Here is a 57,671-nt window from a genome sequence, read left to right as displayed (position 1 = left end):
CATAAAGGACCTGTACAGGTAATGGAGCTCCACCTGAAACTGCTAATCTTAAGTTTGAGAAGTTTTCAATGTCCCCTTCAAATTGATAAAGGAAGTTATACATTGTTGGAACCCCTGCAAATACGGTAGCCTTTTGACTTCCAGCAAGTTCATAGATTTCATTTGGGCTAAACCTTGGTGCTAGTAAAACAGTTGCTCCTTTTAATAGAGGCGCATTTACTACAACAGTTAATGCAAAAACATGGAATACCGGTAGTGTAGCTATTATTCGGTCTTCACTCGTCATAGCTAGATACTCTCCAACATCCCGCGCATTTGAATATAAATTTTGATGAGTTAACATAGCTCCTTTTGGATAACCAGTAGTTCCAGAAGTATATAAAATAATCGCCACATCATCATTATCTACAGAAACTGGCTCTACAGTTGCTGTTGTTGAAGAAAGAAGTTTTGAAAAAAGTTGTGTTTTATCTTTTGCTGCATCACTCAAAGATGTTAATTTCTCCTGAATATCTGGCATCGTTTCACAAATGATATAATGTTCTACCTGTGGGAATGCCTTAACCCCTATATCCACTAAAGGTAGCAACATATCTAGTGCAATGACTAGTTTTACATCACCATTTTGAATGATGTATGAAATTTCATCCGGAGTATACATTGGGTTTACAGGAATCGCTGTTGCTCCAATTGTCATTGTTGCATACAGTGAAATTAGAAAATGTGGTGAATTTCCAAGTAAAAATGCCACATGATCTCCTTTTTCCACCCCTAGTTGTTGTAATGCTGATGCAAATTGACTGACTTGTTGTTCGAACTCACCATATGAAGTATCACGGCCTAAAAAGTGATATGCAACTTTATCCGGTTGTTCAATTGCTGTTTGACGAACTTTTTCAACTAAATTCAAAACACCCATCCCCTTTGCATGTTTTTCAACATAACTAGCCCCAATTAGCTACTATGAAGTAAGAAATGAATAACCATTCATTTTCTAAATATTATAAATTAGATATATTAATAAAACAATGCTTTTTAGTATTTTATTACATCTTTTTCTAAGAAAATGAAATATTATTCTATCTACCGCAAGTTTTTCGTCAATCTCGGACATGGGAAATATAACGCCATCTTATTAAATAAAAGTAAATAACTTGAATTAGTACAAGGAATAAAAAGGCAAAAATCAATTCCTTTACAATTGATATATTGGCAACATGTTTTAGGATTTTTTGAATGGCGATAAATGCAAATAAACTGTGACTCAGCGCAACACCCCATGGTAAGAAAAATTGTGGGAATAAATGCTTTGTTACAAGCTTTTTCAACTCGTTGTCCGATATGCCCATTCGTTTTAACACATCAAATTTTCGTCTTTCTCCTTCTAAATTAGTGTGTAATTTAAAGTAAATAAAACTTCCTGCCGCAAGTAAAAATACAGCAGCTACTAAAAGACCTACTAATGTAAATAAAGAGTAAGTGGATAATATATAAGAATAATTTAATCCTGCATTTTCAAAATAGTAAGGTAACAAATACTTTTCTTTCAAATATTCTGCAGAAACGTTATGTTGAATTGATAATCCAATATCAGTAGTGTCAATCCACTGTGGTATATCAAAAGTAAATAAATGATAGCCTGGTTCCACTTTAGGGTAGCCGCTATATGGCTTTATTAACTTCGCAAAATCTTCGTCACTTATGATGATGGAATTCAAACTGACAATGGAACTAGGAAAAATAAGTTTTGGGTATACTTGATCAATTTTTATTGGAATATTATTTTCAACTAATACAGTATGAACTGCTTTCTTTTTTAATTTTTTTACAGATTCCTCTGTGTACGGTATAAACATTCCTTCACCTTCAGATAAACGCACCATCGGATATCCATAAGAAAACAGTAAACTATTAATATCCGATTCCCTAAACACTTCAACTTCATATTTTGTATAAGAGGAAGTTTGTTTAATAACTGTAAATCGGGTTAAATGATAAGATAAACCTTTATCCTCTAGTTGCGATACTAATGATGAAATATGGGTACCCTCATACGGATTGTCGATATGACCTTTATAGACCAACCCTAAAGGATTAAGTTTATCGTATTGGGATGTATAGGATGATAGAGTTGATAGTAAACCAACTGATAAAAAAGCAAGAGTAGAAACCATTGTCACAACAAAAAACATTTTTCCATTATTTTTTAAAATAAAGGTTTGCTCTGCTAACGGTAACATTCTTGAATTCTTCCAATAGACGCTCCTTCTCTTTTTTAAGCTTTCAACAAAATATTGTGTTGAATCTGAAAAGAAATAGAACGTACCGAATGTAATGAGAATTGGAATAAATAATGTGAAGGAGAAAAGTGTTGTTCTGGTCGTAACGATCGCTAAACAATAGCCTAATAAAATGAAAATAACGCCAAGGTAAGCCCTTTTTTTTGTATAAGTAACAGTATACTTAACTCCCTTAGGCCCTTTCATTAAATCAATAATCTTTCTTTGAGGAGCAAATTGTACACTAACCATCGAAATAAATACAAATGCGCTTAAGTAAACAGCAAAGGTTAATAAAAAAGGCTCCCACGAAAGATAGAGTGGCAACTCCTCTAGCATTAAAATTTCTCGAACAATCATAAAGAAAAATTTAGAAAATGAGTAGCCGAATATCACACCAAGCACTATCGACATTAATCCGATTATAATCGTTTCAATAAAGACTAATTTACTGAGCTGTTTTCGTTCCATTCCTAAATGAAGCAATATACCAAATTCCTTTGACCTTGCTTCTAAGAAAGCCTTCATTGAGTAAAATATGAAAAACCATGTAAACAATACTAATATGATTTCTGCAACGACCATCCAGACAATTGGGACATTGCCTAAAAAGCCATTGTCTATTTTTGGGTGAAACATGAGCATTGAATAAATAAAGAATACAAAAACCGAAAAAAAGCTGGCCATAAAGAAGGCAGCATAAATTCGGATATTGCGAACTACGTTACGGTAAGCGAATTGATGAAAGGTCACCTACTTGTCCTCCTCCTAAAAGACTTAGAACATTTAGAATGCGTTGGAAAAATGTTTGGCGTCTGTCATCCCGATAAATTTCGTTAAAAAACTCACCGTCCTTAATAAATAGCACGCGATCACAAAAACTTGCCGCAATTGGATCATGAGTTACCATTACGATTGTTGTTTGTCGTTCTTTATTAATTTTGCTAAGTAACTCTAGCACTTCACGGGAGTTATTAGAATCTAAATTCCCCGTAGGCTCATCTGCTAAAATGATAGATGGTCGATGTATTAATGCACGAGCAATGGCTACTCTTTGGGCTTGACCTCCAGAAATTTCGTTTGGCCTTTTATTCATAAATGGTTTCAAGTCCAATCGTTCAGCTAATGTATTTAGTCTCTCTTCCATTACGTCAACTGGTTGTTGGTCCAACGTTAATGGTAAGACAATATTTTCTTCTACCGTCAACATCGGTAATAAATTAAAATCTTGAAAAATGAAACCTAACTCCCTTCGTCTAAAAAAGGCAAGTTCAGTTTTATTTAAATTTTGAGGTTTTATGTAATTGAATACGATATCACCAGAAGTTGGTTTATCTATCGTAGAGATTAAGTTTAATAGTGTCGTTTTACCACTACCTGAAGGACCCATAACAGCTAAAAACTCGCCCTTAGCTAAGTCAAAACTGAGTTGATTAATTGCACGATTTGTTACTTTCCCCTCATAGACTTTTGTAACATCTTTCACTTGTAGTATTGGCATATATGCTCCCTCTTTGACTTAAAATGTAAGTGTAATCGTTGTCCCAACCCCAACTTCTGATTCAATTGTTAATTCATGTCCAAGCTTTTCACAAATTTCTTTCGCTAAATACAAACCCATCCCAGTTGATTCACCCGTTTTTCTCCCGTTTTCACCAGTGAAAAATGCTTTTGTTACTCTTGTAAGGTCTGATTTTGGGATACCAATTCCTTCATCTTTAACGATCAATTGCACTTGAGAATCTGTCCGTTTTGCAATGACGAAGATTTTTTTATTTGGTTCAAAGGTATATTTAACAGCGTTTGTTATAAATTGACCTAGTACAAATTTAAGCCATTTTGAGTCACTAGTAATAACAATGCTTTGGTCAATTTCGGTTTGTGGAAAGACACGATTTGTTATAAATAAACGTTTATTCTCATTAATTGTTGCAAGAACGATATCTTTTAACGAGACTTGTTCCACTTGCATATCTTCTTCAAATTTTTCTAGACGTGCATTCATAAGGACAAGTTCTAGTCCTCTTTTAATCCGGTCAACTTCTTCCCGAACGCTTGTATGATCAAGTGGCCCATCTTCTTGTAATAATAACTCCAGTACCGATACAGGTGTTTTCATTTGGTGGATCCATTGATTTAAAAACTTATCTTGGCGATTTTGTGAAGCATACAATGATTGCACTTCTTGTTGATAAACACGATACAATTCATGTAAATAACGTTCTGTTTCAATATATTCAAAGGTTTTTGCATTTTTTTGCAAAGCATCTTCCATTGAAGTGGGTAACTGAGTAATTCTATTTAAGTAATTTTGCCTTAAAAAATAGCGAACCCCTAAAAAAGATATAATCAAAATAAGGCTAATGGATATTGTATAAACAGCTGTATCAATATTTCTGAACCCATCTAAATAAAACAAAAGTAGAATGAAAAGGACTAGCACCATTTCAAAAATAACAAACGACAGGTGTTCCTTAATAAATAATTTTAGCCCCATCTACATTTCCTCCGAGCTTAAAACAAAACGATATCCTGCCCCGCGCACCGTTTCAATTACAGATTGCACTCCGTAATCTACTAATTTCTTTCTAACTCTCGTCATATTTACATTTAGTGTATTTTCATCAACGAAAGCCTGGTCATCCCAAAGCTCTTCTAATAACTTTTCACGGGTTACAACTTTAGGTGACCCGCCCATTAATAAATCCAATATAATACATTCTTTCTTTTGAAGCGGAATTTCAATATCTCTAATAACCAGTTCCATACGCTCTAGGTAAAGAGTAAGTTGTCCAAGCTTAATCGTTCTTTCTTCTTGTCTTGCTGAATATTCACCATATGTACGTCGTAAATGACTTTTAATTTTTGCAAGAACAATCTCATAATTAAACGGCTTCGTAATAAAATCATCCCCACCGTTTTCTAGGGCAAAGATTTGATCCATTTCCCCAGAACGAGCTGAAATAAAGATAATTGGACATTTCGTATACTGCCTTAACTGACGACACCAATAATAACCGTCATATGATGGTAGGTTAATATCAAGCAACAAGATATGAGGATTAAACGCTAAACATTCCTCAACGATTCCTTCAAAGTTTTGAACGATTTCAACATCATACTGATATTTTCGCAATGTATCCGCTAAAAGTGAGGCGATTTTCACATCATCCTCAACGATAAAAATTCGATGTTTTTCCATATAACATCCCTCCCCCAACTCCATATACTTAAAGGGCTTAATATTTTATATATTATTGTACCAAAAAATCCTCCCTCTCACATTTTTGAGAGGGAGGATTTTTCTGCACCGAAAGCTTTAGCGACGAGCCCAAAAATTACCACAATGTTTGAAGCAAGGTTTTTCTCGACCAAAAGCTTTAGCGACAAACGCAAATCCAATTCTTGATTGTAAGGTGAAACAGTTTGCCCCAAAATCTTACTAATTGAAATCAATTAGTAAATCAACTGTAGAAAATCCTCTTTTGTTATTCCACCAAAGTAATGAGGAATGTCAATCTCTTCAATTGCTTTTGCAATTTCACTACGGTCATACCTAACACCAACTAAAAGCTTTTCGATTTCTTCTACATCTCCAACTCCAAAGAAATCTCCGAAAATCTTTGCTTCTTCAATAATCCCTTTATTTACTTCCAATCGGATATCGATTCCACCAGATGGGAAGCGATGCGTTTTTTGAATATTGAAGCGAGGCGATTTTCCATAGTTCCATTCCCATGTTTGGTAACGTTCTTTTGAAAGGGTATGAATTTTCTCCCAATCGTCCTCTGTTAGTTCATAATATTGAATGTTCTCTTCTCCACCGAAAATAGACTTTAATATTTCCATTCGAAACTGTTCTACTGACATTGGTTCTTTTAAGAATTCTGAAATATTTCCAACTCGCGAACGAACTGATTTAATGCCTTTCGATTCAATCTTATCTTTTTTCACCTTTAATGCAGAGGCAACTGCGTCGATGTCTGTTTTAAATAGTAATGTACCGTGACTAAACATACGTCCTCTTGTTGCATATTGAGCATTTCCTGAAACTTTACGGCCTTCTGCTAAAATGTCGTTTCTTCCTGATAGTTCTGCATCCACTCCTAGATTTTTTAAAGCATCTACAACTGGTTGAGTGAACTTTTTATAATTGTGGAAGCTATCTCCGTCATCTTTTGTTAAGAAGCTAAAGTTTAAATTGTTCAAGTCATGATATACTGCTCCACCACCAGATAAACGACGCACTACAATGATTCCATTATTTTCAACATAATCTGTATTAATTTCTTCAATTGTATTTTGATTTTTCCCAATAATGATGGATGGCTGGTTGATATAGAACAGTAAATAATCATCCTTTTCTATATCCATATTTTTTAACACATATTCTTCAATTGCTAAGTTAATACGTGGGTCTGTAATTCCTTTATTATCTATAAAATACAAAGTTTTCACTCCCTTATTTTTTCATTTTTTATTTTACATTATTTTTGTAAATAGGTGTTGACTAACGTAATCTGTTATAGTACAATTTGAAATAACAAAACAGTAATATAACAGATTGTCCAAAAAGGAGGAGAGCATTATGTTAGAAAACGTTGTTGAATTTTTCAAAAACTTACCTGATAAAGTTTGTGTACAGTGTGGCGAAAAAATCGAAGAACAAAGTGAATGCTACAGCAGCACTTGCGATAAATGTAATACTCTTTAATTAAATCTTATTAAAAGTTTAGTTCCCTATTTGTTATGAACCTAAAAGTAAATCGCTTAAATATTTAACCCCCCACAAGACGCTCAAACTTGTGGGGGGTCGTTTTTAATGTCCGTGATTTTCTTCTTTTGTACTTTCTTCGTGTTCTGTTTCTCCATGTTCCTCTGTATTACCATGGTTCATTGTATCACTGCTATTATCTTCAATAACTTTACTCATATCCGGATTCCCAACAATGAGTTGTTGTTTCGGCATAACGTGTAATCCTCTTGCTGTTGTATGTGCAAACATATAGTACACACCGTCATGATCAAAAGTAATCTCGGCTTTATAGACGCCTTCACTATCTAATTCACCGTCAATCATCTGGCCCTCGTCTCGATAACCAGATTCCCAAACTTCAAATTTCACTGATTCTGCATCGTCCACATTTTCATTATTTTGTGTAACGTGGGCAGAGAGTTCAATTGGTTCATTTACCGCTACCTTTTCAGGGGTTAAAATATTTACTTTTACTTCGAGAGCTTCTACGTCAACAGGTTCATCATTTGTATCCACTTCTTTTTCATTTGAGGAGCATCCCATTAATAATACTGGTACAGCAACCATACTAAATAACCATTTCTTCATTTTTATTCCTCCATTAGTGGGATTGTAATAGATACTGTTGTACCTTCCCCTACTACACTTTTTATTGTTACATTTCCTTGATGCTGCTTTACGAGCTGATCGACAATTGATAGTCCTAAACCACTCCCCCCATCAGCACGACTTCTAGCTTTATTAACTCGGTAAAAACGTTCTGTTATATGTGGTAAATCTTTTGCAGGAATTCCAATACCTCTATCTATAATTTCAATAATGGCATTTCCATTCATTATTTTAGTCAAAATGGAAATAGTTGAATCATTGTTTGAATAACGAATTGCATTTTCAATAGTATTGATAAAAATTTGTTTCAACTTTTCTTCATGGCCTTCCACAATTATTTGTTCATCGAAGTTAGTTTTAATTTCTATATTTTTTTCTGCTGATTTCTTCTCTAAAAGACAAATCGCATCACGAATTGTTTCAGACAAAACTATTGGGTACAATTCAATGTTCTGCTCATTTGAGGTTCTTGCTAATTCCAATAATTCATTGGTGAGCCTTTCCATTCGATTTGCTTCCCTTGCGATTAACGAGATTGCCTCATCTTTATCTTTTCCCTCAATGAATTGTTGTTGAATTGCTTCACAATATCCTTTCACATAACTAATGGGTGTCCGTAATTCATGGGATACAGTTGCCAAGAAGTTTTTTTGTGCTTCATCTTCCCGTTCAATACTTGATGCCATTTCATTAAACGCTTCTGATAGTTTCCCAATTTCATCCTTTGAAGAAACAATAACACGTGTTTCATAATTACCATTAGACATTTTTTCTACAGCCTCTTGCAATTCTTTCAAAGGGCGCATAATATGGCGGATGCCTTCATAAACAAAAAACCCTAAAAGTGCAGAAAAAATAATTGCACAACCAATTAATAAAAATACTTCTTTATTGGCAAGTTCGCTAATTTTGGCTAAGGGATAATAAAGATAAATAATGCCTTCTAATCGACTTTGATCTGTTAAAGGTAATATGACCGAAATAATTTGACGTTCAAATCGTTCTTCGTATCCGATTTTCGTAATAGAATTTCCTTGTAATAATTCCTTTCGCTCATTTGGTCCTATTAGGGCATCATAATCGATGTCGAAAGGAACACAGGCACTTAACTCTCTCGGATTCCGAACTGCAAAAACATCAAAATTGGAATATGTATTAAATTCTTCAACATCCAGAATGAATTGATCCGTTACTTTACCACCTTTATATTTTGTTCGAAGTTTTTCTCCCACTTCAACCATCGAAGCTTCTGTATCTTCTACATACAATTGTTCGTATAAATACTCCGTTAAAACATACATAAAGGTAATCGTAACGAGTAAAAACAGCACGATAAGGCCCCAGATTTTCGTCGAGAGTTTTTTCATTTGTTTTTCTCAAAGCGATACCCAATACCCCAAACTGTTTGGATATATTCGCTTGCTTCCTTCGAATGTTTCGCTAATTTCAATCTTAATGTTTTAATATGCGTATCAACAGTTCTTGTACCTCCCGCATAATCGATATTCCAAATACGTTCTAACAGTTGTTCACGGGAGTAGACAGACTTTGGATTTTGCATAAATAAATGAAGTAGTTCATATTCCTTTAACGTTAGCGGCACATTTTCACTTCCGACAAACACTTTTCTAGCAATCTCGTCCAATTTAATAAGCCCATAATGAATGTATTTATAATTAATCGATTCAATATGATTACCTGTTCTTCGTAAAACCGCATTTATACGAGCAACTAATTCACTAGAGGTAAAGGGTTTGACAATATAGTCATCACCACCGATTGTTAGTCCTTTCACTTTATCTTCATTGGCATCTCGAGCTGTTAAAAAGATAATTGGAATGGAAGAGATTTCTCTTATTTTTTTACAAACGATAAAACCGTCTTCCCCGGGCATCATCACATCTAACAAAATAAGGTCAATATCATATTGTTTTATATAGCGAAAAGCCTCTTCACCATTCGATACTGCTAAAGTATTGAAGTTTGAACTTGATAACATAACTTCTATTAAATTTCGCATATCTATTTCATCATCTACGATTAAAACAGTTGTCACTTCACAACCTCCCTTACTAGTAACTGAAACGGTCCTTGATTTGTCTCAATTGTTTTTTGAATTTGCCTATCTTTTATAAAATAAATTTTATGATCATCGTATCCGGTAACAACTTGATAGTCCTTATAGGTCGCCACTACAAAAGGATTTGCCCCAACTTCCATATTCCAAAGCACTTTCCCTTGGAGATTTAAAGCAAATAACTCATTAGAACCGTGATTTACAACAAAAACTGTAGTTTCTTTTCGTGAAAACCCAATTGGCATTAAGGAGACATTAATTTCGCTTTGTAGTTCACCTGTTTTAATATTGTACACATCAATCTCTTGGTTTGGCTTACTTCCTTCTCCGTGTCCACCAATCCAGACAACCTCTTCTTCTGGAAGAATAATCATCCCATTAGAAGATTTTTCGATTTCCCACTCATCTTCTACTTCAAATAAGTCCAAATCTATTACTGATAAAATAGTATCTTTATAATTTACAACATATAATTTTCCATTATGGGACGTCATGGACATAGGATAGTTTCCTAATTGTAGTTCCTCCAATTTTTTCCCGTGAGCATTGAAGCTACTTATAGTATTACTTTCACTATTCGTGAAAAAGAATCGTTCTTGCTCTTCATCGTAATAAGCATTTGTTGTCCCAATACCCGACTTAATCGTTTGAACTTTTTTACCCGTAGACAATTCATAAAGATCTGCTTCATCTAATTGATGACCGTATAATAATATCTGGTCTTTTTTTATAAGTAGCGCACCAGTATAAGCCTTCTCAAATTCCCATTTTGCTATTTCCTCTGTCCCTTCAAAAAAGGTGATTGAAGGTTCCAATATATTGACTGATGCCACGAAAGATTGATGTTGATTGATTTTCGTAAATGCTTGCTCATTACAACCTGCTAAAATGAAAAGAAACAAAAGCATGATGTAGAGCTGTACATGTTTCATAAATGCCCATCACCTCTTTCAATATATTACTTTAGATTTGTGAAGTTTGGATGAAATAAAAACGACAAGGATGTGTCCCAATATTGAGACACATCCTTGAAGCAGTTATTGTTTAGTTTAACTGAAATTGAAACATTTCCTTTAATAGTTCTTGTGCTGCTTTTTTCCCTTGTGATACGCAATCTGGGACACTTATTCCATCGTAAGAGCTACCAACTAATTTTACATTCGGAAAATCTGTATATAATTGCTCTTTTATATGTTCTATACGCTTCTCATGCCCTACCGTATATTGTGGCATTGATTGTTTCCAACGAGTAACAACTGTAAATATTGGTTCCTCACTTAAACCAATAGCTAAATTTAAATCTTGTAGTACCGTTTTTTCAATATCACTATCTGATAATTCTACAATTGCCTCATCACCTACACGTCCAATATAAACACGTAACAAATCGTAGCCTTCTGGTGCAACATTGTTCCATTTATGATTAGACCAAGTACATGTCGTGATCGATAAATCACTATTTCTTGAAACAAAAAAGTTCATGGCATCTTTGTACTTTTTGATTTCATTTTGTTTAAATGCCATTGTTACAGTGGCAATTGTCGCATAGTTCATATTTGGTACATCTTCTAACAACCCATAGCTATTAAAAACACTTCTTGTTACATTAAATGGTGTTGTCATAATGACCGCATCACATTTTAATGGTGGAATATTATTAAAATAAATTTGAACTGAGCCATCCTTTAATTTATCAATCGACTCTACTTTGACACCTTTTAATATTGATTTTGGCGTTAACTTTGATTCGATGGATTCGATTAGAGTCTCTAATCCATTTTTAAACGTTTGATATGATTCATTATGATGATTACTTGTATGAGGTAACGATTTCTTCATTCCAAGTATTAAGCTACGATGCTGTTTTTCTAGTTGGTAAAATTGAGGAAACATCGATTGTATACTCAAGTGATCAATATCTCCAGCAAAAGTCCCTGCTAGTAGAGGTTCTACTAAATTTTCTACAACTTCTTTTCCAAATCTACGTCTAAAGAAATCCCCAATCGGTTCATCTTCATCTTCACTTGTTTTTGGTAACAACAAATCACCGGCTGCACGTAATTTACCACTTAGTGAGAATAATCCAGAGGTGATAAAGGAGGAGACTTTAAGTGATCCTTGGTATGCTAATATATTGGGAATAGGATTTAGTTCACTACCTACTACAACATAAGTTTGCCCTTGATTGTTCGTAACCATCTCGTGCTCGATGCCTAAATCGGTGGCTAATTCTCGCACACTGTTGTTATAATCTAGGAATGATTCAGGGCCACGCTCAATGATAAATCCATCTTTTCTTAACGTATGGATTTTGCCCCCTAATCGTAAAGATGATTCAATTAATACAACATCTATAGGCAAATTATTTTGTTGTGCTAATCTTTGTAAATAGAATGCTGCCGTTAATCCAGTAATTCCACCACCAATAATTGCAACCTTTCGTCTACTTAAAGTCACCCTCATCACACTTCCTATATTAATTTGCTAATTTATTATAAATGGCATCAATCATTGCATCGATAAACAATGGATGTGTATTTGGCATTGGAGGGCGTCTATAAGTCGCACCAAGCTCATCACACACGACTTTACATTCAAAGTCATTATCATAAAGCACTTCTAAATGCTCTGTTACAAATCCAACTGGTGCATAAACAAAAGAGCGGAAACCTTTCTCTTCAAATAGTTCACGCGTTAAATCCTGCACATCTGGACCAAGCCATGGTTCTGGTGTTTGTCCAGCAGATTGCCAGCCTACTTCGACATTCTTAATACCCGTTGCTTCTTGAATTAAACGTGCTGTTTCAATTAATTGATCTTCATATGGATCACCAGCTTGTTTAATTTTCTCAGGTAATGAGTGGTTGGAAACGATTAAACATGCTTTTTCACGTTCTTCTTCGCTCATTTCATCAAAGGCTGCATTAATTGCTAATTTCCAGTACTCGATAAATTTCGGTTCATTGTACCATGATTCTACAGAAGTAATTTTCATTGTACTTCCTAATTTATCTGCAGCTTCTTTTACACGGCCATTGTATGACTTAATGGAAAATGTTGAAAAGTGTGGAGCAAGGACGATTGTTACTGCTTCTTCAATACCATCCTTCACCATTGCTTCAACTGCATCTTCAATAAATGGTTCAATATGTTTTAAACCAACATATAGTTTATATTCAACTTCACCTTGAACTTCATTTAAACGCTTTTCAAGAGTTTCAGCTTGTTTTTGTGTCATTTTTGCTAATGGTGAAATACCACCAATTGCTTTGTAACGACTTTTTAAATCTTCTAAATGCTCTTCAGAAGGTTTACGTCCATGACGAATATGAGTGTAATATCTTTCAATGTCTTCTTCTTTGTATGGCGTTCCGTATGCCATGACAAGTAGTCCACGTACTGGTTTCATATTTTCACCTCGAAAGTTTTTTCTATAGATGTTTACTTAATCTAATTTACTCACCTGTTCACGACTATACTCATGAATTAAAGTTGTAAGGCGTTTTAATACATCAGGGTTTACTTCTGGGAATACACCATGACCTAAGTTAAAGATGTGCCCTGGAATTTCTAATCCTTGGTCGATAATATCTTTTGTACGTTGCTCTATAACAGACCAATCTGCAAGTAGTAACGATGGATCTAGATTTCCTTGTACAGCTTTTTCCACACCTAATTCACGTGCTTTACGAATAGGCATACGCCAATCAAGACCTACAACATCAATTGGAAGGTCATTCCACTCATTCACTAAATGGCTTGCACCAACTCCAAACTGGATAAGTGGTACATTTTCTTTACGTAATTCTGCAAAAATTCTTGTCATGATAGGTTTAATAAATACACGGTAATCTTCTACATTTAAAGCACCTACCCAAGAATCAAACACTTGTATCGCTTTAGCTCCAGCTTCAATTTGCGCTGTAACATCGGCAATAATCATATCCGCTAACTTGTCCATTAATGCAAACCAAGCTTTTGGCTCTGATACCATGAATGATTTTGTTTTGTTGTAATTACGGGATGGTCCACCTTCAATCATATAACTTGCTAATGTGAATGGTGCTCCGGCAAAGCCAATTAACGGTACATTTAATTGTTCTTCAGTTAAAATTTTAATTGTCTCTAGCACGAATGGTGTGTGTTCTTTTGCATTAAATTCGCCTAAATTTTCTACATCTTTTACAGTTCGAATTGGGTTTGAAATAACAGGTCCTACACCCGCTTTAATTTTTACATCAACGCCGATACCAGGTAATGGAGTGACAATATCCTTATAAAGAATTGCAGCATCTACATCATAGTTCTCTACAGGTAGTCTTGTTACATATGCACACAATTCAGGTTGATGTGTAATTTCTTCTAAAGAATATGTTTCTTTAATTTTACGATATTCTGGTTGGGATCTTCCTGCTTGACGCATATACCATACAGGAGTATATTCTGTACGTTCCCCTTTAGCCGCGCGTAATAATGTATCATTAAAAGCTTTCATTATTATACCTTCCCCTCAATTTAGTAACTTGGAAAAATTTATTAAATGTTACACCCAAGCCTGTTTGATTCAGTAAAAGAGCTTTATACTGAAATAAGTTAAAATGATAATTTTCTCATTGATATCCGTTTTCCAATATATACTGTTACTATGATATTGTATAGTTTTATCCACCAAATGTCATAAAATTGTTCGTTAAGTGCGTTTTTTAAGGATTATTTTTGTCAAAAAATAGTATTTTACTCTTTTTTAAATTAAAATCATTATTATTTTGAAAGGGGATTAGAAAAATGTTCCTCTATTTAACTTCTGGTACTCCAGACTTTATGGAAAAAGTTCGTAAAAAACATAGTAAGGAACACATGATTGTGTTACATGGTTCTGGGAATTCTCTGCTCCTTCATGAAACTGAAAGAAAAACAAAATTTGCAACGCCTAGAAAGTTTGAAGTAATCGACCAATTAAATTCATTAGAGCAAAAGGGCTATTTTGTCTTAAATAACATTCCTGTTACAGACGAGGGCAGACCCATCTTTGAAAAAATCTTTTTAAACCGCGCATCCGCGTTCACCCAAGAGCCAGGGTTTATTGCATACCGTTTATTGCGTCCGATTAAATCTGATATTTATATCGTGTTAACACAATGGACAGGTCCCCACTCCTTTGAAGCATGGAAAAATACAAAAAAATTTACCGAAGCCTATAGTAAACAGGACGCCACACCTGGAGTAGAGAAACAGAACATCTTTAATGCGGCAAGTTATATTACAACTTACTCAGGGAAATTGTTAGATGAGAATTAACGAGGGGCAATATATTAGCTTTTAGGATCGACTTATTTGCTTTTTAATGTCACTTATTTGCATTTAGGCTCCTTTTATTTGCTTTATCCACATATAAAAACAAAAAAGTGTTTTATAAGCTATAAATGCTTCTAAAACACTTTTTACTTTTCTTAATAGGAATAATCATGCTTCGAAGGATCTTTAGAAACTCTAAAAGTGATCTCATTCAATAGAAGAATGATAATCGCTGGTACAAAAAATAATGGTTGGCCAATCGAACAAAATAACACAATGATTGCTTGAACGACCATAAATAAGCGTAATACTTTTTGCACTGCCTCTTTCCTCTGTGACTCTTTAACAGGATAAAGCCTGTCCATTCGGAAATCTTTTGATGATAATAAAGCATATTTTAATTGAAGAGTAGTTGCAAATGCTAATGCCCCCGCTACAATCCATGTAACAATTGGAATATTCACAATAAAAGCAATTACTCCTGAAATTACTGTTAGACGAACCCATAAGTAAAAATGATCATCCGTTCGTATAAACGTTCTATAAACAAGATAGCTTTGGGTACTTTTCTTGCTAAATGGAACGATATTATAGACAAAGTTTAACCAGCTTCGATGTTTGATAGATCCTTTTAAGTGCGGTACATCAGTAAAGTAGTTCGCAAATCGATAAAAAGCCATCATTCGATTTTGTTCTAATTTAACAAAATGCTCATATGGAATCGGTTGTTTATTTACTTTTTTCTTAAGTGAAGTGTTGTATACAATTAATAAAACAACAAAAATGATTGCTAATGTATAATTTATTGTTAGAGCAGTTTGAATCGTTAAAATTGAAAGTAACGCTCTTGTAATGCGGTCGATTATAACATTTTCTCCACGATTTCCATAGCGGTAATTAAATTCGATTTGCACATTTAAATATTTTAATATAGCAATAAACAGAACTCCGAGCCAAATTTCCGTAGTCGATAATTCTGTTACGGCTTTCAATAAAGGTATAGCCACGATATAAATTACAACAGCAAGTCCAACTTGTGACCAAAACGTATAATTTAATGCCTTCTTAAAATATAATGACATTTTAGATTCTAAAGGTAATAAATAAACTTGATCTGGTTCACGTAATAAGGTAACCGGGCGACTTATCGCTAAAATAACACCAACGACAAGCGAAATAATCCACTCTGCTGGAAACGTATTAGGTGCAACTTTTAACCACTCACTATATTGATACCCTACTGCCCCTACAATGAACACTAAAACGAGAGCCAAATGCCCTGTAAAAACATAACGCATATATTTTTGCACTTCATTTATATAATGGTTGAATCGCGTAGACCATACCTCATACAAACTATTCATGGTCTTGCTCCTTCGTCATTGCGATATATAAATCATCTAGTGTAGCAGTCGGCATATTAAAGCTTCTGCGTAAATCATCCATTGTTCCTTGAGCACGAACTCGTCCTTCATGCAACAAAATAATTCGATCACAATGTTTTTCTGCTGTGGATAGAATGTGTGTTGACATTAATATAGAAGCACCAGCTTTTTTCTTCTCATCCATTTGATCAAGTAAAGATTGAATTCCAAGGGGGTCAAGTCCTACAAATGGCTCGTCAATAATATATAATTTCGGATTAACTAAAAACGCGCACATAATCATTACTTTTTGACGCATACCTTTTGAAAAGTGAGATGGAAACCAATTTAAACGTTTTTCCATTCTGAATTCTTTTAATAATTCCTCTGAACGCAACTTTAACGTGCTTTCATCAATGCCGTAAGCCATGGCTGTTAACTCTAAATGTTCCTTCAATGTTAGTTCATCATATAGCACTGGTGTTTCTGGAATATATGAAAAAGATGAACGATATTGATCAATATCCTCACTTAATGTAATTCCATTTAAACGAATTTCACCTTTTTGAGGCAAAAGAGTCCCAATAATATGTTTAATTGTTGTACTTTTCCCCGCACCATTAAGACCTATTAAACCTACTAGCTCTCCTTTGCCAATTGAAAAATTCAAGCCTTTAATTACTGGTTTTCTTGTATAGCCACCTGTAACATCGCTTAGCTGTAACAATGTCATTTTTTAACTTCACTCCTATTCTTTCTACATTTTAACAAAAAACGCGATTGGAATCAGTTGTCATATGTTAAAATATATAGAAAACATATTTGAAAGGATGCTTACAATGAACGATTGCATTTTTTGTAAAATTATTGATGGTACTATTCCTAGCGTGAAAGTTTATGAAGATGAAAACGTCTATGCCTTTATGGATGTTGCACCTTTAACAAAAGGACATACACTACTTGTACCAAAACAGCACGTAAAAGATCTTTTTGAAATGCCTGAAGAAGTTGCAAAAAATTTATATGCAGTTGCTCCAAAAATTGCAAATGCCATTAAATCTGCATTTAACCCAGCTGGTATGAATACAATTAATAATAATGGTGCTTTTGCTGGTCAAACAGTTTTCCACTATCATTTACACTTCATTCCACGTTACGATGAGACAGATGGATTACAATTTAGATGGGAAACAAAACAAAACGAATTTACACCAGAAGTTTTGCAAAATGTTGCTTCACAAATTACAAATAGTTTGAATGCCTAACTGATAACATAACGCGGCCAAATTTTTGGTTGCGTTTTTATTATGAGGTGGAGAAATTTTTCTATTAGTTTATTAAAAATCTCATATCCCTTTTATTCTATTGCACTATATTGCAAATTATTAGTTTTGCCATTAAAATTAAATGTAAGTTTCGCTAACGGCAATAAGCTGCACGTTAGGAGGCGACTAGCATAGAAATGTAGAGGAGAGTTAGCAAATGAATACGAAGAATCTTGTTTTAATGGCGCTTTTAGTCGGTGTAGGGGCAGCACTTTATTTAATTATCCCTGGTTATGGTGAAGGGATGAAACCAGATTTCATGTTAACAATGATGTTTATTGGGATATTACTGTTCCCAACTTTTAAAGAAACATTCTTATTAGCAATCACTACAGGTGTACTTTCTGGTTTATTCTCAACATTCCCTGGTGGATTTGTGCCAAACATTATTGATAAACTTGTAACAGGCATAGTATTTTTTGTAATTGTTTTAGCCTTACGTCAATTAGGACAAAAGGTTGCTGTAGGTGCAGTGCTAGTAGGTTTAGGAACTATTCTTTCAGGAACTACTTTCTTATCAATGGCATTATTACTAGTAGGGTTACCAGGTGGTGCAGCATTTAGCTTCTTATTTATGGCCGTTGTATTACCAGCAGTTGGTCTTAATGCTGTAACATTTATTATCATCTACCCGATTATTACGAATCTATTAAAACGCTCAAAATTTAGCACATCAATTTCACAAGCTTAGTAAGTATAGACAAAGTCCTCGTTGGCTTTGTCTATACTTATTTTTTTGTACTTTTAAGATAATTTTAATTATTCTTAAAGGTCATTATATTCAATTTTGTCGATTCATGGTTTAATATGGTTAACAATAGGAGAATCATTATATTAATGAATCCATTTTTATTTATAAGGAGCTGAACAAAATGCGTGCCAAACCATTTTTACTTGGAATTTCTACTGGAATAATTGGAGGGTTGACAGCCATTTTATTTACTACGCCTCAAACCGGTCCACAACTCCGCTCAAACATCATCACAAACTCTAAAAAAGCTAAAGAAAATTTATTAGAACTAAAAAAGCATACCAGCAATTTAAAAGATGCTTCATTCTCTTTAAAAAATGAAGTCGAAAATAATATACCGAAAATAATTACCGAGTTAAAAGATTCAATCTCTAGTTTTAAGCAAGCAATTGAACCGGACGCAACAAAGCTAAAAGAAGAAATAGAAGGTTTACAGAAATCTATTACCGAAATCGAGAATAATTTATCAGAACTAAATAATAAGAAGTCTGAGGAACAATAATTTCACTAGGTTAAAATACCTATAAAAACCTGTATTTTTTGGCGCTTTACCATCATTTTTTTCATATTCATAATATTTTTTGAGCACTTTTCAATTATTTCATTTTTCTAACTTTAAACTTTTTTCTTTTATTGCTATAATATTTTCATATTGTTAATGTTAAGGAAAGAAGAAGGTGATGGTGATGGCTTTGCCTGAAGAAAGTTATACGATGAAAGAAGCTATGCTCTATAGTCAAAGAATTGCACAACTATCCAAAGCACTTTGGAAAGCCGTAGAAAAAGATTGGCAACAATGGATTAAACCCTATGACTTAAACATCAATGAGCATCACATTTTATGGATTGCGTACCATTTAAAAGGTGCATCTATTTCTGATGTTGCAAGATTTGGGGTAATGCATGTCTCAACAGCATTTAACTTCTCCAAAAAGCTAGAAGAAAGAGGCTTTTTAAAGTTTTCTAAACGTGATGACGACAAACGTAATACGTATGTCGAACTTACAAAAGAAGGAGAAGACTTAATTTTGCTCATGTATGATCATTATTATGATACTGAGCATTCCATTCTAAATGGGTCACTTGCTTTAAAAGAACTATACGGTCGATTCCCAGAGTTTTTAGATGTAATGGCAGTTATTCGAAATATTTACGGGGAAGATTTTATAGAAATCTTTGAAAAGTCTTTCAATAATTTTAAAGAGTCACTTGTAGAAGATGATGATAAACTGATTGTAAAAAGATAGTTTTATAGAATTGATTGAAACACAAATTGAATGTTAACAATGATTATGAGTGTAGAGATACACTCTTTTTCTTTTATATTTTAAAATTACAATGTTCTTCCTCTGAATTAAACATCTTTGGAATGTTTTTGGGGATTTTTCGGTACCTTTTCACGTTTTTTAAAAGAAATGTGGCATTTTTACACTTTTTCATTTAAACTATCTTCACTAAAGTTTTAAAGGGGTCTTGGTTGTGCATTGTTGGAAAACAATTAATATAAAAAACGAATACGGTTCTGCATGGCTTACAATCGTATCAATTTCAATATTTATCCTTATTTTTTCCTTTACCTTTGTACTATTTGGACGCATTCATCCATCATTTTACAAGGATGATTGGTTATGGCTTTTTATTATATTCTTTGTTTTCCTTTATCCACTGCATAAGTTAACCCATTATTTTTCCTTACTCGGATATAGAAAATCTGTGAAATTGCGAGTGCGAAGAGAATATTTAATTATTCCAGTTCTTATAGTGAGAATAAAAAAAGAAATACCTAAAAACCGATATATATTTACATTATTAGCACCTTTTTTTCTTATAAATGGAATATTAATTTTATTAGCGATATCATTTCCACAATTTACTCACTTTTTATGTATCCTACTATCGTATCATTGTAGTATTTGCTTAATAGACATATTATGTGTTAAAGATCTAATACCCGCTCCAAGGGATTCTGTAATTGAAGAGACGCCAAAGGGCTATGAAATATTGGTCCCAACTAAGATTTAAAAGTACTATTTACTTGTATTAGATTAACATTTCTTGTTATTCTTAGTGTTGTAAAGAGAGGGGAGGAATAGACTTGCTACTTTTAGTTATAGTGCTATTCTCTGTGTTTTATTTATTCCAAATAAATCGTATGACCTATGCACTTGTTACTCAAAAAGATATTCCCGAAGAAAAACATGCAAAAATATTCCGCACAATAAATGTTTTAATTACAATTCTTTTAGTATCGTTCTATGTAGAAGTATCAGTTGCAATGTAGCTTAATTTTTGGGGTGTTTACCAAAATAAAGTTAAAGCAGGCGGTATAAAGTAGAAGAGCTAAAGGCAATTGCCTTTAGCTCTTCTTCGTCTTTTCATCTGTCCTTATTAGTAGATATATGCTGCACCAACAATAATTAATAAGATGAACAGAACAACTAATAGCGCAAATCCATTTCCGTATCCGCCACCGTAGCTATTTCCCATCACGACACCCCCTTTCAAAAACTATATTATGCAGGTACTACTCCTGTATCTAGGCTGTTCAACTGAAACCATTTTGTTTTTCAATCGTTTATGTTATAGTATCTATGGATTTTAATTGATGTTAGGAGAGTAAATAACAAATGAAAAAAACTTTATTAGCAATAGCACTTTCTTCTTCAGTATTACTTGCTGCATGTAATAACGCAGGAGATGAAGTAGTTGTTTCGTCAACTTACGGGGATATTACAAAAGATCAGTTTTATGATGAAATAAAAAATCTTGCAGGAAATGCACTTCTAGAACAAGTAGTTATTGAACAAATTTTAGAAAATAACTATAAAGTATCAGAAGATGAAGTAAAAGAGCAATTTGAGTCAGTAAAATCCCAATATGGAGATCAATTCGAAACTGTATTAGCAGCTAACGGTTTATCTGAAGAAGCGTTTAAACAAAATATTCGTTTCTCACTTCTTCAAGAAAAGGCTACAAAAGATGTAGAAGTAACGGATGAAGAAATTAAAGCATATTACGATCAAGCGAAATACGAACTTAATGCTCGTCATATTTTAGTTGCTGATGAAGAAACAGCTCGCTCCGTTTACGAAAAACTAAAAGCTGGTGGCGATTTTGCGAAATTAGCTAAAGAATATTCAACTGACGGCTCTGCTCAATCAGGTGGCGACCTAGGTTGGTTTACTGTAGGTGCGATGGTACCAGAATTCAATGATGCAGCATATGCCCTTGAATTAAATGAAATTAGCGAACCAGTTCAATCTGAGTTCGGCTTCCACATTATCCAAGTAACGGACAAGCGTGAAGTTAAAGATTACGGTACTTTAGAAGAGAAAAAAGACGAAATTAAAGATACAATCGCTGCTACTAAAGGTGATTGGAACGCAAAAGTTGCTGAATTAATTAAAGATGCAAAAATCGATATTAAAGATGAAGACTTAAAAGATGCGTTAAAGAACTACCTTGGATCTGAAGAAGAACCAAAAGAAAAAACTGACGCTAAAGAAGAAGAAAAATAATTTTACAAATAGAAAAGTGCTGGCTAGAAATGAAAATTTCTAATCAGCACTTTTTTAATGTTAAATTTTCTTCACAAACTCGGATTTTAATTTCATGGCACCAAAACCATCAATTTTACAATCAATATTGTGATCGCCTTCAACTAATCGGATATTTTTCACCTTTGTACCGATTTTTAATGTCGATGAACTACCCTTTACTTTTAAATCTTTAATTACAGAGACCGTATCTCCATCCGAAAGAAGGTTACCATTCGCATCTTTGACTACTAATCCTTCTTCTGCTTGTTGTGCGTTTTCTGTCCATTCGTATGCACATTCAGGACAAACATAAAGCTCTCCATCTTGGTAAGTATATTCTGAATTACATTTCGGGCAATTTGGTAAATTCACTCGTAATCTCCTCCATTTTCCATCAGTAAGACCTGTTCTAGTATATTAAACCTTATATTACTTTTCAATCTTTTCAACCATTTTCCCTATATTAGTGAACAAAAACAAGGGAAACTTCATCGTTTTAACTCTCTAATTCCTTCTATCCACCTGACCATTCCAAAAGGCTGCCCCTATTACCAATGCGCCACCGATAATATTGCCAAGTGATACTGGTATAAGGTTTGCAAAAAATCCTCCTATTGTTACAAGTTCACTATGTGGAATCATTAAAGCAATTGAAAGAAGCGTCATATTCGCCACACTATGTTCAAACCCGGATGTAATAAAAGGAAAAATACAACAGAAAATCATACCAAGTTTCGCTGATTCACTTTTTAGTCTAAAAGAACACCAAACAGCTAAACAAACCAAAGTATTACAAAGGATCCCCCTAAACAGAAGTTCTAAAAAAGGAGCATTCATTTTAGCCGCAGCTATTCTATCGGTATATGCTGCAATATCACCTTCATGTAATCCAGTCATATAATACATAAATGCACAAAGCACAGAGCCAATTAAATTCCCAATAAAGCTAAAAATCCAAACGACAATTGTATTCGACCAAGTAGTTCGCTTTTCTAAGGTGCCAACAGCCATAATAAGATGGTTTCCTGTAAATAAATCTGCCCCTGCCATAACGACAAAACTTAAGGCTACCCCAAAGGATATCCCTTGAATGATTCTCATGTATGGACTTTCAACAGGGTCGAGTAAACCGCCTATCGTAATTAGTAGGATAATCCCGAACCCTACAAAAATGCCACCTAACATTGTTAACATAAGGTAGCTTATTTTACTTTTTGATATCGTATTAACTCTTATAATCGCCGCGTTAGAAAGGCCCTCAATCGTTTCTCGCAACCTCGTTCACTTCTCTTCATCATTAGTATTTTACTAGATTATACATAGAAGAATTGTTAAATAATAGGTTTAATATAAAAATAAGACACCCGCATTTGGGTGCCTTTATCATTATTCAAATGTTGGTTTGTAAAAAGAACGATTATCGAGTGCGAAGATTCTTTCTGTATATTCTCCAGGTTTCGTTTTAGACAATGCTCTTGTTAACATATTCATTTTGGCATCAATATTGTCAATGTAATGGAGAATTTCAGCTTCTTGAATCATCGGCTTTTTCGGACTTCCCCATTCTTCTTTTCCATGATGAGAGAGAACAATATGCTTTAATACCATAACTTCTTCCCCATCAATGCCTAATTCTTTTGCAGCTTGACCAATTTCATCTACCATAATAGTAATATGGCCTAACAAATTCCCTTCAACTGTATAAGACGTTGCGATTGGGCCAGTTAACTCCTTTACTTTCCCAATATCATGAAGAATAATCCCAGAGTATATTAGGTCTCGATTTAAAGTTGGATAAAGGTCACAGATAGATCTACCTAGTCGAAGCATCGATACAACATGATCTAATAACCCTGAAGCATAGTCGTGGTGGTTTTTGGACGCAGCTGGGAAAACCGTTAATTCCGCCTGATACTTTTTAATTAAGAATCTAGTAATTCGAGAAATATTGGCGTTTTTAATTTCAAAGAAAAACTGCGTTAACTCTTCGTATAGCTGTTCTTTTGGTGTTGTGGAGGAAGGAAGTAAATCATTAATTTGAACTCCTTCATCTGCTCGAGCTATGCGTATTTGCTTAATTCGTAGTTGGTTCTTCCCACGATAATCATGAATTTCTCCGCCAATATGAACAATGACTTCAGGGCGATACATATTTTCATGATCTTCGTTTGTGTCCCAAAGTTTCGCTTCAATATCCCCACTCTTATCTTGTAAGATGAGTGTCATGAAAGGTTTACCGACCGTTGTAACTCCCTTTGTCGCTTGTTTTATTAGTAAAAATTGATTAACTGGTTCCCCCGCCTGGAGTTGTGTTATTCCTTTCACTGTGAAAACACTCCTTTGTATCATATTGCATTTTTCTTTATATAAACGATAACTTCATTGTACCATGCAAACTGCTATTTAACGATAAATCATGGTGCACTTTTTATGATAAATTGCCATGAATCTCTTATAATTGTATTATCTTTCTAAAATAAGGGGGTTACTGAATTGGAGAATTATCGTTTCACAGCATTTGAAAAAACAGGGGAAATTTTATTCGATGAAGTATGGAGTTTTAACAACGATGAAGCGGCTAAAGTAGAAGGACAAAAACAAATTGAAGAAAAAGGCGTTGCAGAAAAAACCCATCGTCTTGTGAACTCTTCGGGCAAGTTAATTTTATTTCACGTTTAATCTATTTTTAGTGGACCGGGCAAATTTGCTTGGTCTTTTTTACGCTCACTTAAAAATTTAGAATGTTTTCTAGACCTGTGGCATTATGTTGGGTTGAAGTGCAATTTTCTAATTTCTCCTTTGATTTTGTCTTTATTGGCTTTATGAATACCATTTTATCGAACTCTCCTTCGATTTTTGTCTTCATCGGTTTTATATAACACAGTTGAACCATTCATCTCACTTTACGCAGGCTAAGCCATAGTAAGCTCATAAATAAAAAAAGGTGGTCATAGTTCACCACCCTCTGCTATACCTATTTCCCTTTAAACTGTTGAGTCCGCTTTTCAATAAATGCTTTAATGCCTTCTAAATGGTCTTCTGTTTTTCTCATTCTTTTTTGGGCTTCAGCCTCCGCTATCAGCACATTTTGAAGCTCAGGGAATTTTTGTGAATGTAAAATTGCTTTTGTTTCCAAAACAGCTAATATTGGAGAAGCTAAAAACTTGCCAACTAATTGATCAACAACTGCTTCAACCTCATTTTCTTCAGCAATATGATCAATTAACCCAATCTTAAGCGCTTCTTTTGGCTCCAAAATAGATCCCTGCCAAATCATTTGCTTTGCTTTTGGGACACCGACTCGTTCCTTCATAAAGAAATGTCCTCCTCCATCAGGAACCAACCCTACACCAATAAAATTCATCGCCAATTTACTCTTTTCTTCGGCTACGATAACATCACAGCCTAAAGCTATGCTAAATCCTAACCCTGCGGCTGCACCATGGATTTGTGCAATCGTCACCATTGGAAGTTGATATAAGGCTTGAATCATTCGGCTTAAATAGCCCATTATGATTTCAAAGTCCATTGGGTCACCGGACGTTAACATCATTTTGATATCACCGCCAGCTGAAAACACTTTCCCTTCGCCCTTAATAACTAATATTTGCACTTCTGGATTATCCTTTAGAAATTCAAAACAATCCGCTAATTCTTGCATCATTAATAAATTCAACGTATTTGCTGCGTCTGGTCTATTAAAAGTTAATGTCGCTCGACGGTCTGCAATCTCTACCTTAATTGTTTCATATGCCATTAAATCCACCCCTATCAATGAATGAGTATTCATTTATTATTCAAGATTTCCTATCATTTCACCTTTATTTTTTTATATCTTTCCCAACTCATTTAGTTGCAAACAGGTGGCATACTACAATTTCTAATAATTCGCTTTATTCAAGTAAATTGTAAAATAATGAATATAGCCTTCTGGGTATAATATTATTATACAATCGCAATAATATTCTGACTTCACCTGCTCTTTTTGCCACATTGAAAGCTATGATTTCATGCCGAACGCTTTCACTAAATACGAATGTTCCGAAGTATATAATCCAGAATGTTCGTTAATCGCTGTCGAATTTAAGCGTTTTCATAATTAATATTAATTTTTTTCTTAAAATCTGTTGACATAACTGAACATTAAGGATTATGATGTTAACAATTAAATCAACGAAAAAATATTATGACGGAGACATGCTTTATCTCTAGAATCTATAGAGAGCTGGTGGTTGGTGCGAATCAGCGTTTCTACGATAAATGTTCCACTCCTGAATAGAATGGCGGAAATTTTAGTATGCCATTCCGAATTATGCACGTTACGCATGAACTTTCGAGGTTGTACGAAAAGTAGAAATATTTTCGTCAACGAAAAAGGGTGGTACCGCGTAAGATTGATAATATAGCCTTTCGCCCCTTACACATTGTAGGGGGTGGAAGGCTTTTTTATATTTTATTAACGAAAGGAGATACGTTCTTAATCCATTTCTAAACTTCACAAGATTCCTTCTAGTCCCTAAACTAGTGAAAATAGGTCCACATTAAACAAATAAGTAAAAATATTTTGTAAACTAAGGAGAGTTTTATTTATGGTAACTAAATTAGAAACTGCTACAAATGTAATTAATGTATTTATTGCTGATCCATTAAGTGAAGATGGAATTTTTCCTCTACGCCAAGAAACAGAATTAAACTTAAATGTGATTGTAGATACTGGTTTAACTCCAGAACAATTAATTGCAAAAATTGAAGATGTTGATGTTTTACTTGTGCGTAGCCAAACAAAAGTAACTCGTGAAATTATCCAAGCTGCGAAAAATTTAAAATTAATCGGTCGTGCTGGTGTTGGTGTTGATAACATCGACTTAAATGCCGCTACTGAACACGGTATTATCGTTGTTAATGCTCCAGATGGAAATACTAACTCTGCAGCTGAACATACAATCGCTATGATGACATCACTAGCTCGTCATATCCCACAAGCATATAACACACTAAAAAATGGTGTATGGGATCGTAAAACTTATGTAGGTGTTGAACTTAAAAACAAAACTTTAGGTGTTGTTGGTTTCGGTCGTATCGGTGCAGAAGTTGCTTACCGCGCAAAAGGTCAACGTATGGAAGTAATGGCTTATGACCCATTCTTAACTGAAGAACGTGCAAAAGAGCTTGGTGTAACAAAAGCTACTGTAGAAGAAATTTGTGTAGCTGCTGATTTTATTACAGTTCATACACCACTTTTACCAGAAACACGTAACTTATTTAACAAAGAAAAATTCGACATGATGAAACCAGGCGTACGTATCATTAACTGTGCTCGTGGTGGAATTATTAACGAAGATGATTTATATGATGCAATCGTTGAAGGTAAAGTAGCAGGTGCGGCTCTTGATGTATTCGTAGAAGAACCAGCTACAGATCACAAACTTTTAACGTTACCACAAGTAATTGCAACACCACACTTAGGTGCATCTACTATTGAAGCACAAGAATCTGTTGCAGTGGACGTTTCTAACGATATTATTAAATTCTACAAAACAGGTACTGTAACAAACCCAGTTAACATGCCATCAATTCCAAAAGAATTACTTGCACAAGTTGAGCCATTCTTTGATTTAGCAGAAAAATTAGGCGCATTTTTATCACAAGTAACAGCGGAACCAGTAAAAGAAATCAATATTTCATATGCAGGTGAAGTAGCTAACTATGATGTTCGCCCATTAACTTCTAATGCTTTAAAAGGTTTATTAAAGAAAAACCACGGCGAACATGTGAATGATGTAAATGCTCGTTACTTATCAGAACGCATTGGTGTTAAAATTAATGAACATAAAACAACGACTGCAAAAGGATTCACAAACTTAATTACTGTTGAAGTGAAAACACAAAATGAAGTACACACGGTTGCAGGTACTTTACTAAACGGTTTAGGTGCTCGTATCGTAAAAGTCGAAAATTATGTTGTTGACGTAATTCCACAAGGTCACTTACTATACATTAAAAACACTGACAAACCAGGTGCAATTGGCCGCGTAGCTACAAAACTTGCAGAAAAAGAAATCAATATCGCGACAATGCAAGTAGGTCGTGATCAAGTTGGTGGTACAGCAGTTATGATGCTTACAATCGATAACGATGTAACAGCTGAAGATTTAGCTTACGTTGCACAACTTGAAAACATTGATGAAGTAAAAGCAATTAACCTATAATTTACATTTTGATGACTTTGGATTGAATTCCAAAGTCATTTTTTATTTTATAATAACTTCCTTCGATTCGTTCATACTACAGTTAAGAAAGGATGTGATCAACATTTTAACTGAACAACAAAAATCACATTTAAAAAAGATACTTCTTGAACAAAAGGAGTCATTAGTTCGTGATTCTGATTATGATGATGAATATTTAGAACGTGGTAGTATGCGTGATTCTGTCGATGAATTATCAATGGTCGATAATCATCCAGCCGATTTAGGGACAGAACTTTATGAACGTGAAAAAGACATGGCACTAAAAGTACATGATGAGGATGAACTTGCAAAAGTAACAGCTGCACTAGAAAAAATGGAAAACGGTACATATGGAGTTTGCGAAGTATGTCATGAAGATATTCCATATGAACGTTTAGAAGCACTCCCCTATACAGCCTTTTGTATTGAACATACCGATGCAAAGGATATTCCAAAGGGACGTCCTGTTGAAGAACAAGTAATTCTCCCTCCTGTTGATAATTCGTTTTCAGGGCGAGATGATAAAGATGATATTCATGATTACGAGGACACGTTCCAACTCGTTGCAAGATATGGTACATCGGAAACGCCTTCTGACTTTGAAGGTGATTTTGATGACTTCGGGGATCTATATGATGATAACGAAGAAGTTGCAGCAAATGATGAATTTGAATCATACCATGTATCTGAAAAAGATATGCTAACTCAACAAGTATCGCGAAGACAGGTTGAAGAAGCTCGAAAATATGATTACTTAGAATAACAGAAAAGACGTTCTGACTATATTTTAATCAGAACGTCTTTATAAAATTATAATTGTTTAAGTAGCTCTTTAAATTCCGTTAATGATTTCACTTCAAATGTAGGTTTCACCGGCGATTCATTTTTATTATCTTCTCGGTTAATCCACACATTTTTCATGCCAATACGAGATGAACCTAAAATATCCGTATTTAGATTATCTCCTACCATAATTCCTTCTTCTGCCGTAATGCCTGCTTTATCCATCATATATTCAAATAGGCTTGCATCTGGCTTCCCTTTACCAAAGTCCCCAGAAATGATAATGTGATCAAAATATGGTGGAATTTCAGGAGTAATTTCTAGTTTTAAATTTTGTAAACTTGGTGCCCCGTTTGTAAGTAATACTAACTTGTATTGACCTTTTAATTCATCGAGCACTTTATAAGTATCTTCATAAACAAATGGTGATTTTTTACGTTCCTCTACAAATCGTTCTCCTAGTTCTGCCCCAAATTGAGCATCTTCAATTCCTAGAGATTTTAGTCCATTTGTCCAAGCATCTTTACGATAGGTTGGCACAATTTCTTTCATCTTTTGGAAAGAGTCTGTTGGATCATCAAACGTTCCCCATAGTCCTTCAAATGGGTTAATTCCAATTAAAACAGTATAATCATAAGTTTCATAAGCTTCATAAAGTTTGCGAGCTTCAACACGTACTGTTTCTTCTAACTTTTCAGGGTCCACATCATATTTTGTAGCTGCATACTCACATGTCTTTTCAAAAGCTGTTTTAATACTTTTTTTATCCCACAATAATGTATCATCTAAATCGAAAATAATGGTATTAATTGACATAATCTATCTCCTATGTATCAGAATTAAAACTATCTTTATTTTAACATATTTTCGAAAATTTAAGGATAACGCAATGAAAGTTTTAGACCTGTTTGTAATGATTCGTGTGGTTAAGTAATTAATGATTTCCACAGAGCATATGTTACACTTATGAAGACGACATACTTTATGAAAGAGAGGAAATTTCACATGTTAAAGAAATTTGCTTCAGATGCACTTGGACTATCAGATATTGGGAAGGTAATTGATCCACAAGATTACGATAAAACAGAAGCTGATGATTATGTTCTACATGAAAAAGGGGAGAAAATTTTCTTTCTAATAAAAACAAAGGCTGATGAATATTGCTTTACAAATTTAGCATTAATCCATGTTGACGGAGATTCGGCTGTTAGTAAAAAGCGTACATTGAAACGTTATGACTATAAATATAATAGTATTCGCCATGTATCCCTTGAAACTGCTGGAACAATCGACCTTGATGTTGAGATTAAATTTACAATTGGCGAAACTGCTTTAAGCATTGATATTAATAAAAATTATGCTGAAAAAATTCGTGATTTATATAAAAGCTTAATTACGATTGAACGCATGATGAGAGAAAATGAAAAAAATCGAAACTTTATGCTAGATAGTCTTGATTATGCAACTAGAACTTTATCTTCTTCAGGGCATGGCCAAACTGCACCTAGTGAATCATATAAAGCCATTGCAGAATTCACGAACCAATGGCTAAAAGAAAATACAAAGACTTATACAACTGAAGATTTTGGCGATGTATTTGATTTATTTATAAAAAATTAAATTGAAAAAGCATAATCCAAACTTTGGATTATAAATTTATTAGCCTTATCTTCAGCATTGGCGAAGATAAGGCTTTTCTATTAGTTATATAATTCATTTAACATGTTGATTTTTTTCTCAATCGCTTCTTCAAACGTCATGATGTACGCTGCTGGATCTTTTGGGTTGTGGAATTGTGTAATCTTCCCTGTGTCCGGGTTTACAAATTTCGTCGACGCACCACATCCAATTCCTAAAATCGTTTGCACTTCTTCCATAATGACAATATTGTAGATACTTTCTTCCCCCGGCTTACAATAACCTACATTTTCCAAATTCCCTAGAATATTTTTTTGACGGTATAAATAATAAGGAACATAGCCATTTTCACGTGTCCAATCACTTGCCATATCCATCATTTTCGTAACTGTTTCGCGATCTGCTACTTTATATTTGTCTTTATTATGTGTCATTTCTGATGCGCGTTTGAAAGACAATGTATGAACTGTTAATGATTCAGGTTGCATTTTTGCGGATTCATCCAATGAATGTTGAAACTCTTCAATTCCTTCATTTGGTAGACCTATGATTAAATCCATATTAATATTATTCATCCCTGAATTTCGCGACAGCCAAAACTTATCAATTGTTTCTTGTACGGTATGATGACGACCGATTGCTTTTAATGTCTCATCTGTATAACTTTGAGGATTTACAGAAATGCGATCGATTCCCCATTTTTTAAGAACTGCAATTTTCTCAGGTGTAATAGTATCAGGGCGACCTGCTTCTACTGTAATTTCCCGAATGTTCTCAGGATTTGGGAAAGATTCAAACATTGTTTTATATAAAGCATCCATTTCCTCTGCTTCAATTGATGTTGGAGTGCCCCCACCCCAATATACAGAAGTAATATTTATATTATTCTCCTTCAACCATTTGCCCATTGCGCGTATTTCAATGTGCAGACCATCAATAAAGGAATCAACTCTTCCAGATTTTCTGTTACTCTGAATCGCATAGGCTGGGAATGTACAGTACGCACATTTTGTCGGACAAAACGGAACTCCTATATACACTGAAATTTCTTTACCAATCTCATCTAAGTCAGGGATGGTAATTAATTGGCGTTCAACTATTTCACGCATAAGGGAAATTTTCGAATCTGAAATTCGATAATCTTTCTTTAAGACTGCATATATTTCTTCTTCAGAATAACCTTGCTTGCGATACTTATGGTATAACTTCGTAGGTCGCACACCTGTCAAAATTCCCCAGGTTTGAATCATTCCTGTATATTGTTCAAGTACATCTAACATAACATGGGAAAGTGCGCGTTTCATTCGTATTGCTTGTTCTTTTTCTGTGCCAACTGTGTCATATTGAATAGAATAATTACTACTATATGATTGTCCATTTGCAAGCATTTCGCATGAAGTATGGATTTTATTATTTTCATCTATTGAATGTTGGAAACGAAAAGAAAGTTCTGCATCTCGGGCATTTACTACTATTTTCGAGTCTTCGAAAAATAAATTTGCTATGTGATTTAACACACGATTCCAATCTTCTTTAAATTCTTCATTTACTTCGATTATTTTCATCGTAAACTCACTTTCCTCTTTATTTCAATCTTTATATTATAAATCATTTTTATACTGAAACGATAGTATATCATTACTAAAGAGATTAATTATTTACCTTTTACACTATAACATTAGTAAATACTGTAATTAAATTAATATAAATTTCCTATAAGTTCTAGATATAATAAAAAAACTCATATATAATATATAATTATTTCAATATTTAAAAAATTAATAGAGGGGGTAGTAAAATGTCAATTTTTGGGAAAAATAAAACCTCAGAGACGAAAGAAATTATCAACTTCACATCCATCCTTCAACAGTTAAAAATTGATTTTCAGTGTATTCCTGAAGCTAAGTGTGACGAACGAACACTCTATATAACGATTTCTCTCTCATATCAAAATAAAAAATCGGTTTGTGATTTAATTTTCTTGTTAGATCGACCAACACTTACTGGAGCAATATCTTTAAATGAACAGTATGATCAAATTCGAAAGTTTTTCATTGAGCAATTCAATTATACATTACGTTATGAAGATGAAATATTAATTGCAAATAACTTCATGCAAACAAATCAGTTTAAAGAGATATTTAAAGATTTCAATTCAAAAATAAAAAGACCACACGAGAATTTCGTGCGGTCTGCTTATTAAAGCCCGTCATATAAAGATTGGATTGGTTTAACTAAAATACGGTTTACTTCTTCAATTACTTTACTTAAAGCCATTTCAGCTTCTAACATTGCTAAAATTTTTGGACTACCTTGAGCTAATTGAGCAGCTTTTTGTGCATACATTAACTCATCCTCTAGCAATTCCTCACCACTCATTTGTTTTTGTTGCAATTTCATTTGAATGTCGCGGAAATTCGTAAATAGTTTAGTCGCTTCTTCATCAGCACGAACTGCCTCAACAGCGTCCTTTAAAGTATTAAACTCCGGAGTCTGGCGTAGCGTTGCTTCTAACTTATTAATATCATTATAAATGTTAATCAAAAGTTTACCCACTCTCATTAATTAATTTACTAAAAAAACAATCAACCCTTGAACAATTCCAATTACTCCACCTAAAACAGCACCTAGTATTGTAATCATTTGAAGTTCGCGGTTAGCAATGCCAATTACAATCTCTTCTAATTTTTGCAACGGGAATGAATTGACTTGCTCACGAACTACTTCTTCTAGGTTTAGACGTACCAACATTTGTTCTAACTGTTTTTTTGCCTCTGTAAAACCTTTATCAACTAATTTTGGCAATAAATCATTGTTCACATAGTCAATTCCAGTTGGCCAATAATGGTTTATTGTTTGATTTAGTCGATTTTCAATTGCTAGTTCTTTTTTAGCGTATGACTGTATGTTTGATAATATCGGTTCAAATTCAATATCTTTAAGAAAATTTATTGCAGGTTGTTGTTTAATTTTATCCCACTCATTAGAAAAAATGTTAACCAAAAGAATTTTTGTCCCTGGCGCATTGATAAATTTCACAAGTTCTCGTTGAAGTTTTGTTACGATGGATGTTGAATCACCTAAGAACATTTGAACCATCCCACCAAAAGATCCTTTTGATACTAAAAAATCATCCATCATATTTTTAATTGTCGTTTCACCTTGTGTTGATAAAAAATACTCTTCCCCTCTTTGAAGTAAATACATTACAGCTTCAGGAATTTTTCTATCAATGGCTTGGTGTATTTCTTCTGGTAGAAGTTCGTCAATTGTTTTTGAAGATAGTGTATTCATTACATTTAAAAATTGCTTTTCTATTACTGAATCTACTCCAGTTTCAATTGTACTCGGCAAATGCCCAAAACCAGCAATTTGTAACCAATCTAATATTGTTTTATCATCAGTAAAAATAATGCTTTTCACTTTCTTTTGTGTAAAATCTAAAACATTATTTTGCATTTCCTCAGTAAAAAGCTTTTTTTGAAAAACTTCAGGTGTTAATAAATATTTATTTACTGTTACCCCAATCTGTGTTGCAAGTTCCTCTCTTCTTTTCGGCACAAGACCGGGTGTAAATGGTAAACGCCATTTTTTAATATAGATTGGATTGTGAGGTCGGAACAACATTTTTATTGCTAAATAGTTTGTAAATCCTCCTATTGCTGCCCCAACAAGTGCCATAAATATTATTGTGACTAGTGCATTTTCCATAAATAACCTCTCTCGTCATTTAACTTGAAACCATTATAGCAAAGTATTGTAACATAAAGATAATAATAGCCTTTCTTACCTATTTTTAGTACGATTAACGTGAAAAAGAGGTTTCAAAGGGGGATTAATATGTTACAACATTTTCACTTCAAGCCACTATTTGAAAATAGTCAGCTTCCTGGTTGGATCATAACATTTTATTACAAACAGCAATATTATAAAGCTGAGTATAAAAAAGATGGAAAAATTAACTGGATAGGAATAAAACCATCTGAAGAAGAATTACCAGTTGTTGAAAAAATGGTTCATGAATTAATGCTTTTTCATGTTTATGATTAATATGTAGTTTCCAATTTATAAGTAAGTAGACTTTTGTTTAATTATGTAGCTTTGAGCTAACAATATAGAGAAAGTTCTAAGCGAAAAAATTTTATTCAAGTTATCAGTGCTTAACCTATTAATTAATAGACACCAATATTCTTTAATATTCATAATTTTCTCTTTTAAAATTTGTTTTCACGATTTGTATTTTTTCATAAAATATTTTATCATTGTATTATTACATTATTTTTATTTCATGGGAGGTGTACCTTTGTTCGCTCCCCTCATTTGGGCTTGCGACAAAGAACGTATTTGGACGTAGACATAGTAGAGTTAACCATTAAGTTGGCAGCATTTTTCTTGTTAATAGCTGCTACGGCATTTTTCGTTGCAACTGAGTTTGCAATCGTAAAAGTTAGAACAACACGAATTGATCAATTAGTTGCTGAAGGCAATAAAAAAGCAATAAAGGCTAAAAAAGTTATTTCAGATTTAGACGAATACCTATCAGCTTGTCAATTAGGGATTACAATTACAGCCCTTGGTTTAGGTTGGTTAGGTGAACCTACATTTGATATGATGTTACATCCTTTATTTGAATTGTGGAATTTAGATCCAAGAATCTCTTCACTTCTTTCATTTGCTATCGCATTCTTACTTGTGACATATATACATGTTGTCGTAGGGGAGTTAACACCAAAAACGTTTGCCATCGAAAAATCAGAAGAGCTTACTTTAAGACTTTCGGGGCCTTTAATTATATTCCATAACGTTATGTATCCGTTTATCAAACTTTTAAATGGATCTGCACGTAAATTATCTGGATTATTTGGATACAAAATGGCATCTGAATCTGAAGTTGCCCACTCTGAAGAAGAACTTCGCTTGATTTTAGCGGACAGTTATAAAGGTGGAGAAATTAACCACTCAGAATATGAATACGTAAATAGTATTTTTGAATTCTCTGACCGTACTGCGAAGGAAATTATGGTTCCTCGTACTGAAATTGTTAGTATCGAAAAAGATTTAACAGTTAAAGAAGTATTCGAAGTTATGGGTGTAGAACAATATACTCGTTACCCTGTTATTGAAGGTGACAAAGACCACGTTATTGGTTTAATTAACTTGAAACATCTTTTAACTGCTTTTATAAAAAATCCTGCAAACGGTAACAAACCTGTTGTAGATTACATGCAACCAATTATTCGCGTATTTGAAACAGTACCAATTAGTGACCTATTACTTAAAATTCAACAAGAACGAATCCATATGGCTATACTTATGGATGAATATGGGGGTACGTCAGGTTTAGTTACAATTGAAGACATTATCGAAGAAATCGTCGGTGATATTCAAGACGAATTTGACGAAGATGAAATCCCAGAAGTTCAAGAAATTAGTAATGGCCATTATATTATAGATGCTAAAATGTTAGTTGAAGAAGTAAATGATATGTTAGGTATCGAAATTAGTGATGAAGATGTCGATACGATCGGCGGTTGGTTCTTAACTCAACGCTTTGACGCTGACGAAGGAGATAGCTTTGATTTTGAAGGCTATGAATTCAAAATTAAAGAATCAGATGGTCACCATATCCTTTACCTCGAAATTACAAAATTACCTGAAAATGAAAACCCGTTAGACGAAGAAACTGAAGCTAACGAACAAAAATAATTACTTTTCATTAAACGACTTTCCTAAAAACGGAAAGTCGTTTTATCATGTTTTAAAGTTTTGCCAGGAGGAAACAAAGTGGAGCTATATACAAATTTACGAGCAGGGGAAAAAGGTGCTTGGTTATCGATAGGCACGTATATCCTTCTTAGCTCAATCAAGCTAGCTATCGGACATTTCGGTTCATCCGAAGCGTTAAAAGCGGATGGTCTAAATAATACAACAGACATCATTGCATCAATAGCCGTTTTAATCGGCTTAAGGATATCGCAAAGACCACCAGATCAAAATCACCAATATGGTCACTTGAGAGCTGAAACAATTGCCTCAGTCATTGCATCCTTTATTATGATGGTTGTTGGTTTGCAAGTACTCGTAAACTCCATTAAAAATTTGTGGAATCCTGTTAGAGAAACACCTTCAACATTAACAGCTATTGTCGCGATAGGAAGTGCAGTTGTTATGTATGGTGTATATCGATATAATTTATCCCTCTCAAAAAAAATTAATAGCACTGCAGTAAAAGCTGCTGCTTATGATAATCGTTCAGATGCACTTGTTAGTATTGGAACTGCTATTGGTATTTTCGGGGCAATAATCGGATTTACTATCATTGATATTGTTACAGCACTTATTGTTGGAATCATCATTATTAAAACTGCTATTGAAATTTTTTGGGAAGCAGTTCATACATTGACGGATGGATTTGATATAGAGGAAGCAGAAACTTTGTCTGTACTCATTCGTAATGTTGACGGAGTAATTAATCTTTTGGACTTTAAAGGCCGTACTCATGGGAATATGAGTTTTATAGATGTTACTGTGACAGTAAATCCACATTTAAATGTTTGGGAAAGCCATCGAATTACAGAAAAAATTGAAACGACCATTAAACAATCCAACCCTTACTGTACAGTACACGTACATATCGAACCACATGAAATTCCCAAACCTACTGAAGAAGATTATCATTTCTAAAGAAAAGTGCCGACTCAAAAGATAGGGCACTGAAAAAGTCGATTTTAATAAATTTTTATAATAAAAATACGCTCAGATCTTTTAGGAAGTGGGATTCACGAAGACTCCTACGGGAACAGCTTGAGCTGAAGACCCCGCAGGAGCTTGCGACGAGGAGGCTGAAGCCAAGCCCGTGGAAAGCGAAGTGAATCCCACCTTCTATTTAGAAGCAAATAATTACTATAAATTTTTATCGGTATTTTGTTTTTCAGTGGCTTCCTCAAAAGAATCGGCATTTTTTTATTTCCATACCCTTTTCAACTTAAATACTTCTTCGATATATCCATATAAAGAAATTGGCGATAACATAAATTGGTATAGCAAAACATATAAAATAAAACCCATTTTATTTTTTCGAATGCGAAGATTTAAATGCTTAAATACATTTTTTTGATAGTTGTATAAAATAAAACTTTGTAAAAGCGCTAAAGGTAAAACTAATAACGTCATGGGTCCAGCTATCCATGTTATTCCGAAAAAGGCTAATAAAAGACCTGGAATCCATGCTAAGGAATAGACAATATCAATATATGGCATAAGTAAATTTAAAAATGTGGCATATCGCGGAAAACTATTCGGTTGCTGCCAAGGTTTTATTTGCTTTAATGCTTCAATCATCCCTCTAGCCCACCTAGATCGTTGTCTTTGGAAATGTTGAAATGTTTCTGGTGCATCTGTAAACGCAACAGCTAACGGCTCAAAATAAACTTTATATCCTTTCCCTAATAAAAGCCACGTGACAACAATATCTTCTCCAATAACATCCGGAAATCCACCTAAATCAACTAAATTCTTTGTCTTAAAAATTGAAAATGCGCCTTGTGCTACTAATGTTCCTTGATACATTCCTTGCATTCTTTTTATGGAAGCTATACCAAGGAAATATTCCCACTCTTGCAATTTTGTCCAAAAACTTTTACGACCGTTTCGAACTAATATTGCTCCCGCCGTTGCGACTACTTCCTCAGGAGCTGTTAATTGTCTTGATACAATATATCTTAATGAGCCCGGCATTAAAATAGTATCTGCATCTAAAATGATGGTATAGGGAGTATCCACTAATTTTAATGCACTGTTTAAAGCATGATGTTTTCCCTTTTTTGATTCGTGAATTACACGGATGTCCATATTAAATTTCTTGGCAAACTGTCTTGCACAATCTGCAGTACGGTCTGTTGAATTATTATCGATAACAATTATTTTTATCTCACCAAGGTAGTATTGTTTATGTAGATATTGCAAAGTCGTGCGAATATTTTTTTCCTCATTATAACAAGCTATTAATATCGTTACAGGCACAATCGGATTCGACACTTTAAACTTTGGTTGACGGTCTAATAATAAACTTATTACATTAAATGCATTTATGTATCCAGGGATATACGCAATTCCCCCAATGATAAAAAGTGCTACTGGTAAAGTAACGATTAGCGACAGCTCTTTTACCCAATTTAAAGAAAGATAAATAGATAACAGTAACCAAATTAGAGCACCAGTATGGGCTAGCTGAAGCTTTTTAGGTAAAGGGATATATCCATCCGCACCCCTTCTTGAAAATATCCTCTTGTTTTTGTCTGGTGAGGAAGCTAATTTTCCGATCAACCATGTGCTCCCCTTTATTTTAAAATTTTTCCACTATGAGAATACTATTTAATAATAAAAAAAACAAGAGAAATTTTTTGTGTGACAAAAAAACGTAAGAACGGATATAAACAGCATTCTTACGTTATAAATCTATACTTTTATCTATCTGAACTTCCAACAGTTAAACCATGTTTTACAGAATAAAGAGCTGCTTGTGTACGATCTTGAACTTCTAATTTTGTAAAGATATTGGAGATGTGCGTTTTTACTGTTTTTTCTGTTACGAATAAGGATGAAGCAATTTCACGGTTACTTTTCCCTTTCGTTAACTCTGCAAGAACATCTTGTTCCCTCGGTGTTAGAGGATTTTTAACATGAGGTAAATTTTCTTCTTCTCGTAGTGTTTCTTCTAATTTCGAATTGGCCAATGGATGTAAAATATTTTCTCCACTCATAATTTGCCGTATGGAATTCACTAAGTCGTCTGGTTCAATATCTTTTAACTGATAGCCAGTAGCACCTGCCTCAAGCGCGGGTAGTACATGATCCTTATCTGAAAAACTCGTAAGCATTAAAATGGAAACATCGGGCCATTTTGATTTTATTTTTTTTGTTGCTTGTATACCGTCCATTTCAGGCATAACAAGGTCCATTAACACAATATCTGGTCGTAATGTTTCAACAAGTTCAACTGCTTCTAATCCGTTTTTTGCCTCTCCTACGACTTCAATATCTTTCTGTGTTTTTAAAAAAAACAATAATCCACGACGCACAACATGATGATCATCGGCAATTAAAACACGTATCATAATGACCCCCCTAATATGGTAAACGGATTAATAATTCCGTCCCCTTCCCTATTTCACTTACTACATCTGCTGTTCCCCCAACTGCAATAGCACGATCTCTTATTGATTGTAGCCCAATGGAAGGTATCGTTAACTCAGGGTCAATAATAAACCCTCGCCCCTCATCTTTTATGACCAACAATATATCTGTCGGTGTTACTGTTAAATATAAAATTGCTTCCTGTACTCCTGAATGTTTTCGCACGTTGTTTAACGCCTCTTGGGCAATACGAAATAACGTTTCTTCAATTCGAGATGGAAACTGAATCACACCTGACACATTGACTGTTAAGTTTATATTTAACATTTCTGCATATGCTTTAATGGCTTCAATCAATCCACTCTCTAAACCTTTTGGGCGTAATTGCCAAATTAGGGCACGCATTTCTGTTAGCGCTGATTGGGTAAGTTGTTGTATTTCTTTAAACGTTTCTTTTATATCTTGTTGCTCACTCATCTCAATTCCTGCTCGTGCAGTTAATGTAACTGAAAATAATAATTGATTAACTGAATCATGTAAATCTCTAGCAAGTCGATTGCGCTCCTGTACGAGGGCTATTTCTTGTTCTTGTTTTGTTAAACAAATTCGTTTGATAGCAGAACCCATTTGAAACGCCACTGATTCTAAAAGCTCCAATTCTTGATCGGTAAAACTTACTGTATTTGCAGATGCAACATTCAATATTCCAAAGCGTTCATCACCTGATTGTAAAGGAACAGTAGCATGGTGGGTAATGCCTGCTGGGTCTCCAACGTTTGCCTCGATTGCCGCTTCAATTCGCTGACATTCAATAATATTAGATGCTTTTTTTAATTCATTATTTCGATATCTCGATACACACCAACATCCGCCCGTTTTCAAATGTTCACAATCATTATATTGAAGGGCTTCTGGTAAGTTCTCGTGCACAACTAATTCTGATTTCCCTTTATCGTTAATAAAGAAAATCCAGCCTGTTTTAAAGTTGGTACCTTTTAAAAATTTAGTTAAAGCACCTTTTAACATTGGAATCATGTCTGTTTCTTCATTTAATAACTCCGCAATTTCTTTTAGGATTGTAATATTTGAGTTATCATTCATATCTCCACCTCTAATGTAACAGTAGCCCTACATTGTAGAATTCTTATTTTATTCTCTCACTTACATTGAATGTTACCTTTTCACAGAATATTATAAACTCATTATATTGTCGAAATAAATTAATTCAAATTGATTTACTTCTATTTATGAACAAACTATAATCAATACAGCAAAACAAAACACATTTTTAGGAGAGGCATATGAAAAAAAAGCTAGAAAATAGTTTGCTATTTATTTGGCTCATTTCATTAGTAGCAACACTAGGATCGTTATATTTTTCCGAAGTACGGGGCTATGAACCATGTGAGTTATGCTGGTATCAGCGAATTTTAATGTACCCGATTTTTTTAATGACTACAGTAGCATACATACAAAAAAATGCTCGCATTGCTGTTACAACAGCAGTTTTTTCATGTATTGGTGGTTCAATTTCCCTTTACCATTATGGAATACAAAAGCTAGATTTTTTAAGAGACAATGCTCCTGTTTGTGGAAGAGTTCCTTGTTCAGGACAATATATTAATTATCTTGGGTTTATCACGATTCCATTTTTAGCTTTAGTTGCGTTTATTTTAATTGCCATTACGAGTTTTTACATAATAAAAGTTCTAAAGGAGGAAAAGTAAATTGAAAAAGTTAGGAATTATAGGTGCGGTTGTAGTTGTACTTTTTATCGCGATTATTTTATTAACAAACTTATCGAATAAAGATAAATTAGCTAACAATCCATATGATACAGATAATTTAAAGCAATCTACTATCGATTTATTAGATAATGAAAATTATCAAAATATTATACTTCCCGATGTGTTAAAAGAAAAAATTGCTTCAGGTGAACCAGTTGTTGCTTATATGTTTAGTCCTGAATGTCCACACTGTATGGAAATGACACCTGCCTTAATGCCAATTGCAGATGAGGTTGGTGTTCAAATCGATCAGTTAAACATTTTAGAATATGAACAAGGTTGGGATGACTACAAAGTAGAAGCTACACCAACATTAATCTACTTCAATGAAGGTAAAGAGGTAAGCCGTATTGTTGGAGATTACTCAAAAGATACAAAAGTTATTTATGATTTCTTAGGACAAGTGGAAAAATAATTGATAGATGAGACAAGGTCGATTCATCGGCTTTGTCTTCTTTTTTAGTCAGCAAAATGTTTATGATTGAAAGTATCCACAATTTTGGAGGTATAATATGTTCCGATACGAAATTGCACAACCCGATTTAACCGTTGAACAATTGCTCCGTACAAAATGGCGTTTAGGTAAAAAGATCGTTCATGAATTAAGAATGGCAAAAGCAGTTACTTATGAGGATGGTTCACCAGTACTATGGAATGATAAATTAAAAGTAGGCACCATCATTCAATTTACTTTTGAAATGCCAAAATCAAATTATTTTCCAACAGATTTATGTGAAGTGAATATTCGTTATGAAGACGACCACTGTTTAATTGTATCAAAGCCAAAAGGAATGGCCACTCATCCTAATGATGAACATGATACGGATACTTGTATGAACCACGTAATGGCACACATCAAAGCAAATGGTGGCGATTATGCAGAACACGTACATCGATTAGATCGTGGAACAAAAGGACTATTACTTGTTGCAAAGCACCCTATTGCAAAATCTGTATTCGACCGTATGATTGAGGAAAAATCAATTATCCGTATGTATAGTGCAGAGGTACAGGGAAATATTCGGCAAGAAAGTGGTACAATCAATGCACCGATTGGAAAAGACCGACACCATGCAACTAGACGAGTCGTTTCACAATCTGGTCAACATGCCATCACACATTTTGAAGTAGTTAAACGTTTTAAAAATACTTGTATTGTTCATTTAATTTTAGAAACAGGGCGCACCCACCAAATCCGTGTTCATATGGCACATATCGGCCACCCAATTGTTGGAGATACGATGTATAATGCTAGAAACACTGCTTCCGGCGATTATGAATTACATGCCATCCAACTAGAATTTGAACATCCATTTTTAAATGAGAAAATTGTTGTGAAAGATGAAGCTTGAGTCAATTATCGTTGACCCAAGCTTTTTTTATTAGAAATCAAAGTGGAAAGTATCTGGATTTTGCCCAACGCGTTCATTTTTATTAACTCGATCAATTTGTGTCATTTGTTCGGATGTTAATTCAAAATCAAAAATTTGCATATTTTCTTCAATACGATTTAAGGTTACCGACTTTGGAATGGTAATGACGTCATTTTGATAATGCCATCGTAAAATTACTTGAGCTGCTGTTTTCCCAACGCTTGATGCAATTTTAGAAATCGTTTCGTCTTTTAATACTTTACCACGACCTAGAGGAGACCATGCCGTTACTGCAATATCATGTTCTTTGCAAAATGCACGTAATTCTTCTTGAGATAAATATGGATGCAATTCGATTTGATCTACCATTGGCAATACATTTGCCTTTGCAAAGATTTTTTCTAAATGATGAGCATGATGGTTTGAAACGCCTGGCACTCGAATTAATTTCTCTTCATATAGTCTTTCAATTGCTCGATACGTCTCGACAAATTTATCCTCAACAGGCCAATGAGTTAAATATAAGTCGATGTAGTCAAGACCTAGTTTTTTCAAGGATGTTTCAAAAGCACGTAAAGTTTCGTCATAACCTTGATCATTGTTCCAAACTTTTGTCGTTACGAAAATTTCGTCACGTTTAATTCCAGAATGACGAATGGCCTCTCCTACTTCCACTTCATTATTATAAAGTGCTGCTGTATCAATTGCGCGGTAGCCTATTTCAAGTGCCTTTGCTATCGCTTGCAAAGCTTCTTCACGGTCTGTCATTTTATAAACACCAAGACCAACATAAGGCATTTCTACTCTATTTGCTAATGTTTTTGATGGTATCACAGTCACTATGTTCACTCCTTATTTCAATATCTTTTATTATACGACGATTACAACCGCTCTTAAACGAATGTGACTTCCTCCAAATTAATAGTTTCTTCTCTACTAAATTTCTCCTATTTTTCTTCTTTAAACTGTTCTATTTTATACTACTTTTTAATATATAAGTATGAAGGACTTTTGTCTCTTTGGATATTATTTGGAGGAGCTGATGCTTATGATGGAAACACCATTATTGTTAACTAGTTTTTTAAAAAGAGCAGAAAAGTATTTTCCAGAAAAAATGATTATTTCTAGAACAAGTGCTGAAAAAATTCATCGTATCCCTTACAAAGATTATGTTAAACGGACTAGAAAATTAGCAGATGCCTTAACAAAACTTGGGATGAAGCGCGGTACAAAAGTAGGTTCATTTGCATGGAATCACCATCGTCATCTTGAAGCCTACTTTGCTGTTCCTTGTACCGGTGCAATTTTGCATATGATCAATATTCGTTTATCTCCAGAACATATTATCTATGTCATTAATCATGCCGAAGATGAAATTTTATTAATTGATGGCGATTTATTCCCATTATTTGAAAAAGCGATTCCATTTTTAAAAACTGTTAAACATATTATTGTGATGCAAGATAATAAAGAAGTTCCAAAATCTAGTTTCCCAAATGTATATTCCTATGAGCAACTTTTAGAAGAAGCGCGTGATGACTTCGATTTCCCTAGAGATTTAGATGAAAACCTTCCTGCAGGTATGTGTTATACAAGTGCTACAACTGGCATGCCAAAAGGGGTTGTATATTCCCACCGCGGATTAGTTTTGCATAGTCTTGCCCTTGGATTAGCGGATAGTATGGGGTTAAAAGAAAAAGATATAATTATGCCTGTCGTTCCAATGTTCCACGTAAATGCTTGGGGGATGCCATTTGCTGCAGTAAATTATGGTTCAACGCAAGTTCTACCTGGTCCAATGTTTAATCCTCCATTACTACTTGACTTAATTGAACAAGAAAAGGTAACTGTTACAGCAGGTGTGCCAACAATATGGTTAGGAGTTGCACAAGAACAAGAGAAAAATCCACGTGACTTGTCCTCATTGCGGGCAGTAGTTTGTGGTGGATCTGCTTCACCAAAAGGATTGATTAAAACTTTTGAGGAGAAATTTAATGTACCATTCGTCGTTGGCTATGGGATGACAGAAACAACGCCGATTGTTAGCTTATCAAATTACACTTCAGCTATAGAAGAATGGTCGCCTGAGGAAAAATTAGACATTCGTGCAACACAAGGATTACCTGTTCCACTTTTAAATACAGAAGTTGTCAATGAAAATGGTGAAGTTCCTTGGGATGGCAAAACAATGGGTGAACTACGAATCCAGGGACCATGGATTGCCGATGAATATTATAAAGATGAAAGAACTGCAGAAGCTTTCCGAGACGGATGGTTATATACAGGGGATATTGCTGTTATTACGCCAGAAGGATATATCAAAATTACAGACCGTACAAAAGACCTTATTAAAAGTGGTGGCGAATGGATTTCTTCTGTTGATTTAGAAAATGCACTTATGACCCATGAAGCTGTTTTTGAAGCAGCAGTAATTGCGATTCCTCACGAGAAATGGCAAGAACGTCCTTTAGCTTGTGTTGTTTTGAAAGAAGGAAAAGATGTAACGAAAGATGAATTACTAGAATTTTTAGATGGTCAATTTGCGAAATGGTGGCTGCCAGATGATGTAGTCTTTATTAACGAAATCCCTAAAACGTCTGTAGGAAAATTCCTAAAAGCAAAATTACGAGAAGATTTAAAAGATTATAAAGTGAATGTATAAAGTATTGGCTAGTCCGCACATTTTCGGGCTAGCCAAACTATTAATTTTTCCTTGTTAAACTTTGCTTTTCATCATTGTCATTATCGAGGTCATCAAACTGAATCGGATCTGGGAAACGTAAATCTTCTTCCAGTTGAGCCCCATCACGCATACGTTCCATTTGCTTTCCGAGCCAGATTAAATCTCCCATATTATTTGTCATATGCCCACTCGGTTCCATTCGTTCATTCTCCATTTACTCAACCTCCTTATTTTACTATTCCCAAATAATAAGATTTGAACCAAGTTCGACACAAAATTAATGTAGTAAAGTACTATTATTTGAGCTATACTGAATAGAGAGTTTTATCTATACATGAGGAGGATACTTCATGAATTTAATATTAATTCTGGGTGTTTGTGCTGCTTTCCTTTGCGCGATCTTCACTGCAGGCTATGAAGGAAACTACAAATCAGAAAAATAATTTCCACCCAAAAAGGGCTGATACGAATGTGTCAGTCCTTTTTATTTTGTATTACTTGACTTTTTATCACTATACAAAATATACTTAGTTACATAAAGTAAGTATATTAACTAAGGAGGCTTCCTATGCCGACACATTTTCATAAAAAGCCAAATATGTATGTTTCACATGTTCAAATGAAAGTTTCAAACTTAGAGCGTTCCATCGAGTATTACAAAGACATCATCGGTTTTGATGTGCTAGAGAAAAATGAAAAAACTGCTGTATTAACTTTTGATGGAGCAACTAGTATTTTATCTTTGGAACAAGTAGAAAATGCACAACCTCTAGCAGGCGGTCAAACTGGTCTTTATCATTTTGCAATTTTACTTCCGACACGAAAAGATTTAGGAAACTTTATTCAACATATTGCACAAAAAAATGTACGAATTGGCGCTGGTGATCACCATGTTAGTGAAGCACTTTATTTATATGATCCAGATGGTAACGGCATTGAAGTCTACATCGACCGTCCAGAAAGCGAATGGATATGGTATGGAGACTCCACTGTTCATATGGTAACCGAACAATTAAATATTCAGTCAATTATGGCAGATGGTGATGGCAAATGGAACGGTCTTCCAGAAGGCACGGTCATGGGACATATCCATTTATCCGTTTCAGATTTAGCTGCAACAGAAAAATTTTATACAGAAGCACTCGGATTTGAAGTTGTTTCTCGTTTCGGAAAGCAAGCGTTATTTATTTCTACTGGGAAATATCATCATCATATTGGACTAAATACTTGGAATAGTGAAGGTGGCGTCAAAGCTCCTGAAAATAGCGTTGGCTTAAAATCCTTTACTTTAGTGTTAGATAATGCTGAACAAGCTGAACAAATAAAGAAAAATTTAACGGCTGTCGGTGCTACTGTCGAACACTTTGAAAGTGCACCTAAATTTGGTGGATCTCAAGCATTTTCAACAGAAGACCCATCAGGCATACGTATTATTTTCACTTTAGAAGGTGAATAAGTTTTTCATAGTGGACCTTCTAGCATTTGTGGTAAATAATTGAAGGTAGAATCTATCTTTTTAGGAGGACACTATGAAAGCAATTCAAATGACAACGTTTGGTGAACCTGATGTTTTACAATACAAAACAATAGAAGACCCACAACCTGACAATAATGAAGTTTGCGTTAAATTATATGCTGCCGGGGTTAACCCAAATGAAGCCTATGTACGAACAGGCACATATGCATTTCTTATACCGGACCTCCCATATACACCTGGTTTTGATGGAGCAGGTATTGTGGAGTCAATAGGTGAAGGCGTTACCCACGTTAAAATTGGCGACCGTGTATTTGTGGCGGCATTATTAGCAAAAAGGAATACTGGTACTTATGCAGAAAAAGTAGTATGTGATGCTAATACAGTTCACTTATTACCAGATTCAGTAAGTTATGAACAAGGTGCTGCTTTAGGAATCCCTGCAATTACTGCTTACCGCGCATTATTTCAACGGGCAAACATAAAACCTGGTGAAACTGTGTTAATTCATGGAGCAAGTGGCGGCGTTGGTTTGTTAGCTGTTCAAATGGCAACTAGTTTTGGGGCAACAGTAATTGGCACAGCTTCAAGTGAAGAAGGCAAACAACTCGTAAAATCTAGTGGAGCTCAATATGTTTGCAACCATGTTAAAGTAGATGCTATTGATGAAATATTAGCACTAACGAATGGCATTGGTCCCGATGTTATTATTGAATTTTTAGCCAATGAAAATTTAGAAACAGACCTAAAACTTATCGCACCTTATGGTAGAATTGTGATTATTGGAAACCGTGGCACCATTGAAATTAATCCGCGACTTACAATGGTCAAAGAATGCGACATTTTAGGAACAGCCATTTTTAACATACCAAAGAAAGAATATGAAGAATGCTTAATTGGTGTTTCTGCATTATTAAAGTCAGGGGTCCTTATTCCTCAAGTTGGAAATCGCTTACCATTGAGTGAAGCCAAACAAGCACATATTGATATATTGACAAAAAAAGCTAAAGGAAAAATGGTTCTATTAATAGACTAATTAGAAAAGCCGATTTGCTATTTTAGCAAACCGGCTTTAACTTATTTTAATCCAGGATAATTTTGTTGTCTTAGTGCTTCATAGATGACAATTGCTGCTGTATTGGATAAGTTTAACGAACGAATTTTATCACTTTGAGGAATTCGTAAACACATATCCCGGCGTTCATAGGCAAAATCCTTTGGCAAACCCGTCGTTTCTTTCCCGAACATAAAGTAGATATCCCGCTCTTGATCACTAAAATCATGCGTAGTAAATGGTTCCTCACTATATGTTTCGATTAAATAGACATCGCCATCCTTTGAATATTCAATGAAATCTTCAAGGGAATCGTGATAAACGACATTTACGTGCTCCCAATAATCTAGACCAGCACGTTTTAGCATTTTATCATCTGTAGAAAACCCGAGTGGATGGATAAGATGTAATGATGTATTCGTACCAGCACATGTCCGGGCAATGTTGCCTGTATTGGCTGGAATTTCTGGTTGATACAAAACGATATGCAATGGCATATTGTGACACTTCCTTATTGAATTTTGTTCGCTTGTGGGTTCCGTTTTGTGCGGATAAAGTATGCTTTTGTTCTCATAAACGGTTTTATTGGTGCGAATACAATTTTGTTTCGTTCAAATAATTTTACATTGGTTCGAATAGCGCCGTGTTTTGTCCACATAGCACGATCTTTTGTCCATTCGGCTCTCTGTTTTGTCCACTCAGCATAGCTTTTTGTCCATTCGGCTTGTGGTTTTGCTCACTTGCTATTGTCTTGTCAACACATAGCATGATCTTTTGTCCATTCGGCTCATTGTTTTGTCCACTCAGCACGCCCTTTTGTCCATTCAGCAACTTTCACATCAGCCACTATTCTTCTCTATACATTCAACAGCGTGAGACCCTTTTCAATCTCCGCCACAACCTCGGAATCCATTTCCCTCTCCCGCGCGGCAAGTAGTGCTTCTTCTGCTAAAGGACCGCCAATTTTCCCGATTGCCCAAGCAGCAGTTCCGCGCATAACAGGTCGTTCATCTTTTTTCATGATTGCAATTAAATCGGGCACTGCTGCTTCCTCTTTAAAATGAGCTAAAGCGATAATAGCATTTCGTTGAATCGGCTTTTTGCCACGCCACGAGCCAGACATTGCACCAAATTTCGCCTTAAATTCTTTATTTGAAAGGTTGAGCAATGGTTGTAAAAGTGGTTTTGCTAACTCTGGATCCGGTTTAAACTCGTCATGGATCCAATTGATTTTCCCTTTATTTTTCGGGCAAACAGTCTGACATGTATCGCAACCGTATATACGATTCCCGATTTTTGCTCGAAATTCATCAGGTAGAAAGTCTTTTGTTTGAGTTAGAAAGGCCACACACTTTTTCGAATTTAACTGTCCTGCATCAACAAGTGCACCAGTTGGACAAACATCTAAACATAAACGGCATTCCCCGCACTCATTTTCTATCGGAGTGTCCGGTGCAAAAGGAATATTCGTGATCATTTCACCTAAATACACATACGAACCAAACTCATGTGTAATAATTGAACAATTCTTTCCGCTCCAGCCGATTCCAGCGCGTTCTGCTACTGCGCGGTCAACTAGCTCCCCTGTATCCACCATCGACTTTAGTTGAACAGTAGGCACTCTTTCTTTTAACCATTCTTCAATCAGTTGAAGTCGTTCACGTACTGCAACGTGGTAATCAATCCCCCACGATGCACGTGCAAAGATCCCTCGTCTAGCACCTTTTTTTCCAGTAGGTGCCTCTTCCATTTTCGAAGGGTATGCTAAGGCAATTGCTATAATACTTTCCGCACCATCTAGAAGACGATTTGGCTCTGTTCGCAAATCGATATCGGATTCTTCAAAACCAGATTGATAGTTTAGTTCTTGTTGACGTTTTAATCGGTTTTTTAGCTCTTGAAAAGGAGAGGCATGGGTGAAACCGATTTTATCGACGCCGATTGATTTTGCATATTCAACTAAGTCCTTTTGCAATTGTGCAATCATTTCACTTTTCCACTCCTTGTCTGTTAAACTATATATTAATTAGCGCAAAACAAAGCGCAACTTTGAAATAGTAGGTGATTTCCAATGAATATTTCATTAAACGATTCACTTCTAACAATAAATAACCAATTAAAAATCGGCATTATCCATTATACCAAAATTGTCGTATCAGAATCTCCTCAAATGATAAAAGGACGTACACAACTTTATCAAGAAAACCTTTTTCTTGAACTTCAGGAAACTCCTGTAACAGAACGTCCCGGAATTAACGAATGGCGTAAAGTATGGAAATCATTTGGGGCCGATCCAAACCGATACCGACACTCTGCAGAAAGTTTAATGCGTCGAATTGGAAAACAAAATTATTTGACACCATTTCACTCAGCTGTAGATTTGAATAATTTCTTCTCCTTACAATACGAAATTCCAATTGGCATATATGATGTAGCCAAATTACAAGGTGACATTGAAATAGCATTAGGTGATGAAGAAACAGGTTACGAAGGGTTAAATGGTCGATATAATTCATTGAAAAATATATTATATAGTAAAGATGCTGAAGGTGCTTTTGGTAGTCCATTTGTTGATTCAGTACGAACTGCCGTTACAGAAACGACAACGGAAGCCATTCAAATCTTTTATTTACGACCATCACTTGATGAGAACGAGTGTGAACAGCTACTAGCTACTGCTGGCAAAATGTTTACCCAAATTAGTGGTGGCGACTTTACTACTTCAATTTTATCGAAAAATAAAACTGTACTATCAATATAGGGGGATGTTGCAAAATGAAAAAAATTCCACTAGCTGAAGGGATTAAATTAAAAAGTATTCTATCCAAAAAAATCCAAGAGTTAATTAGTGAAATTCATTTAGTTGCTCATGCTGTTGTTGAAAAAGGCGAAAAACCAAATCCATCAGGAAGAACCCTTGCTGAAGTGGAAAACGAACTTGCACAAGTACGTAAAGACGCGAGACACTTAGATAAGCTTATTTATCGAGCGAATATTGATAACACAGTTTCTTTTAAAGGTGAGGAACTTCCAATTGTTGAGGCGATTGAATTAGCTTCCCAATTACGAGCAGAGGCTAGTCTTGCGAAAGATTTAGGAAGGTCTGAAAAAGAAAGACTTTATCATAGTACAGGTGAAAGTGTAATTTTCTATCAAGTAGCCATGTATGATCCTGCTGAATATCGTGAGCGAGCAAATGAACTAGAGAAAGAGGCTCATAGATTATCCAACTTAATTAACGCGAAAAATTATCAAGTGGAAATTGAGTTTGATGATTCGAACTACTTTTAAATAAATAATCCTCGGGGCGGTGAGACTCCAAACCGAGGCATAACGTCTGTACTTTTTGCCTGTCGTGCATAATTTGATATGTCAACCGATTACCATTTACCTGTTACTTTGTTACTTTTGACTAATAACCAACTATAGTAAACGTATACAATATAACTTTTTAATAGTGATCTTAATTTTTCACAGACGTTATGTAAAGAAGCCGCCTCTTTAAGTAGAAGCGGCTTCTTTTTTATTTATTCTACTCCAGGTAAAATGCGTAACAGTTTTGTATCCGCATCGAGGATTACATCTACCCCTAATGGAACAGCAATATTCGGTTCACAGTGTCCGATCTTAAATCCTGCTACTGCTGGTTTATTAAGAGGTTTTAAGTATTCTTCAAAAATTGCCCATACATCTTCAATACGGGCACCTTTTTCTAATTCGGCAAAATCTCCAATTACAAAACCGGCAGCCTGCTCCAATTTCCGCGCAATACGCAATTGATTTAACATACCATCAATTTTTTGCAATGGTTCTCCGGTATCTTCAAATAAAATGATTTTATCTTTCGCATCAAATTCAAATTTTGTTCCCATAGTGCTCAATAAACGGTGCATATTTCCCCCGGTTAATTCTCCACGCACTATTCCAGGCACTATCGTATGAAGAGGAGCAATTTTTTCATCATACTGAATTTCAAAGGGCGTAAATAATTGATGAAACATTCTTTTAGAAAAGTCAGCTAGTTTTTTCTCCACTACTGATGACAACATCGGCCCATGGAAAGTTACGATATTTGAATACTTTTGAAATGCATTATGGAAAATAGTAACATCCGAAAAGCCCCAGAAAATTTTCGGATTTTCAGTTAGTAGCTGATAGTCGATTTTATCAGCGATTCGAGCTGCACCGTAACCACCACGCAAGCAAAAAATCCCTTTCACTTCCTTATCTTCAATCATTTCATGCAAGTCTTGTAATCGTTCTTCATCTGTTCCTGATAAGAATTTGCCCGTAAGTCCCACTGTTTTACCAATTTTAACGTTGAGCCCAAGTTCTTCTAAAAGTGTAATCTTTTCAGGAAGTGTATCCATTGCAAGCGGACTACAAATTGCTACAACACCTACCGTATCTCCTGCTTGTAATCGTTTTGGACGAATTTTCATAAGTTGTTCCCTCCAATATCCTAAAAAGATTGTATCATAATTGGTTACCAAAATCTGAATATTAAGTTGAACTAGCAATTACTATATAGATATAATGGACATATTATGGGTTTCGGGTTATCAAGCAACTCAAACGGGAAACCTAGACAATAAGGAGTATATACAATGAAATTTCCACCACATCTATTATTAATTTTAGCAACACTTCTTTGGGGAGGAAATTTTGTTATCGGCCGTGCAGTTACTGGGGAAATTCCACCAATCACCCTTGCCTTTTTAAGATGGTGCGTAGCCTTCATTCTTTTCTTCCCTATCGCTTATAAAAAACTAAAAGTCGATTGGCCCAAAATTAAAGATAACTGGAAAATTGTACTCATTCTTTCTTTAACAGGAGTAGCAGCATTTAATACACTTGTTTATATTGGGGTATATTCAACAACTTCAATCAATGCATCATTAATGAATTCGTTAACACCCATTTTCATTTACATATTATCTTTTTTTGCTTTAAAAATTCGAGTTACAAAAAATCAAATGGTTGGCACGCTTATATCAATCATCGGCGTACTATTTATTTTATCAGGTGGAAAACTTTCGAATATTATAAGTTTCTCTTTTAATAAAGGAGATTTAATTATATTAGTAGCTGTGCTTTGTTGGAGTATTTACTCATTGCTTGTAAAACAATATTCAAACAGGCTTCCTGGATTCTCCACATTTTTAGTAACAATTGCTGTTGGGGCGATTATGCTGTTACCTTTTACTGTTTACGAACTCGTAACTTTGGATCATGCGATTATTTGGTCTCCCAAAACAATCGGTGCCATTTTTTATGTTGGGGTTTTTGCCTCTATTGTCGCTTTCTTGAGTTGGAATACAGGCGTAGTAAAAATAGGAGCAAACCGTGCAAGTATTTTCTTAAACTTCATTCCTGTGTTTGCTACTATATTCGCTACAATTTTTATAGGGGAACAGCTTCAAGTTCCCCAAGTGATTGGCGGATTAGCGGTAATTAGCGGGGTTATACTTACGAATCGATCATAAATTGCAAAACGCAAGGATGTTAAGAGCATTCTTGCGTTTTTTTATTAGAAAACAGTTGGTAGCTGTTATTAACATTGTTGATCTATTTTTTTAGCCAGTTTTATTAATTGATCAAATGGAATGCCACTTGATGCTAAAACGAAAAGAAGTTTGTCATGTTCCCAAATGATATAAGTTTCTTCGCTTACATTTTTTGATATTTGGTATGTATAAACATTTGCTTTCGAGTTATTAATTTTGACAGAATCTTTTTTTGTTCCTGTAATAGTTGGGGTACTAATTGGGTTTGTTACTATCGATAGAAATGCTGCACCATTTTCATAAGGTGCAAAAGCTTTAATTAGAAACTCCCCTTCATCATACTTATTCACTCGTATATTATTTACGGTCGTGCCTAGTTGAGGTACCGGAAAGCCCACAAATTTTTCAAGCTCGGCCGTATATCCTTCAAAAAAAACTAGATCTTGCACTTCTTTATTAAACGGACCATTTTCTCCATAAGCAATTGTCCCAAAATTTAATGTAGAAGGTATAAAATGATTCCTCGGAACATCTTCATACGTACCTGAGTACATGAAACTAAGTCCTGGAATTTTTGTAAACATATCGGCCATTGTAGGGGAAGAAAAACTACATAGTGCAGCACTTACGATTATTATTCCGAATGCTAGAATCATATGGAACCATCGCCATTTCCCTTTGTTTTTTAATTCTGAAAATTCATCCTCCCCTTTGTCTAAGGAGGAAGATACATCTTTATTTCCTTTTCTCATATTAGCCCTTCCCTTTACTCAGTATGTATGAAGTGCTTCTACTAAAATAATAGAAGCACTTTATTGTTTATCGAGCCAACTTATTAACTCGCCATCCTATCCCTTCTACAAAGCGCAGGTCTACTTGGTTTGTTTCATATTCCCCAAAATCAGCTATTGGTACTTTTACTTCAAATGTTTTTGATTTTGTTGAGCTCTTAATTAGTTTTGCTGTTGCTTTCTCCCAATTTAAAAGACTTCCACCATCTGCATTTGGTTGAGCTAATTTCCCATTATGGGTAATGAAACCGAGTTCTTTAAATAATTTAGCTGTTTGTTCTGGTGAATACCATGTTCCTAAGTAGTTTAATAGTTTTTCTTCTGAATCTAACGTTTCGCCCATGTAGCGGTACTCTAAATCCCCTTTCATAAAGGTTTCTAGCTCTCTTGGACCTTCTCCACCAGATACAGCATACCAATAAGCTTTATTTGCTCCAGAAATGAGTGCAATTGCCTCTTTGGAAGTAACAACAGAATCATCTTCTTTTAGATGTGGGGTTTTCCCAACAGAAACAATTTTAAAGTCCATATACCCCTTCTTAGAAACTAAGAAGAACAGCTTATTTTCCCCTTCTTTAAGGAAATCTTGCTTCACATCATTTAGCGAAACGTTTAACTTTACGGAAAACTCAGTAACACCTTTTAAGCGAGCAACTTCTTTCATTTCGACTAATTCAATTTCTTTAATGGCCTTACTTAAACTTAGAAAATCTATGTTTACTTTTAAGTCAAGCAAACTTGGTACGCCTTCCGGATTTTTCAAAACATAATCAAATAATTTACTAACTGGATTTACGTTCATTGGAATATTATATTGATTCGGTAAAAAATCAGGATTTAACGCACGCGCCATGAAAACTGAAAATTGGTCTCTTGTCACTTTTGCAGCAGGCTTAAATGTACCGTCTGCTGAACCTGTTGTAATGTCATTTTCAGCTAAGATCGATATAGCTTTGTAACTCTTTGACGTTTTTGGAACATCTTTAAATTCCTTTGTTCCTGCCCCTTCTAATTTAAAGGCATTCACAAGTACTTCCGCCATTAATTCTCTAGTCATTGGCGCATTTGGTTTAAATTCTTTGCTTGTTGGAAATATTCCCGCTTCCACAACGGCTGCTATTTCTTTATATGATGAATGGGATTTTGGGACGTCTTTAAATGTTATTTTAGAGTTTTTTGTACTTAAATTAAGTGCTCTCACTAACATAACTGCTGCTTGAGCCTTTGTTATCGATTTTCCTGGAAGAAAAGTACCATCCGGATATCCTTTAATTATTTGTTGATCTACTAAATATTCAATTTCATGCTGTGCCCAATAATCATTCCCTAAATCTTTAAAAGACGCAGCAGAAGCCAAACTGCTCGTAAACAAAAGACTTCCTGTAATTGCAGATATAACTAACAATTTATTAAACTTATTCAATTAATGAATCCTCCTAATTTGTCTGTGAAATTCAAATCATTCATTAGACGGCGATAAAATGGAAAAGGTGACAAAATTTATAAAATAATTTTAAAAGGGAATTTCCACTATTTGTCGAATGTTGTTATGTTATTACTCTAAAAGAAAAAGGGAATGTTGAATGCAAAAAAACGTTTTTTACTTTTTAATGAAATTTTTAATTTTAAGCCTTTACTTTAATCTTCTGCCAACCCTTTTCCCAATGAATGATCTGGTTAGATTTTTTCATATCTTGTCCTTTTTCCTCATTGCACTTGGAGTGGCTAAAATTTTCAATGGGGATGGATTAACTAGTTATGGTGTTGTTTTTTTTAAGGGATCGATTCGTAACCTAACATATGGATTTGCTACAGGGGCAACGTTTTGGGTTATATTATTTGGAATGTATTTTTTTCTAGGAAAACTTGAATTCTTAGGGGTAAAATCCATTGAGGAAAGCATCTTCACTTTTCTCATTATTTTATTTGGTTTCAGTACTGGCTCCCTAATAAATGACATGATTACAAGGGGACTTGTGTTTTACCACTTTAAAGATCGCATTCCTATTCCAGCTGTCTTTTCCATTGCCATTTTGTTATATGCCTTTGATGATGTTTGGTATGCAGGATTTAGCCTTCAAAACACAATCTTTTCCATAGTATTAGGGCTTAGTCTCACTTATGCCTTCTATAAAACAAATTCAATCTGGGCAAATACAGGAATTCACTTTGGCTTAAATACAATTTATGGGCTGTTTTATGGAGTATCTGGAAACATTGGTGATGGAATACTTTTAATTGAAGAAGGAACAGCACCTTCTGTATGGGTACAATGGTTTTCTACTATTCTATCTGCAATAATGTTCATAGTAGTCATTATGACGATTCGTTTTTACAAGAAAGTTCCTAATTAAGGTTTGTTCGCGTTATGTGCAAGCTTTTTATGTTAACATCAATATGTAACTTGTAATTGGTATACAATAACTCCAATTCAGTACAGGAAAATCTATTATTCACAAATACTTCTAATGGATTTATAATGAAGAATATCTTAGAAATGCTATTAACACTTCCATGTAATAATAGTGTAAATTATTTTTTAAAAGGAGCTAGGTTATGAGTAATATTAGAATAGGAATCGTTGGTTACGGAAATCTTGGAAAAGGTACAATAGAAGCTATTAAAGTGTCTCCTGACATGGAATTAGTAGCGGTTTTTACTAGACGTGACCCACAAACACTTCAAATTGATGGCGTAAAAACATTACATATCGATGATGCACCAAATTATCAAAACGACATTGATGTTATGATTCTATGCGGTGGTTCTGCGACAGACTTACCTGAACAAGCTCCACACTTTGCAAAGATGTTCAACACTGTTGATAGTTTCGATACACATGCTAAAATTCCTGAATTTTTTGCTTCAGTAAATGAAGCAGCATTAACAAATAATAAAACTGCAATTATTTCTGTAGGTTGGGATCCAGGCCTATTTTCAATTAACCGTGTAATGGCTGACGCGATTTTACCAGTTGGAGAAAACTATACATTCTGGGGTAAAGGATTAAGCCAAGGTCACTCTGATGCAATTCGTCGAGTAGAAGGCGTAAAAAATGGTGTTCAATATACAATTCCTTCAGACGAAGCAATGGATAAAGTTCGTAGTGGCTCTAACCCTGAACTTTCAACTGCTGAAAAACATAGCCGCGTATGTTACGTTGTGGCTGAAGAAGGCGCTGATCTTGCAAAAATCGAAAACGAAATTAAAACGATGCCAAA

General features: G+C 34.5%; 62 protein-coding genes and 1 other annotated feature (2 of these 63 cut by a window edge). Of the genes, 28 read left to right on the top strand and 34 right to left on the bottom strand.

Annotated features, from left to right (window positions below; genetic code table 11):
• The 6 genes from CRO00_RS13530 to CRO00_RS13505 form a co-directional block, all read right to left on the bottom strand.
• A protein-coding gene (locus CRO00_RS13530; protein WP_097074194.1) for a fatty acid--CoA ligase family protein crosses the window boundary here: on the bottom strand, positions 1-910 show its 5' portion. It extends 641 nt beyond the left edge of the window; the window shows 910 of its 1,551 coding nt (coding positions 1-910); its start codon is at positions 908-910; the stop codon falls past the left edge of the window.
• A gap of 190 nt (positions 911-1,100) precedes the next feature.
• The gene (locus tag CRO00_RS13525) at positions 1,101-3,032 is read right to left on the bottom strand and encodes an ABC transporter permease (protein ID WP_097074193.1); all 1,932 of its coding nucleotides are present in this window, start codon (positions 3,030-3,032) and stop codon (positions 1,101-1,103) included.
• Positions 3,004-3,780: an ABC transporter ATP-binding protein gene (locus CRO00_RS13520; protein WP_097074192.1), complete on the bottom strand. Its 777-nt coding sequence runs from the start codon at positions 3,778-3,780 to the stop codon at positions 3,004-3,006. Before CRO00_RS13520 ends, CRO00_RS13525 begins: the two co-directional genes overlap by 29 nt.
• Positions 3,781-3,798: 18 nt before the next feature.
• Positions 3,799-4,776 carry a sensor histidine kinase gene (locus CRO00_RS13515; protein ID WP_097074191.1) on the bottom strand — a complete coding sequence of 326 codons (978 nt, stop codon included), beginning with the start codon at positions 4,774-4,776 and terminating at the stop codon, positions 3,799-3,801.
• Positions 4,777-5,481 (bottom strand): response regulator transcription factor, encoded by a 705-nt coding sequence (locus CRO00_RS13510; RefSeq protein WP_097074190.1) that lies wholly within the window; start codon positions 5,479-5,481, stop codon positions 4,777-4,779.
• Between the two features lie 254 nt (positions 5,482-5,735).
• A complete protein-coding gene (locus tag CRO00_RS13505; RefSeq protein ID WP_097074189.1) occupies positions 5,736-6,728 on the bottom strand; it encodes a lipoate--protein ligase in 993 nt (330 codons plus the stop codon).
• 139 nt (positions 6,729-6,867) lie between these two features.
• Between CRO00_RS13505 and yhfH the strand changes: the two genes are divergently transcribed.
• Positions 6,868-6,993: a protein YhfH gene (gene yhfH / locus CRO00_RS13500; protein ID WP_097074188.1), complete on the top strand. Its 126-nt coding sequence runs from the start codon at positions 6,868-6,870 to the stop codon at positions 6,991-6,993.
• Between the two features lie 105 nt (positions 6,994-7,098).
• Here the strand turns inward: yhfH and CRO00_RS13495 are convergent, their stop codons facing one another.
• From CRO00_RS13495 to hemE, 7 genes are all read right to left on the bottom strand, one after another.
• On the bottom strand, positions 7,099-7,623 hold the full coding sequence (locus CRO00_RS13495) for a FixH family protein (RefSeq protein ID WP_097074187.1): 525 nt from the start codon (positions 7,621-7,623) through the stop codon (positions 7,099-7,101).
• 2 nt (positions 7,624-7,625) lie between these two features.
• Entirely contained in the window at positions 7,626-9,011 is a 1,386-nt protein-coding gene (locus tag CRO00_RS13490; RefSeq protein ID WP_097074186.1) for a sensor histidine kinase, read from the bottom strand.
• On the bottom strand, positions 9,008-9,700 hold the full coding sequence (locus tag CRO00_RS13485) for a response regulator transcription factor (RefSeq protein ID WP_097074185.1): 693 nt from the start codon (positions 9,698-9,700) through the stop codon (positions 9,008-9,010). Before CRO00_RS13485 ends, CRO00_RS13490 begins: the two co-directional genes overlap by 4 nt.
• Complete coding sequence (locus CRO00_RS13480) at positions 9,697-10,653, bottom strand: YncE family protein (RefSeq protein WP_097074184.1); 957 nt, start codon at positions 10,651-10,653, stop codon at positions 9,697-9,699. Before CRO00_RS13480 ends, CRO00_RS13485 begins: the two co-directional genes overlap by 4 nt.
• Before the next feature lie 112 nt (positions 10,654-10,765).
• Complete coding sequence (gene hemY, locus CRO00_RS13475; RefSeq protein WP_202615676.1) at positions 10,766-12,184, bottom strand: protoporphyrinogen oxidase; 1,419 nt, start codon at positions 12,182-12,184, stop codon at positions 10,766-10,768.
• 13 nt (positions 12,185-12,197) lie between these two features.
• On the bottom strand, positions 12,198-13,130 hold the full coding sequence (gene hemH / locus CRO00_RS13470; protein WP_097074182.1) for a ferrochelatase: 933 nt from the start codon (positions 13,128-13,130) through the stop codon (positions 12,198-12,200).
• Between the two features lie 36 nt (positions 13,131-13,166).
• Entirely contained in the window at positions 13,167-14,216 is a 1,050-nt protein-coding gene (hemE, locus tag CRO00_RS13465) for a uroporphyrinogen decarboxylase (protein WP_097074181.1), read from the bottom strand.
• Between the two features lie 290 nt (positions 14,217-14,506).
• Between hemE and CRO00_RS13460 the strand changes: the two genes are divergently transcribed.
• A complete protein-coding gene (locus tag CRO00_RS13460; protein ID WP_097074180.1) occupies positions 14,507-15,019 on the top strand; it encodes an antibiotic biosynthesis monooxygenase family protein in 513 nt (170 codons plus the stop codon).
• Between the two features lie 152 nt (positions 15,020-15,171).
• Here CRO00_RS13460 and CRO00_RS13455 read toward each other — a convergent pair whose 3' ends face one another.
• Together CRO00_RS13455 and CRO00_RS13450 are read right to left on the bottom strand one after the other, a co-directional pair.
• Positions 15,172-16,380 (bottom strand): ABC transporter permease, encoded by a 1,209-nt coding sequence (locus CRO00_RS13455; RefSeq protein WP_097074179.1) that lies wholly within the window; start codon positions 16,378-16,380, stop codon positions 15,172-15,174.
• Positions 16,373-17,113, bottom strand: coding sequence for an ABC transporter ATP-binding protein (locus CRO00_RS13450; RefSeq protein WP_097074178.1), 741 nt, complete (start codon positions 17,111-17,113; stop codon positions 16,373-16,375). The genes CRO00_RS13455 and CRO00_RS13450 overlap by 8 nt, the downstream gene beginning before the upstream one ends.
• 106 nt (positions 17,114-17,219) lie before the next feature.
• Between CRO00_RS13450 and CRO00_RS13445 the strand changes: the two genes are divergently transcribed.
• The 6 genes from CRO00_RS13445 (at position 17,220) to CRO00_RS13420 (ending at position 20,737) form a co-directional block, all read left to right on the top strand.
• Positions 17,220-17,645 carry an HIT family protein gene (locus CRO00_RS13445; RefSeq protein WP_097074177.1) on the top strand — a complete coding sequence of 142 codons (426 nt, stop codon included), beginning with the start codon at positions 17,220-17,222 and terminating at the stop codon, positions 17,643-17,645.
• A gap of 217 nt (positions 17,646-17,862) precedes the next feature.
• Positions 17,863-18,396: a tryptophan transporter gene (locus tag CRO00_RS13440; RefSeq protein WP_097074176.1), complete on the top strand. Its 534-nt coding sequence runs from the start codon at positions 17,863-17,865 to the stop codon at positions 18,394-18,396.
• A gap of 181 nt (positions 18,397-18,577) precedes the next feature.
• The gene (locus CRO00_RS13435) at positions 18,578-18,958 is read left to right on the top strand and encodes a YtxH domain-containing protein (protein WP_097074175.1); all 381 of its coding nucleotides are present in this window, start codon (positions 18,578-18,580) and stop codon (positions 18,956-18,958) included.
• Between the two features lie 184 nt (positions 18,959-19,142).
• Positions 19,143-19,703: an HTH-type transcriptional regulator Hpr gene (locus CRO00_RS13430; RefSeq protein WP_097074174.1), complete on the top strand. Its 561-nt coding sequence runs from the start codon at positions 19,143-19,145 to the stop codon at positions 19,701-19,703.
• 232 nt (positions 19,704-19,935) lie between these two features.
• Positions 19,936-20,478, top strand: coding sequence for a DUF3267 domain-containing protein (locus CRO00_RS13425; protein WP_097074173.1), 543 nt, complete (start codon positions 19,936-19,938; stop codon positions 20,476-20,478).
• 73 nt (positions 20,479-20,551) lie between these two features.
• Positions 20,552-20,737, top strand: a complete 186-nt coding sequence (locus tag CRO00_RS13420; protein ID WP_097074172.1) for a hypothetical protein — start codon at positions 20,552-20,554, stop codon at positions 20,735-20,737.
• Between the two features lie 107 nt (positions 20,738-20,844).
• Here CRO00_RS13420 and CRO00_RS13415 read toward each other — a convergent pair whose 3' ends face one another.
• Positions 20,845-20,943 carry a YjcZ family sporulation protein gene (locus CRO00_RS13415; protein ID WP_036200292.1) on the bottom strand — a complete coding sequence of 33 codons (99 nt, stop codon included), beginning with the start codon at positions 20,941-20,943 and terminating at the stop codon, positions 20,845-20,847.
• A gap of 140 nt (positions 20,944-21,083) precedes the next feature.
• On the opposite strand from CRO00_RS13415, the gene CRO00_RS13410 reads away from it, so the two are divergent.
• Positions 21,084-21,974 (top strand): peptidylprolyl isomerase, encoded by an 891-nt coding sequence (locus tag CRO00_RS13410; RefSeq protein WP_097074171.1) that lies wholly within the window; start codon positions 21,084-21,086, stop codon positions 21,972-21,974.
• A 60-nt stretch (positions 21,975-22,034) separates the two neighbouring features.
• On the opposite strand, the gene CRO00_RS13405 is transcribed toward CRO00_RS13410, so the two are convergent.
• The 3 genes from CRO00_RS13405 to yhaM all read right to left on the bottom strand — a co-directional run bounded on the left by CRO00_RS13405 (position 22,035) and on the right by yhaM (position 24,320).
• Entirely contained in the window at positions 22,035-22,367 is a 333-nt protein-coding gene (locus CRO00_RS13405; RefSeq protein WP_097074170.1) for a zinc ribbon domain-containing protein YjdM, read from the bottom strand.
• Between the two features lie 132 nt (positions 22,368-22,499).
• Positions 22,500-23,270, bottom strand: a complete 771-nt coding sequence (locus tag CRO00_RS13400) for a formate/nitrite transporter family protein (RefSeq protein ID WP_097074169.1) — start codon at positions 23,268-23,270, stop codon at positions 22,500-22,502.
• A 111-nt stretch (positions 23,271-23,381) separates the two neighbouring features.
• Positions 23,382-24,320: a 3'-5' exoribonuclease YhaM gene (yhaM, locus tag CRO00_RS13395; protein WP_097074168.1), complete on the bottom strand. Its 939-nt coding sequence runs from the start codon at positions 24,318-24,320 to the stop codon at positions 23,382-23,384.
• A 168-nt stretch (positions 24,321-24,488) separates the two neighbouring features.
• Here yhaM and CRO00_RS13390 point away from each other — a divergent pair, with 168 nt between their 5' ends.
• Complete coding sequence (locus CRO00_RS13390; RefSeq protein ID WP_097074167.1) at positions 24,489-24,674, top strand: YhzD family protein; 186 nt, start codon at positions 24,489-24,491, stop codon at positions 24,672-24,674.
• A gap of 295 nt (positions 24,675-24,969) precedes the next feature.
• On the opposite strand, the gene CRO00_RS13385 is transcribed toward CRO00_RS13390, so the two are convergent.
• On the bottom strand, positions 24,970-25,752 hold the full coding sequence (locus tag CRO00_RS13385) for an enoyl-CoA hydratase (protein WP_097074166.1): 783 nt from the start codon (positions 25,750-25,752) through the stop codon (positions 24,970-24,972).
• 420 nt (positions 25,753-26,172) lie between these two features.
• Positions 26,173-26,416: a binding site (T-box leader), on the top strand.
• Between the two features lie 168 nt (positions 26,417-26,584).
• On the opposite strand from CRO00_RS13385, the gene serA reads away from it, so the two are divergent.
• Both serA and CRO00_RS13375 read left to right on the top strand, forming a co-directional pair.
• Positions 26,585-28,204, top strand: coding sequence for a phosphoglycerate dehydrogenase (gene serA, locus CRO00_RS13380; protein WP_097074165.1), 1,620 nt, complete (start codon positions 26,585-26,587; stop codon positions 28,202-28,204).
• A 94-nt stretch (positions 28,205-28,298) separates the two neighbouring features.
• Complete coding sequence (locus CRO00_RS13375) at positions 28,299-28,988, top strand: TraR/DksA C4-type zinc finger protein (protein WP_337189420.1); 690 nt, start codon at positions 28,299-28,301, stop codon at positions 28,986-28,988.
• A gap of 47 nt (positions 28,989-29,035) precedes the next feature.
• Here the strand turns inward: CRO00_RS13375 and CRO00_RS13370 are convergent, their stop codons facing one another.
• Positions 29,036-29,824 carry an HAD family hydrolase gene (locus CRO00_RS13370; RefSeq protein ID WP_097074164.1) on the bottom strand — a complete coding sequence of 263 codons (789 nt, stop codon included), beginning with the start codon at positions 29,822-29,824 and terminating at the stop codon, positions 29,036-29,038.
• Positions 29,825-30,013: 189 nt separating this feature from the next.
• Between CRO00_RS13370 and CRO00_RS13365 the strand changes: the two genes are divergently transcribed.
• On the top strand, positions 30,014-30,628 hold the full coding sequence (locus CRO00_RS13365) for a PH domain-containing protein (RefSeq protein WP_097074163.1): 615 nt from the start codon (positions 30,014-30,016) through the stop codon (positions 30,626-30,628).
• A gap of 80 nt (positions 30,629-30,708) precedes the next feature.
• On the opposite strand, the gene CRO00_RS13360 is transcribed toward CRO00_RS13365, so the two are convergent.
• Positions 30,709-32,211 (bottom strand): coproporphyrinogen III oxidase, encoded by a 1,503-nt coding sequence (locus tag CRO00_RS13360; RefSeq protein ID WP_097074162.1) that lies wholly within the window; start codon positions 32,209-32,211, stop codon positions 30,709-30,711.
• A gap of 233 nt (positions 32,212-32,444) precedes the next feature.
• Here CRO00_RS13360 and CRO00_RS13355 point away from each other — a divergent pair, with 233 nt between their 5' ends.
• Entirely contained in the window at positions 32,445-32,849 is a 405-nt protein-coding gene (locus CRO00_RS13355; RefSeq protein WP_097074161.1) for a hypothetical protein, read from the top strand.
• Here the strand turns inward: CRO00_RS13355 and CRO00_RS13350 are convergent.
• Both CRO00_RS13350 and CRO00_RS13345 read right to left on the bottom strand, forming a co-directional pair.
• On the bottom strand, positions 32,846-33,190 hold the full coding sequence (locus CRO00_RS13350; protein WP_097074160.1) for a YlbF/YmcA family competence regulator: 345 nt from the start codon (positions 33,188-33,190) through the stop codon (positions 32,846-32,848). The genes CRO00_RS13355 and CRO00_RS13350 overlap by 4 nt on opposite strands.
• A gap of 21 nt (positions 33,191-33,211) precedes the next feature.
• Positions 33,212-34,357 (bottom strand): DUF445 domain-containing protein, encoded by a 1,146-nt coding sequence (locus tag CRO00_RS13345; protein ID WP_097074159.1) that lies wholly within the window; start codon positions 34,355-34,357, stop codon positions 33,212-33,214.
• A 129-nt stretch (positions 34,358-34,486) separates the two neighbouring features.
• On the opposite strand from CRO00_RS13345, the gene CRO00_RS13340 reads away from it, so the two are divergent.
• The 3 genes from CRO00_RS13340 to CRO00_RS13330 all read left to right on the top strand — a co-directional run bounded on the left by CRO00_RS13340 (position 34,487) and on the right by CRO00_RS13330 (position 37,330).
• Complete coding sequence (locus CRO00_RS13340; protein ID WP_097074158.1) at positions 34,487-34,696, top strand: YheE family protein; 210 nt, start codon at positions 34,487-34,489, stop codon at positions 34,694-34,696.
• Between the two features lie 327 nt (positions 34,697-35,023).
• Positions 35,024-36,352, top strand: a complete 1,329-nt coding sequence (locus tag CRO00_RS13335) for a hemolysin family protein (protein ID WP_202615680.1) — start codon at positions 35,024-35,026, stop codon at positions 36,350-36,352.
• 78 nt (positions 36,353-36,430) lie between these two features.
• A complete protein-coding gene (locus tag CRO00_RS13330; RefSeq protein ID WP_097074157.1) occupies positions 36,431-37,330 on the top strand; it encodes a cation diffusion facilitator family transporter in 900 nt (299 codons plus the stop codon).
• 279 nt (positions 37,331-37,609) lie between these two features.
• Here CRO00_RS13330 and CRO00_RS13325 read toward each other — a convergent pair whose 3' ends face one another.
• The 3 genes from CRO00_RS13325 to CRO00_RS13315 form a co-directional block, all read right to left on the bottom strand.
• Positions 37,610-38,929: a glycosyltransferase family 2 protein gene (locus tag CRO00_RS13325; RefSeq protein WP_097074233.1), complete on the bottom strand. Its 1,320-nt coding sequence runs from the start codon at positions 38,927-38,929 to the stop codon at positions 37,610-37,612.
• 182 nt (positions 38,930-39,111) lie between these two features.
• A complete protein-coding gene (locus CRO00_RS13320) occupies positions 39,112-39,762 on the bottom strand; it encodes a response regulator transcription factor (protein WP_097074156.1) in 651 nt (216 codons plus the stop codon).
• Between the two features lie 10 nt (positions 39,763-39,772).
• On the bottom strand, positions 39,773-40,882 hold the full coding sequence (locus tag CRO00_RS13315) for a GAF domain-containing sensor histidine kinase (protein WP_097074155.1): 1,110 nt from the start codon (positions 40,880-40,882) through the stop codon (positions 39,773-39,775).
• A 200-nt stretch (positions 40,883-41,082) separates the two neighbouring features.
• On the opposite strand from CRO00_RS13315, the gene CRO00_RS13310 reads away from it, so the two are divergent.
• From CRO00_RS13310 to CRO00_RS13300, 3 genes are all read left to right on the top strand, one after another.
• Positions 41,083-41,508, top strand: coding sequence for a disulfide oxidoreductase (locus CRO00_RS13310; RefSeq protein WP_097074154.1), 426 nt, complete (start codon positions 41,083-41,085; stop codon positions 41,506-41,508).
• 1 nt (position 41,509) lies between these two features.
• Positions 41,510-41,983, top strand: coding sequence for a thioredoxin family protein (locus CRO00_RS13305; RefSeq protein WP_097074153.1), 474 nt, complete (start codon positions 41,510-41,512; stop codon positions 41,981-41,983).
• A gap of 97 nt (positions 41,984-42,080) precedes the next feature.
• Positions 42,081-42,920, top strand: coding sequence for an RluA family pseudouridine synthase (locus tag CRO00_RS13300; RefSeq protein ID WP_097074152.1), 840 nt, complete (start codon positions 42,081-42,083; stop codon positions 42,918-42,920).
• 30 nt (positions 42,921-42,950) lie between these two features.
• On the opposite strand, the gene CRO00_RS13295 is transcribed toward CRO00_RS13300, so the two are convergent.
• Positions 42,951-43,739: an aldo/keto reductase gene (locus CRO00_RS13295; protein ID WP_202615679.1), complete on the bottom strand. Its 789-nt coding sequence runs from the start codon at positions 43,737-43,739 to the stop codon at positions 42,951-42,953.
• 250 nt (positions 43,740-43,989) lie between these two features.
• Here CRO00_RS13295 and CRO00_RS13290 point away from each other — a divergent pair, with 250 nt between their 5' ends.
• Positions 43,990-45,603 (top strand): long-chain fatty acid--CoA ligase, encoded by a 1,614-nt coding sequence (locus tag CRO00_RS13290; protein WP_097074232.1) that lies wholly within the window; start codon positions 43,990-43,992, stop codon positions 45,601-45,603.
• 40 nt (positions 45,604-45,643) lie between these two features.
• Here CRO00_RS13290 and CRO00_RS13285 read toward each other — a convergent pair whose 3' ends face one another.
• Positions 45,644-45,838 carry a hypothetical protein gene (locus CRO00_RS13285; protein WP_097074150.1) on the bottom strand — a complete coding sequence of 65 codons (195 nt, stop codon included), beginning with the start codon at positions 45,836-45,838 and terminating at the stop codon, positions 45,644-45,646.
• 354 nt (positions 45,839-46,192) lie between these two features.
• Here CRO00_RS13285 and CRO00_RS13280 point away from each other — a divergent pair, with 354 nt between their 5' ends.
• Both CRO00_RS13280 and CRO00_RS13275 read left to right on the top strand, forming a co-directional pair.
• Positions 46,193-47,080, top strand: coding sequence for a VOC family protein (locus CRO00_RS13280; RefSeq protein WP_097074149.1), 888 nt, complete (start codon positions 46,193-46,195; stop codon positions 47,078-47,080).
• A 73-nt stretch (positions 47,081-47,153) separates the two neighbouring features.
• Positions 47,154-48,134 carry an NADPH:quinone reductase gene (locus CRO00_RS13275; protein WP_097074148.1) on the top strand — a complete coding sequence of 327 codons (981 nt, stop codon included), beginning with the start codon at positions 47,154-47,156 and terminating at the stop codon, positions 48,132-48,134.
• A 41-nt stretch (positions 48,135-48,175) separates the two neighbouring features.
• Here CRO00_RS13275 and trmL read toward each other — a convergent pair whose 3' ends face one another.
• Both trmL and queG read right to left on the bottom strand, forming a co-directional pair.
• A complete protein-coding gene (gene trmL / locus CRO00_RS13270) occupies positions 48,176-48,649 on the bottom strand; it encodes a tRNA (uridine(34)/cytosine(34)/5-carboxymethylaminomethyluridine(34)-2'-O)-methyltransferase TrmL (protein WP_097074147.1) in 474 nt (157 codons plus the stop codon).
• A 359-nt stretch (positions 48,650-49,008) separates the two neighbouring features.
• Positions 49,009-50,139 (bottom strand): tRNA epoxyqueuosine(34) reductase QueG, encoded by a 1,131-nt coding sequence (gene queG / locus CRO00_RS13260; protein WP_097074145.1) that lies wholly within the window; start codon positions 50,137-50,139, stop codon positions 49,009-49,011.
• Positions 50,140-50,223: 84 nt separating this feature from the next.
• Between queG and CRO00_RS13255 the strand changes: the two genes are divergently transcribed.
• Both CRO00_RS13255 and CRO00_RS13250 read left to right on the top strand, forming a co-directional pair.
• Positions 50,224-50,913: a B3/B4 domain-containing protein gene (locus CRO00_RS13255; RefSeq protein ID WP_097074144.1), complete on the top strand. Its 690-nt coding sequence runs from the start codon at positions 50,224-50,226 to the stop codon at positions 50,911-50,913.
• 14 nt (positions 50,914-50,927) lie between these two features.
• Entirely contained in the window at positions 50,928-51,443 is a 516-nt protein-coding gene (locus CRO00_RS13250; RefSeq protein WP_097074143.1) for a DIP1984 family protein, read from the top strand.
• A 236-nt stretch (positions 51,444-51,679) separates the two neighbouring features.
• On the opposite strand, the gene CRO00_RS13245 is transcribed toward CRO00_RS13250, so the two are convergent.
• Positions 51,680-52,594, bottom strand: a complete 915-nt coding sequence (locus tag CRO00_RS13245) for a S66 peptidase family protein (protein ID WP_097074142.1) — start codon at positions 52,592-52,594, stop codon at positions 51,680-51,682.
• A 165-nt stretch (positions 52,595-52,759) separates the two neighbouring features.
• Here CRO00_RS13245 and CRO00_RS13240 point away from each other — a divergent pair, with 165 nt between their 5' ends.
• On the top strand, positions 52,760-53,638 hold the full coding sequence (locus tag CRO00_RS13240) for a DMT family transporter (RefSeq protein ID WP_097074141.1): 879 nt from the start codon (positions 52,760-52,762) through the stop codon (positions 53,636-53,638).
• Between the two features lie 68 nt (positions 53,639-53,706).
• On the opposite strand, the gene CRO00_RS13235 is transcribed toward CRO00_RS13240, so the two are convergent.
• The gene (locus CRO00_RS13235) at positions 53,707-54,411 is read right to left on the bottom strand and encodes a DUF4367 domain-containing protein (RefSeq protein ID WP_097074140.1); all 705 of its coding nucleotides are present in this window, start codon (positions 54,409-54,411) and stop codon (positions 53,707-53,709) included.
• Positions 54,412-54,478: 67 nt separating this feature from the next.
• The gene (locus CRO00_RS13230; RefSeq protein WP_097074139.1) at positions 54,479-55,873 is read right to left on the bottom strand and encodes an S-layer homology domain-containing protein; all 1,395 of its coding nucleotides are present in this window, start codon (positions 55,871-55,873) and stop codon (positions 54,479-54,481) included.
• A gap of 298 nt (positions 55,874-56,171) precedes the next feature.
• On the opposite strand from CRO00_RS13230, the gene CRO00_RS13225 reads away from it, so the two are divergent.
• Positions 56,172-56,804 (top strand): CPBP family intramembrane glutamic endopeptidase, encoded by a 633-nt coding sequence (locus CRO00_RS13225; protein ID WP_161946696.1) that lies wholly within the window; start codon positions 56,172-56,174, stop codon positions 56,802-56,804.
• 202 nt (positions 56,805-57,006) lie between these two features.
• Positions 57,007-57,671, top strand: partial view of a diaminopimelate dehydrogenase gene (locus tag CRO00_RS13220; RefSeq protein ID WP_097074137.1) — the 5' portion only. The gene runs 313 nt beyond the window's last position; the window shows 665 of its 978 coding nt (coding positions 1-665); its start codon is at positions 57,007-57,009; its stop codon lies off the right edge, out of view.

The organism is Ureibacillus xyleni (assembly GCF_900217795.1).
Lineage (GTDB): Bacteria > Bacillota > Bacilli > Bacillales_A > Planococcaceae > Ureibacillus > Ureibacillus xyleni.
The sequence above is the reverse complement of the archived record's forward strand: the minus strand, read 5'-3'. Positions and strand labels throughout refer to the sequence as shown.

Bases quoted from the DNA above. Each gene is read 5' to 3' on its own strand.
- CRO00_RS13385 (WP_097074166.1), bottom strand. From the start codon at position 25,752: ATGGCATATGAAACAATTAAGGTAGAGATTGCAGACCGTCGAGCGACA.
- CRO00_RS13495 (WP_097074187.1), bottom strand. From the start codon at position 7,623: ATGAAGAAATGGTTATTTAGTATGGTTGCTGTACCAGTATTATTAATG.
- CRO00_RS13440 (WP_097074176.1), top strand. From the start codon at position 17,863: ATGAATACGAAGAATCTTGTTTTAATGGCGCTTTTAGTCGGTGTAGGG.
- CRO00_RS13235 (WP_097074140.1), bottom strand. From the start codon at position 54,411: ATGAGAAAAGGAAATAAAGATGTATCTTCCTCCTTAGACAAAGGGGAG.
- CRO00_RS13285 (WP_097074150.1), bottom strand. From the start codon at position 45,838: ATGGAGAATGAACGAATGGAACCGAGTGGGCATATGACAAATAATATG.
- CRO00_RS13515 (WP_097074191.1), bottom strand. From the start codon at position 4,776: ATGGGGCTAAAATTATTTATTAAGGAACACCTGTCGTTTGTTATTTTT.
- queG (WP_097074145.1), bottom strand. From the start codon at position 50,139: ATGATTGCACAATTGCAAAAGGACTTAGTTGAATATGCAAAATCAATC.
- hemE (WP_097074181.1), bottom strand. From the start codon at position 14,216: ATGAAAGCTTTTAATGATACATTATTACGCGCGGCTAAAGGGGAACGT.
- CRO00_RS13345 (WP_097074159.1), bottom strand. From the start codon at position 34,357: ATGGAAAATGCACTAGTCACAATAATATTTATGGCACTTGTTGGGGCA.
- CRO00_RS13520 (WP_097074192.1), bottom strand. From the start codon at position 3,780: ATGCCAATACTACAAGTGAAAGATGTTACAAAAGTCTATGAGGGGAAA.
- CRO00_RS13445 (WP_097074177.1), top strand. From the start codon at position 17,220: ATGAACGATTGCATTTTTTGTAAAATTATTGATGGTACTATTCCTAGC.
- CRO00_RS13450 (WP_097074178.1), bottom strand. From the start codon at position 17,113: ATGACATTGTTACAGCTAAGCGATGTTACAGGTGGCTATACAAGAAAA.
- CRO00_RS13365 (WP_097074163.1), top strand. From the start codon at position 30,014: ATGTTAAAGAAATTTGCTTCAGATGCACTTGGACTATCAGATATTGGG.
- hemH (WP_097074182.1), bottom strand. From the start codon at position 13,130: ATGAAACCAGTACGTGGACTACTTGTCATGGCATACGGAACGCCATAC.
- CRO00_RS13275 (WP_097074148.1), top strand. From the start codon at position 47,154: ATGAAAGCAATTCAAATGACAACGTTTGGTGAACCTGATGTTTTACAA.
- yhfH (WP_097074188.1), top strand. From the start codon at position 6,868: ATGTTAGAAAACGTTGTTGAATTTTTCAAAAACTTACCTGATAAAGTT.
- CRO00_RS13320 (WP_097074156.1), bottom strand. From the start codon at position 39,762: ATGATACGTGTTTTAATTGCCGATGATCATCATGTTGTGCGTCGTGGA.
- CRO00_RS13480 (WP_097074184.1), bottom strand. From the start codon at position 10,653: ATGAAACATGTACAGCTCTACATCATGCTTTTGTTTCTTTTCATTTTA.
- CRO00_RS13290 (WP_097074232.1), top strand. From the start codon at position 43,990: ATGATGGAAACACCATTATTGTTAACTAGTTTTTTAAAAAGAGCAGAA.
- CRO00_RS13300 (WP_097074152.1), top strand. From the start codon at position 42,081: ATGTTCCGATACGAAATTGCACAACCCGATTTAACCGTTGAACAATTG.
- CRO00_RS13355 (WP_097074161.1), top strand. From the start codon at position 32,445: ATGTCAATTTTTGGGAAAAATAAAACCTCAGAGACGAAAGAAATTATC.
- CRO00_RS13340 (WP_097074158.1), top strand. From the start codon at position 34,487: ATGTTACAACATTTTCACTTCAAGCCACTATTTGAAAATAGTCAGCTT.
- CRO00_RS13430 (WP_097074174.1), top strand. From the start codon at position 19,143: ATGGCTTTGCCTGAAGAAAGTTATACGATGAAAGAAGCTATGCTCTAT.
- CRO00_RS13435 (WP_097074175.1), top strand. From the start codon at position 18,578: ATGCGTGCCAAACCATTTTTACTTGGAATTTCTACTGGAATAATTGGA.
- CRO00_RS13415 (WP_036200292.1), bottom strand. From the start codon at position 20,943: ATGGGAAATAGCTACGGTGGCGGATACGGAAATGGATTTGCGCTATTA.
- CRO00_RS13255 (WP_097074144.1), top strand. From the start codon at position 50,224: ATGAATATTTCATTAAACGATTCACTTCTAACAATAAATAACCAATTA.
- CRO00_RS13295 (WP_202615679.1), bottom strand. From the start codon at position 43,739: ATGCCTTATGTTGGTCTTGGTGTTTATAAAATGACAGACCGTGAAGAA.
- CRO00_RS13310 (WP_097074154.1), top strand. From the start codon at position 41,083: ATGAAAAAAAAGCTAGAAAATAGTTTGCTATTTATTTGGCTCATTTCA.
- CRO00_RS13245 (WP_097074142.1), bottom strand. From the start codon at position 52,594: ATGAAAATTCGTCCAAAACGATTACAAGCAGGAGATACGGTAGGTGTT.
- CRO00_RS13240 (WP_097074141.1), top strand. From the start codon at position 52,760: ATGAAATTTCCACCACATCTATTATTAATTTTAGCAACACTTCTTTGG.
- CRO00_RS13410 (WP_097074171.1), top strand. From the start codon at position 21,084: ATGAAAAAAACTTTATTAGCAATAGCACTTTCTTCTTCAGTATTACTT.
- trmL (WP_097074147.1), bottom strand. From the start codon at position 48,649: ATGCCATTGCATATCGTTTTGTATCAACCAGAAATTCCAGCCAATACA.
- CRO00_RS13360 (WP_097074162.1), bottom strand. From the start codon at position 32,211: ATGAAAATAATCGAAGTAAATGAAGAATTTAAAGAAGATTGGAATCGT.
- hemY (WP_202615676.1), bottom strand. From the start codon at position 12,184: ATGAGGGTGACTTTAAGTAGACGAAAGGTTGCAATTATTGGTGGTGGA.
- CRO00_RS13370 (WP_097074164.1), bottom strand. From the start codon at position 29,824: ATGTCAATTAATACCATTATTTTCGATTTAGATGATACATTATTGTGG.
- CRO00_RS13455 (WP_097074179.1), bottom strand. From the start codon at position 16,380: ATGAATAGTTTGTATGAGGTATGGTCTACGCGATTCAACCATTATATA.
- serA (WP_097074165.1), top strand. From the start codon at position 26,585: ATGGTAACTAAATTAGAAACTGCTACAAATGTAATTAATGTATTTATT.
- CRO00_RS13315 (WP_097074155.1), bottom strand. From the start codon at position 40,882: ATGAATGATAACTCAAATATTACAATCCTAAAAGAAATTGCGGAGTTA.
- CRO00_RS13490 (WP_097074186.1), bottom strand. From the start codon at position 9,011: ATGAAAAAACTCTCGACGAAAATCTGGGGCCTTATCGTGCTGTTTTTA.
- CRO00_RS13510 (WP_097074190.1), bottom strand. From the start codon at position 5,481: ATGGAAAAACATCGAATTTTTATCGTTGAGGATGATGTGAAAATCGCC.
- CRO00_RS13250 (WP_097074143.1), top strand. From the start codon at position 50,928: ATGAAAAAAATTCCACTAGCTGAAGGGATTAAATTAAAAAGTATTCTA.
- CRO00_RS13280 (WP_097074149.1), top strand. From the start codon at position 46,193: ATGCCGACACATTTTCATAAAAAGCCAAATATGTATGTTTCACATGTT.
- CRO00_RS13460 (WP_097074180.1), top strand. From the start codon at position 14,507: ATGTTCCTCTATTTAACTTCTGGTACTCCAGACTTTATGGAAAAAGTT.